Raw genomic sequence first — 56902 nt, 5'->3', positions numbered from 1 at the left:
GTTCGGCGCCGAATCGTCGAAGGACCTCGCGATCACGCTCGGCTTCGCGGCGCTGAAGATCGTGATCGCGCTCACGCTGCTGCTGGTCATCGGCCAGCGTTTCATGACGCGCTGGCTCAACGTCGTCGCGCGGCGCCGCTCGCAGGAGCTGTTCGTGCTGAACCTGCTGCTCGTCACGCTCGGCGCCGCGTTCGTCACCGACCGCTTCGGCCTGTCGCTCGCGCTCGGCGCGTTCATCGCGGGGATGCTCATTTCCGAGACGCCGTTCCGCCATCAGGTGGAGGAGGACATCAAGCCGTTCCGCGACGTGCTGCTCGGCCTGTTCTTCGTGACGACGGGGATGCTGCTCGACCCGCGCGTGATCTGGGAGCATCCGTTGATCGTGCTCGGCTTTTTCGTCGGGCAGATCCTGTTCAAGGCGACGATGATCGCGGGGCTCGCACGGCTGTTCGGCGCGACGCCGGGCGTTGCGATGCGCACGGGGATCGGCCTCGCGCAGGCCGGCGAATTCGGCTTCGTGCTGCTGAACCTGATCCTCGACCGGCATCTCGTCGATTCGACGCTGCTGCAGGCGATCCTCGCGTCGATGCTGCTGTCGATGCTCGCCGCGCCGTTCCTGATCCAGAACGCCGACCGCATCGTGATGCGGCTGTCGTCGACGGAGTGGATGCAGCAATCGCTGCAGATGACGCGGATCGCGACGCAAAGCCTCAAGCAGCGCGGCCACGTGATCATCTGCGGCTATGGCCGCGCGGGCCAGAACCTGGCGCGCATGCTCGAGCAGGAAGGCATTTCGTACGTCGCGCTCGACCTCGATCCCGATCGCGTGAGCGCGGCCGCGACGGCCGGCGAATCGGTCGTGTTCGGCGACGCGGCGCGCCGCGAGTCGCTGCTCGCGGCCGGTATCCACCGTGCGGCGGCCGTCGCGATCACCTACGCGAACACGCCGTCCGCGCTGCGGGTGCTGCACCACGTGCACGAGCTCGAGCCGACGCTGCCGGCGATCGTGCGCACCGTCGACGATGCCGATCTGGAGAAGCTGCTCGCGGCCGGCGCGACCGAGGTGATTCCGGAGATCGTCGAAGGCAGCCTGATGCTCGCGTCGCATACGCTGGTGCTGGTCGGCGTGCCGATGCGCAAGGTCGTGCGGCGCGTCGAGGAGATGCGCGACGAGCGCTACAGCCTGCTGCGCGGCTATTTCCGCGGCGCGGACGACGCGGACGACGACGATCACGAGCAGGTGCGGCTACAATCGGTGCCGGTCGACGCGCGCGCGGACGCGGTCGGGCGTTCGCTGGAAGAACTCGGGCTGTACGCACTCGGGCTGGAAGTCACGGCGATCCGCCGGCACGGCATCCGCGGCGTCGAACCCGATCCGCAGACCAAGCTGCGCGCGAGCGACATCGTGGTGCTGCGCGGGTTGCCCGAGGCGCTCGCGCTCGCGGAGGAGCGGTTGTCGCGCCATCGGCGCGATCCGCCGGCCGCGGCTGCGTGAGCCGCGAATCACAACCTGACCCGTATTGATCAGAAACGGTGCCCGATCTTCGCGCACCGTTTTTTTCGGAGAGTTTCATGCCGCATTCGTCGTCGGGCGCACCGCTCGATCCGGTCGCCTTCATTCACAGCCAGATCCGCACGGTGCCCGACTGGCCGCAGCCGGGCGTGCAGTTCCGCGACATCACGACGCTGCTGCAGAGCCCGAAGGCGCTGCGCATCCTCGTCGACCTGTTCGTCGAACGCTATGTCGATGCGAAGCTCGATTACGTCGCGGGCCTCGATGCGCGCGGCTTCATCATCGCGCCGATCGTCGCGTACGAGCTGAGCGTCGGCTTCGTGCCGATCCGCAAGGTCGGCAAGCTGCCGTACAAGACCCGTTCGGAATCGTACGACCTCGAATACGGCAGCGCGACGGTCGAGATCCACGAAGATGCGTGCCGCCCCGGCGACCGCGTGATCATCATGGACGACCTGATCGCGACCGGCGGCACGATGATGGCGGGGCGCAACCTGCTGCAGCGGCTCGGCGCGGTGGTCGTCGAAGGCGCGGCGATCATCGACCTGCCGGATCTCGGCGGCTCGGCGCTGCTGCGCAATGCCGGCCTGCCCGTCTATACCGTTACCGAATTCCCCGGCCACTGAACGCCGGTCCTGCCGCGGCTTGCCGCCCCGGCTTGCGCGGGTTCACGCCTGGTTCACGCTTGGCTCACGTTACGCAGCGAGGTCACGATGCCCAACTTCATGCTGTTTCTCGCCACGTCGATCGCGATCACGTTCGCGCCGGGGCCCGACAACCTGCAGGTGCTCGCACGCGGCATCTCGCAGGGCCGCGCGGCCGGCTTCGTCGCCGCGCTCGGCTTCACGGCGGGGATCCTGTTCCACACGACGCTCGCGGCGCTCGGCGTCGCGGCCGTGCTGCGTTCGTCGCCGGTCGCGTTCCAGATCCTGAAGCTCGCGGGCGCCGCGTACCTCGTGTGGATCGGCATCAAGGCGCTGCGCAGCCAGGGCCTCGCGAACGCGCATGCGCGCCCGCCGCAGCCGCTCGGCGCGATTTTCCGGCAGAGCGTGATCGGCAACCTGATGAACCCGAAGGTCACGCTGTTCTTCGTCGTGTTCCTGCCGCAGTTCGTCGATCCGCACGGCGCGCAGGGCGTGACGCTGCAGATGTTCGAGCTCGGCGCGCTGTTCATGCTGCAGACGGCCGCGGTCTTCTCGCTGTTCGGCGTCGGCGCGGGCATGATCGGCGCGTGGCTGAAGCGTCGCCCGCAGGTCGGTGTGTGGCTCGACCGGATCGCCGGCGCGACGTTCATCGCGATCGGCATTCGCGTCGCGCTGAAGGATTGAGCGAGATGACGTTTCCGTGCATCGCGGCCGCGCGCCGCTTCGATCCGGCCGCGCACCTGCGTTTCGAGATCGCCGGCCAGGCGGTCGGCTGGGTGCGCCGCCAGGACGTCGCCAGGCTCGCGCGCTGGCCCGACGTGTTCGAGCTGACCGGCGAGCGGGTCGTGCTGTCGGCGCGCTACGATTCGGTCGACGCGCGCAGCATGGCGCTGGCCGGCGCGATCGGCGCGCTCGCCGCCGAAGGCGCGATTCCCGGCTGGCGCGACGAGATCTACGCGATCCGCAATCGCTTCGACGATCCGCCGCTCGCCTACATCGAGCGCGCCGCGTCGCGCTTCTTCGGCACGCAGACCTATGCGGTGCACCTGAACGGCATCGTAGAATATGCGGTTGCACCGGGGTCGCCCGCTGCACCGAAAATGTGGCTCGGCCGCCGCAGCGCGACCAAGGCCACCGACCCCGGCATGCTCGACAACGTCGTCGCGGGCGGCATCGGCTGGGGCCTGGGCGTTCACGAGACGCTCATCAAGGAGTGCTGGGAAGAGGCTGGCATGCCGGCGGAACTCGCGGCACGCGCGATTGCGGGCCGGGCAGTGCAGGTGTTGTGCTCGCTGCCGGAAGGCACGCAATCCGAACTGATCTTCGTGTACGACCTGCCGCTGCCGCGCGACTTCGCGCCGCACAACCAGGACGGCGAAGTGGCCGAGCATCTGCTGGCCGGCGTGCCCGAAGTGATTGCCTGGCTGCGCGAAGGCCGCGCGACGATGGACGCGAGCCTCGCGATGCTCGACACGTTGCTGCGCCATCGCTGGCTGGCGGCGGCCGACGCCGCGGGCATCGACGCGCTGTTCACGGCGGCCGCATAGCGCGCCCCATGCGGGGCCTGCGCGTGCGCGTGGCGCGTGGCGCGGCCGAACGAGCGCCAATTTGACGAATACCGAAACGAAGGGAGTAGCGGTCATGCCGACCGATCACAGCTTTATCTTGAAACTGTCGTGCCCCGACCGGCACGGCATCGTCCATGCGGTCTCGGGCTTCCTGTTCGAGCGCAGCAACAACATCCTCGATTCCGCGCAGTTCGGCGACAGCCGCACCGGCGAGTTCTTCATGCGCGTGCACTTCGAGCAGGACGGCGGCGGCGTGGATGCCGCGTCGGCGCTCGACACGCTTCGCAAGGAATTCGCGCCGCTCGCCGAACAGTTCTCGATGCGCTGGGAGCTGCACGATGCGGCCGTGAAGCCGCGCGTCGTGATCATGGTGTCGAAGATCGGCCACTGCCTGAACGACCTGCTGTTCCGCTATCGCACCGGCCAGTTGCCGATCGAGATTCCGGCGATCGTGTCGAATCACAAGGAGTTCTACCAGCTCGCCGCGAGCTACAACATTCCGTTCCATCACTTCCCGCTGGTCGGCGGTTCGTCCGATGCCGCGAAGGCGGCGCAGGAAGCGCGCGTGCTGGAAGTGATCGACGAGCATCAGGCCGATCTCGTCGTGCTCGCGCGCTACATGCAGATCCTGTCGCCGAACATGTGCGAGCAGCTCGCCGGGCGCGCGATCAACATCCACCATTCGTTCCTGCCGAGCTTCAAGGGCGCGAAGCCTTACTACCAAGCGTTCGACCGCGGCGTGAAGCTGATCGGCGCGACCGCGCACTACGTGACGACCGATCTCGACGAAGGCCCGATCATCGAGCAGGAAGTCGAGCGCGTCGACCACAGCATGACGCCCGACCAACTGACCGCGATCGGCCGCGACGTCGAGTGCGTGACGCTCGCGCGCGCGGTGAAGTGGCATGTCGAGCACCGGATCGTGCTGAACGGGACGAAGACGGTCGTGTTCCGCTGATCCGCCGGCCCGAAAGGTCGGCCCCACGAGCAAAAACGCCGCGCCCTTCGGGGCGCGGCGTTTTTTATCGCCGTCGGCGAGCGGGCGGCTTCAGATCAGCCGCAGCAGGTGCAGCTCGCGTTTCAGGTACGCGTAGAAGATCGGCGCGGCGATCACGCCCGGCAGCCCGAACGCGGCTTCCATGATCAGCATCGCGAGCAGCAGCTCCCACGCGCGCGACTCGATCTGGCCGCCGATGATCTTCGCGTTCAGGAAATATTCGAGCTTGTGGATGATCACGAGGAACGCGAGCGACGCGATCGCGGTGCCCATGCTGACCGACAGCGACACCGCGACGATCAGCGTGTTCGAGATCAGGTTGCCGATCACCGGCAGCAGGCCGACGATGAACGTGACCAGCACGAGCGTTTTCGACAGCGGCAGCCGCTGGTGGAAGATCGGCAGCGCGACGAGCAGGTAGATGCCGGTGAAGGCCGCGTTGATCGCGGAGATCTTGATCTGCGCGAACACGATGCGGCGGAACGCATCGGCGAAGCGCGACACGCGCGTGACGAGCGCGGTCGACAGCGGCCGGCGCACCTTGCCCTGCTCGACGCCGATCGCGATCATCGCGCCGATGATCATCCCGAACAGCACGTGGCCGAAGCCGCGCGCCACGCTCTTGCCGCTTTGCTGGAGCTGGTCCATGTGCGAATGCATCAGCACGGCCGCCTTCGTCTTCATCTGTTCGACGTCGACGGGCAGCAGGTTCGCGATCCACGCCGGCGTGCGTGCGCGCGTCTGTTCGACGATCTGCATCAACTGGTCGAGCAGGCTCTGCAGGTTCGGCACCGTGTGCTCGAAATGCTCGATGATGCCGATCGTCAGGCCGGTGAGCCCGCCGACGATCGCGATCGACAGCAGCACGACGGCGACCCAGCGCGCGCGCATGCTGGTGGTATGGCGCTCGATCACGGGCGCGATCGTGTGGATCAGCTGATAGACGAGCAGGCCGGCCAGCATCCCGCCGAGCAGCCGCAGCTCGAGGACGAGCCACATCATGGCGAGCGCGAAGAGGTAGCTGCCGATCTCGAGCGCCGACAGCTTCGGCAGGCTCAAGTCGCTCGTCAGCCGCACACTGCGCAGGTGCGGCTCGCGGTTCTGCGTGTCGCGCGACTCTTGTTGCTTCTCCATCGTGGATTCCTGTCGTCGGTGTGTCGGGCCGCGCAGTGCGAGGCAGAGCGCCGGTCGCCCGATGCCGGTCGCCCGGCGCCGCACCGGATTGGTGCGGATGGCGAACCTTACGACCGTAAAGTATAGCTGCCATTATGGTCCGCAAACGGGCCGTTTGGCGCGTGGTGTAAACGCAGAAGGGAAAACGAGGGGGCGGTCTGCCGTCGACGCGCGCGCGGCCGGGCGCCGCGCGCGGGGAAGGGGGGAACCGGCGGACCGGGGTCAGCCTGCCGCGACTTTGCGGGTCGGGCGCTTGAGCAGCGGCGCGAGGTACTTGCCGGTGAAGCTCGCCTTCGTCTTCGCGACCTGCTCGGGCGTGCCCTGCGCGATGATCTGGCCGCCGCCGGCGCCGCCTTCGGGGCCGAGGTCGATCACCCAGTCGGCCGTCTTGATCACGTCGAGGTTGTGCTCGATGATCACGACCGTGTTGCCCTGGTCGCGCAGCCGGTGGATCACTTCCAGCAGCAGCGCGATGTCGTGGAAGTGCAGGCCGGTGGTCGGCTCGTCGAGGATGTACAGCGTGCGGCCGGTGTCGCGCTTGGAGAGCTCCAGCGACAGCTTCACGCGCTGCGCCTCGCCGCCCGACAGCGTCGTGGCCGACTGGCCGAGGCGGATGTAGCCGAGGCCGACGTCGAGCAGCGTCTTCAGCTTGCGCGCGATGACCGGCACCGCGCTGAAGAACTCGTACGCGTGCTCGACCGTCATGTCGAGCACTTCGCTGATGTTCTTGCCCTTGTATTGCACTTCGAGCGTTTCGCGGTTGTAGCGCTTGCCGTGGCACACGTCGCACGGCACGTAGACGTCCGGCAGGAAGTGCATCTCGACCTTCAGCACGCCGTCGCCCTGGCACGATTCGCAGCGGCCGCCTTTCACGTTGAACGAGAAGCGGCCCGGATCGTAGCCGCGCTCCTTCGCGGTCGGCACGCCCGAGAACAGCTCGCGGATCGGCGTGAACAGGCCCGTGTACGTGGCCGGGTTCGAGCGCGGCGTGCGGCCGATCGGCGACTGGTCGACGTTGATCACCTTGTCGAAGTGCTCGAGGCCCTCGATTGCCTCGTGCGGCGCCGGCTCGGCAGCCGAACCGTACAGGTGGCGCGCGACCGCGTGATACAGCGTGTCGTTGATCAGCGTCGACTTGCCGGAGCCCGACACGCCGGTGATGCAGGTCAGCAGCCCGACCGGCAGTTCGAGATCGACGTGCTTCAGGTTGTTGCCGTGCGCGTCGACGATGCGCAGCATCCGTTCCGGATCGGGCGCGAGCCGCTCGTCCGGGTACTCGATGACGCGCTTGCCGAGCAGGTACTGGCCGGTCAGCGATTGGGGGTTCGACTGCACCTGCTTCGGTGTGCCTTCGGCGACCACGATGCCGCCGTGCTCGCCCGCGCCGGGGCCCATGTCGACGACGTAGTCGGCCGTGCGGATCATGTCCTCGTCGTGCTCGACGACGATCACCGAGTTGCCGAGGTCGCGCAGATGCTTGAGCGTCGCGATCAGGCGGTCGTTGTCGCGTTGATGCAGCCCGATCGACGGCTCGTCGAGCACGTACATCACGCCCGTGAGGCCCGAGCCGATCTGCGACGCGAGCCGGATCCGCTGCGCCTCGCCGCCCGACAGCGTTTCGGCGCTGCGCTCGAGCGACAGGTAATCGAGGCCGACGTTGTTCAGGAACGTCAGGCGCGCGACGATTTCCTTGATCACCTTGTCGGCGATCTCGCGCTTCGCGCCTTCGAGCGTCAGCCCGTCGAAATAGCCGAGCGCGTCGCGCAGCGGCCAGCCGCTGATTTCATAGATGCCGCGCGCGTGGTCGCCGGTGCCGATCCGCACGTGGCGCGCCTCGCGGCGCAGGCGCGTGCCGTCGCACGACGGGCACGGCTGGTTGTTCTGGTATTTCGACAGCTCTTCGCGCACCGCGACCGAATCGGTCTCGCGGTAGCGACGCTCGAGATTCGGGATGATCCCCTCGAACACGTGCTCGCGGATCGTCGTGCGGCCGCGCTCGTTGATGTACGAGAACGGGATCGTCTGCTTGCCCGAACCGAACAGCAGCACCTTCCGGATCTTTTCGGGCAGATCCTCGAACGCGGCGTCGATGTCGAATTCGTAGAAGGCCGCGAGGCTCTGCAGCATCTGGAAGTAGAACTGGTTGCGGCGGTCCCAGCCCTTCACGGCGCCGGCGGCGAGCGACAGCGACGGGTGCGCGACGACCCGCTTCGGGTCGAAGAACGTGATCTGACCGAGGCCGTCGCATTCCGGGCACGCGCCCATCGGGTTGTTGAACGAGAACAGGCGCGGCTCGAGCTCCTGCAGCGAGTACGAGCAGACCGGGCACGCGAACTTCGAGCTGAACAGGTGCTCGCGGTCGGTATCCATCTCGAGCGCGATCGCGCGGCCGTCGGCGAGGCGCAGCGCCGTCTCGAACGATTCGGCGAGCCGCTGCTTCATGTCCGGGCGCACCTTCAGGCGATCGACGACGACGTCGATCGTGTGCTTGTCGTTCTTCTTCAGCTTTGGCAGCGACTCGACCTCGTAGATCTTCGCGACGCCTTCGTTCGCGGCGCCGCCGCCCGAGCGCACGCGAAAGCGCACGAAGCCCTGCGCCTGCATCTCCTCGAACAGCTCCGCGTGCTCGCCCTTGCGGTTCGCGACGACCGGCGCGAGGATCATCAGCTTGGTTTCCTCGGGCAGCGCGAGCGCCGCGTCGACCATCTGCGACACGCTCTGCGCCTCGAGCGGGATGTCGTGGTCGGGGCAGTACGGCGTGCCGACACGTGCGTACAAAAGTCGCAGGTAATCGTGGATTTCGGTGACCGTGCCGACGGTCGAACGCGGATTGTGGGACGTTGCCTTCTGCTCGATCGAGATCGCCGGCGACAGCCCCTCGATCAGGTCGACGTCGGGCTTCTCCATCAGTTGCAGGAACTGGCGGGCGTATGCGGACAGGCTTTCCACGTAGCGGCGCTGGCCTTCGGCATAAAGGGTGTCGAACGCGAGCGACGACTTGCCCGATCCGGACAACCCGGTAATCACGACCAGCTTGTGGCGCGGCAGGTCGAGATTGACGTTTTTCAGGTTGTGGGTGCGCGCCCCACGGATGCGGATCTGTTCCATGAACCTGGCGAAAATGGAGGGAACCAAACCTGCTACTATAACGGCTTTTCGAGACCGTCGTTTACGGCCCTCAGCCTTTACAGCAGGTGGCAGCAAGGCGACGCCTGCGCCGGGGAAAGCGGTCGCGCCGCACGTTCCGGGCGGCCCGCGGGCCGCCTGCATCCGGCCCCGACGTGTCGCCCGAAAGGCCGCCCGGCCGCCGGTCCTGATCTTCCGCCGCCCGCTGCCGGGCGGACATTCCGATCATTCGAAATTCATTCCCGATGTCCAATCCGTCTGCCACGTCTTCCCGCATGACCGCGCCCGAACTGCGCGCGACCACGTCGCTCGCGGCGATCTTCGCGCTGCGCATGCTCGGCCTGTTCATGATCATGCCGGTGTTCTCGGTCTACGCGAAAACCATCCCGGGCGGCGACAACGTGCTGCTCGTCGGGGTCGCGCTCGGGGCCTACGGCGTCACGCAGTCGCTGTTCTACATCTTCTACGGCTGGGCGTCCGACAAGTTCGGCCGCAAGCCGGTGATCGCCACGGGCCTCGTGATCTTCGCGCTCGGCAGCTTCGTCGCCGCGTTCGCGCACGACATCACGTGGATCATCGTCGGCCGCGTGATCCAGGGGATGGGCGCGGTGTCGTCCGCGGTGCTCGCGTTCATCGCCGACCTGACCTCCGAGCAGAACCGCACGAAGGCGATGGCGATGGTCGGCGGCTCGATCGGCGTGTCGTTCGCGGTCGCGATCGTCGGTGCGCCGATCGTGTTCCACTGGGTCGGGATGAGCGGGCTGTTCGCGATCGTCGGCGTGCTGTCGATCCTCGCGATCGGCGTCGTGCTGTGGATCGTGCCCGACGCGGCCAAGCCCGTGCACGTGCCCGCGCCGTTCGCCGAGGTGCTGCACAACGCCGAGCTGCTGCGCCTGAACTTCGGCGTGCTGGTGCTGCATGCGACGCAGACGGCGCTGTTCCTCGTCGTGCCGCGCCTGCTGGTGGACGGCGGGCTGCCGGTCGCCGCGCACTGGAAGGTCTACCTGCCGGTGATGGGGCTCGCGTTCGTGATGATGGTGCCGGCGATCATCGTCGCGGAAAAGCGGGGCAAGATGAAGCCGGTGCTGCTCGGCGGCATTCTGGCTATCCTGATCGGCCAATTGTTGCTCGGCAGCGCACCGCATACCATTCTGATTGTGGCGGCGATCCTGTTCGTGTACTTCCTCGGGTTCAACATCCTGGAAGCGTCGCAGCCGTCGCTCGTGTCGAAGCTCGCGCCGGGTTCGCGCAAGGGCGCGGCCACGGGTGTCTACAACACCACGCAGTCGGTCGGGCTCGCGCTCGGCGGCATCGTGGGCGGCTGGCTGCTCAAGCACGGCGGCGCGAATACGGTGTTCTACACGTGTTCGGGGCTCGTTGCCGCGTGGCTTATAATCGCGGCCAGCATGAAAGCGCCGCCGCGCAAGGCCTGAATCTGATCGTCGGGCAGGCGCGGGCGGCGTTCGCCGGCTAGCCCGGCGGGCCGCTCGGACGGCTTTCGCGGGCGGCCCCGCATCGAATTTACTGGAGAAACACATGGCATCCGTCAACAAGGTCATCCTCGTCGGCAATCTCGGCGCCGATCCTGAAGTCCGTTACCTGCCGAGCGGCGACGCGGTTGCGAACATCCGTCTCGCGACGACCGATCGGTACAAGGACAAGGCAAGCGGCGATTTCAAGGAAATGACCGAGTGGCATCGCGTCGCGTTCTTCGGCCGTCTGGCGGAAATCGTCAGCGAATACCTGAAGAAGGGTTCGTCGGTCTATATCGAAGGCCGCATCCGTACGCGCAAGTGGCAGGGTCAGGACGGCCAGGATCGTTACTCGACCGAAATCGTCGCCGAACAGATGCAGATGCTCGGCGGCCGTGGTGGTTCGGGCGGCGGCGGTGGCGGCGGTGACGAAGGCGGTTATGGCGGCGGCTACGGTGGTGGCGGCGGCGGTCGCGGCGAGCAGGCGGAGCGCGGTGGTGGCGGCGGCCGTGCTGGCGGCGCGGCGCGTGGCGGTGCGGGTGGCGGCGGCCAGAGCCGTCCGAGCGCGCCGGCAGGCGGCGGCTTCGACGAGATGGATGACGATATTCCGTTCTGATCGCAAGTCGCACCCCGCATCACGATGGGCCCGAATGTCCGCGTCAAGCCAGTCGCTTGGCCCGGGTTTTCGGGCCTTGCTTCGTTTACGTCGCGCATACCCGTCGCGCTCGGGACGAAACGTGGCTGACGCACTTCCCGACCTCATCGCTCCCCGTCTCGACGTCCTGTTCTGCGGGATCAATCCCGGCCTGATCGCGGCCGCGAGCGGCCATCACTTCGCGGGGAGAAACAACCGCTTCTGGCGCGTGATCCATCTCGCGGGTTTCACGCCGATGGAACTTGCGCCGCGGGACGATCGCGCGATACTCGGTTACGGCTGCGGGCTGACGACCGTGGTGCCGCGGCCCACCGCGCGTGCCGATCAGCTCTCGCGCGCGGAATTCGTGGCCGCGGCCGCCGCGTTCGAACGGAAGGTCGCGCAGCATGCACCGCGCTTCGTCGCGTTTCTCGGCAAGGCAGCGTATTCGGCGCTGTCGGGGCAGCGCGAAGTCGCGTGGGGTTCGCAGCCATCGCGCATCCGGCAAGCGCGAGTGTGGGTGCTGCCCAACCCCAGCGGGAGAAACCTCGCATTCGCGCTCGACGATCTGGTCGATGCGTATCGTGAGCTTCGTCTCGTGGCGACGGCAGAGAAGCACGATGCGACGCAGTAAGACCGCGGATCCATGGCCAGGCACCATCGTGCCGCGCGCATTCTTCAACCGCATGGCCACCGAGGTGGCGCCGCAACTGCTCAACAAGATCCTCGCGGCCGCGGACGGCCGGGCCGGCCGCATCGTCGAAGTGGAAGCGTATGCGGGCGCGCTCGATCCGGCCGCGCACACCTATCGCGGCAAGACGCCGCGCAATGCGACGATGTTCGGGCCGCCCGGGCACTTCTACGTTTATTTCACGTACGGCATGCACTGGTGCTGCAACTGCGTGTGCGGCCCGGACGGCGCGGGAACGGGCGTGCTGATCCGTGCGCTGGAGCCGCTGCACGGGCTCGAACGAATGCGTGCGGCGCGGCCGCCGCGCACGCGCGATCGCGACCTGTGCCGTGGGCCGGCGCGGTTGACGCAGGCGATGGGGATCGGCGGCGCGCAGGACGGCGTCGACCTGGTCGGCGCGCATGACGGGTTCGCGATCGTCGACGACGGGATGGCGCCGCCCGCGGATCTGGCGGGCGGGCCGCGCGTCGGCATTCGCGTCGGCCAGGATCTGCCGTGGCGGTGGAGCGTGCCCGGCAACCGGTACGTATCGGGCGCGGCGCCGCGCACGTGACGGGTGCCGCGCCCAGTTCGCGTCCACTTCGCGCCCAATTCGACCCGCGTCACGCCGCCGCCATGATTGACCGGCTAAGCTGGCCGTTTCGACGTTTCGATCGAGGGGACACCATGCGGCGGGTCGTATTCAACCAGAAGGGCGGCGTGGGCAAGTCGACGATCGTCTGCAACCTGGCGGCGATCAGTGCGAGCGAAGGATTGCGCACGCTCGTCATCGATCTCGACGCGCAGGCGAACTCGACGCGCTACCTGCTCGGCGACGCCGCGGCCGATGCGCAACCGGGCGTCGCCGGCTTCTTCGAAACCGCGCTGACCTTCAACTTCCGTCCGGTCGACATCGCGTCGTTCATCCACGCGACCCCGTTCGACGGGCTCGACGTGATGCCCGCGCATCCGGATCTCGACACGCTGCACGGCAAGCTCGAATCGCGCTACAAGATCTACAAGCTGCGCGACGCGCTGAACGAGCTCGACATGTACGACGCCGTGTACATCGACACGCCGCCCGCGCTGAATTTCTATACGCGCTCGGCGCTGATCGCGGTCGAACGCTGCCTGATCCCGTTCGACTGCGACGATTTCTCGCGCCGCGCGCTGTACACGCTGCTCGAGAACGTGAAGGAAATCCAGCAGGACCACAACGCGGCGCTCGAGGTGGAAGGGATCGTCATCAACCAGTTCCAGCCCCGCGCGAGTCTGCCGCAACGGCTGGTCGACGAGCTCGTCGACGAAGGGCTGCCGGTACTCGCGTCGCGGTTGTCCGCGTCGGTGAAGATCCGCGAATCGCATCAGCAGTCGACGCCGGTGATCCATCTCGAGCCGACGCACAAACTGGCGCAGGAGTTTCGCGCGCTGCATCGCGAACTGGCGGGCTGATCCCGCGCCCGACCGCGTCGACGGGAGCCGCTTCAAGCGGCCTTTTTTATCGCTCCCGTAATTCGTCCGATTATTGAATTCGGTATTAATAATGTAGAAAACGATTTCATAAAGAATCCAGAAAAACGGTTACATGGGTGGTCGCTGAATTCCCAATGAGGGCCGGTTTTCTAATAAGCAGAATAATGAATTGGTAAATATTGCGCGACATCATGTTGCGCTATGCTGTAAAAAGGTAAAAAAGCATTGCGGGTCGGAGCAAGCGATATCACGGCCACGACGTCGACGCGCCGGGGGCTTCGCAGGCGCCCCAAAGGGTAATAAGGGTTTATACCTATCATTAATGCCACTTAATTGACAATTAATCGCTCTAAAATGGCTTCCTTCAACCACCCGTGCACAAAAAGGTGACGGGTTGTCAATAAGGAAGCAGCTGTCGATCAAGCTTCCATTTTTCTTCAAGTCGTCTCTCGCATTGCTAACAGGAGCGTGCCCGATGTCCGTATTTGCCCCCGAAAAACTCGCCGCCGATTATCAATCCGGTATCGCCGCCTGGTTCGCGATCGCCCGTCCGGCGATCCACGGTTTCGAAGCCGTCGTCGAACTCAACCTGCAGGCGGCCCGGACGGCGCTCGAGGAATACGAGGACAAGCTGAAGAACGCGTTCAACGGCAACAACCCGGCCGCAGGCTTCGCGCAGCAGGTGGCCGCGCCGCAGGAAGCGGCCGGCAAGGTCGTGTCGTACGGCCGCCATCTGTTCGACATCGCGGTGTCGACGCAGTCCGAATGGGCGAAGGTCGCGCAGGCGCAGTACGAGCAGAACGACAAGCGCCTGAAGGACGTGCTCGGCGAACTGTCGAAGCATGCGCCGGCCGGCTCGGCGCCGGTGGTGGCCGCGCTGAATTCGGCGCTGTCCGCGGCGAGCGCCGCGGCCGACTCCGTGCGTGCGGCGACGGGGCAGGCGCTCGAAGCGGCGCAGAGCGGCTTCGATGCGGTCAGCGAAACGGCCGCGCGCGGCGCCAAGCAGACGGCGGCCGCTGCCCGCAAGGACGCAGCGGCTGCGCGCGAATCGGCAGCGTAACCGCGTGAGTGCGTGTCGCGCGCAGGCGCGACACGATTGACCGGCGCCGGATGGCGCCGGACGCCGCGTGTGCCACGCGGGGTCCGGCGAACGCCCGGTGCGCCGCAAGACGACCGTGCACGGTTGCCCGTGCCGCGGTGTGCCGTGCCGCCGGTGCGAACGGATGTTGCCCGCCATGCGGCGGCATGCGACCGCGCTCGCGCCGGATGGCCCGACGCACGCCATCGCCACGTGCAGCCGCCTCGTGCCGGCGTCGGAACGACGAACTGATTTCAATGCAGGGATTGAACATGACGGATGTAGTGATCGTATCGGCCGCGCGGACCGCGGTCGGCAAATTCGGCGGCTCGCTGGCGAAGATTGCGGCGCCGGAACTGGGCGCGACGGTGATCCGCGCAGTGCTGGAGCGTGCGGGCGTGAAGCCCGAGCAGGTCAGCGAAGTGATCATGGGGCAGGTGCTGACGGCCGGCTCCGGGCAGAACCCGGCGCGGCAGTCGCTGATCAAGGCGGGGCTGCCGAACGCCGTGCCGGGGATGACGATCAACAAGGTGTGCGGCTCGGGGCTGAAGGCCGTGATGCTGGCGGCGAACGCGATCGTCGCGGGCGACGCGGACATCGTGGTCGCGGGCGGCCAGGAGAACATGAGCGCGGCGCCGCACGTGCTGCCGGGCTCGCGCGACGGGTTCCGGATGGGCGACGCGAAGCTGGTCGACACGATGATCGTCGACGGGCTGTGGGACGTGTACAACCAGTACCACATGGGCATCACGGCGGAGAACGTCGCGAAGGAATACGGGATCACGCGCGAAGCGCAGGACGCGTTCGCGGCGCTGTCGCAGAACAAGGCGGAAGCCGCGCAGAAGGCCGGGCGCTTCGACGACGAGATCGTGCCGGTGTCGATTCCGCAACGCAAGGGCGAGCCGCTGCAGTTCGCGACCGACGAGTTCGTGCGTCACGGCGTGACGGCGGAGTCGCTGGCCGGGCTGAAGCCGGCGTTCGCGAAGGACGGCTCGGTGACGGCGGCGAACGCGTCGGGGCTGAACGACGGCGCGGCGGCGGTGCTGGTGATGTCGGCGCAGAAGGCGGCGGCGCTGGGCCTGACGCCGCTCGCGCGGATCAAGGCGTACGCGAACGCGGGCGTGGATCCGAGCGTGATGGGCATGGGCCCGGTGCCGGCGTCGCGCCGTGCGCTGGAGCGCGCGGGCTGGACGCCGGGCGACCTGGACCTGATGGAGATCAACGAAGCGTTCGCGGCGCAGGCGCTGGCGGTGCACAAGCAGATGGGCTGGGACACGTCGAAGGTGAACGTGAACGGCGGCGCGATCGCGATCGGCCACCCGATCGGTGCGTCGGGCTGCCGGATCCTGGTGACGCTGCTGCACGAGATGGTCAAGCGCGACGCGAAGCGCGGGCTGGCGTCGCTGTGCATCGGCGGCGGGATGGGCGTCGCGCTCGCGGTCGAGCGCGCCTGAGCGGGGTGACGGTACGGTTCGCTTGCGGCGCGGGTCAGCGCCGCGGGTGAGCCGGGCGGTTTTCGCGCAAGACAGGCAGTCGACGATACGCGCGAGGTGCCGGTGCGTGCCGCGCCCGCGACGCGGGCGGATGCGCATCGAAGCGGCGGGGCGGCAGCATGTGCGATGCCGTCGCCCGGCCTTTCATCGATTACATTTTTTTGTCGGTAATTAATAGGATGACTAAGCGAATTGCAGTTGTGACAGGGGGGATGGGTGGCCTTGGCGAAGCGGTCAGCATCCGGTTGAACGACGCGGGTCACCGGGTAGTCGTCACGTATTCGCCGAACAACGCCAACGCGGACCGCTGGCTGACCGAGATGCATGCGGCCGGCCGCGCGTTCCATGCATACCCGGTGGACGTGGCCGATCACGACTCGTGCCGGCAATGCATCGAGAAGATCGTGCGGGACGTCGGCCCGGTCGACATTCTCGTGAACAACGCAGGCATCACGCGCGACATGACGCTGCGCAAGCTCGACAAGGTCAACTGGGACGCGGTGATCCGCACGAACCTCGACTCCGTGTTCAACATGACGAAGCCGGTGTGCGACGGCATGGTCGAGCGCGGCTGGGGCCGCATCGTCAACATCTCGTCGGTGAACGGCTCGAAGGGTTCGGTCGGCCAGACCAACTACGCGGCCGCGAAAGCCGGCATGCACGGCTTCACGAAGTCGCTCGCGCTCGAGGTCGCGCGCAAGGGCGTGACGGTGAACACGGTGTCGCCGGGCTATCTCGCGACGAAGATGGTCACCGCGATCCCGCAGGACATCCTCGACACGAAGATCCTCCCGCAGATTCCGGCGGGCCGGCTCGGCAAGCCCGAGGAAGTCGCGGCGCTGGTGGCCTACCTGTGCTCGGAGGAGGCCGGCTTCGTGACGGGCTCCAACATCGCGATCAACGGCGGTCAGCACATGCATTGACGCGCGGCGGCCCGCACGGCGTTCGAAGCCGTGCAGGCCGCGTTCCCCACTATCCCGCGCCGGAGCGGCGGCAGGCGCCGCTTCGGCCTTGCATTCCGGAGAACGCATGGGCGACACCTGGATGGGACTCGTGATCGGCGGCGCGGCGCTGGCCGTCGCGCTGGCGATGGCGATCTCGCTCTACTGGCTCGAGCGGCGCCGCGCGCGGCTGCTGCGGAACTTCGATCATCGCGATTGCTGGCTGGTCGCGTACGGCAAGTGCTTCGCGCGCAGGCCAGCGAGGCCGCTACGGCGCATGCGCGGCGCCCGCTGACGGCGGTGCTGGCGCGTCGCGATCGGCGAGCGACCGGTGAGCGACCAGTGAGTGGCCGAGTCCCGCGCGCATGCCGTCGGCAACGCGCGCGGGACGCGCGATCAGTCGTTCTTCTGGCTTTTTCCTGCCGACTCGCCCGAGTCGTTCTTGTGGAAGATCCGCTTCGTCGTGCGCTTGGTGGCTTCCCAGCCTTCGCGCGACGCATGGGCGACGCCGTGCCCGACCGCCTTCGCGGCGCTCGCGGTCGCGTGGCCGAAGCTGCGCGCCGCGTCGCCGGTCTTGTGCGCGGCTTCCTTCGAATCGCGCTTGATGTCCTGCTTCACTTCCGACATGTCCGCGTGCGCGAGCGGGCTGAGCAGCGCCGAAACGAGCGCGGCGCCAATGAACTGACGAACTTTCACGACCGGTTTCCTTGAGGTAAGCCTCTTCATCGAGGATTCGTGTGGCCGGCGGGCGCCGGTTGAAACGCGCCGGCGGCCGATGCGTCGAGCATCACCGTCGCGCGGCCGGACAGCAGCACGCGCTCGCCGCAGCGCAGCGCGAAGCCGTACAGGACCGAGCGGCCGTCGCCGCTCACGCGTTGCGCGTCGACGGTGAGCGGCTGCTCGACGGTGTCGAGCCGGTCGACGAACGCGTCGACGTTGCGCACGCTCGCGAGATAGCCGACCCGCGGGCGCGCTTCGTGCGCGCCGAGCAGCGCGCCGTGCACGGCCATCGCCTGCGCGGCGTATTCGATGCCGCAGACCGACGCGAGCCGCCCGTGCGCGCGCAGCGGGTTGTGCGGATCGCGGTGGCTCGTCGCGGTGCAGCGGATTCGTTCGGCATCCCACGCATCGACCGAATCGAGCACGCACATCGTGCCGACGTGCGGAATGTGCGCGGCAATCCACGCATGGTCGAGCGGCGGGGTCAAGAGGGCCGTTGCGGTCATGACGCGTGCTCCGCGACGGGTTCGGGCATCGCGACGTCGACCTGCACGCGCGTATCGGCCAGATAGTCGAGCACGACGCGCGTCGACCGCCGCGCGGCGAGCGCATCGAGCAGCGGCAGCACGCGGGCGGCCGGATTGCCGGCGCGCAGTGCGTCGAGTCCGGTATCGGCGAGCGTGGTCGCGGGGGCATCGGTGAGCTGCACGTCGATGCGGGCGAGCGTGCGCTCGCTTGCGTGCGGCGAGAGCACGAGCGCGACGCCGAACGCGTCGTCGATCGGCCGCACCGTGCGCAGCGGTTCCGGATAGTCGGTGTCGTACGCGATCAGCAGGCTCGGCACGCGATCGACGACGACCTGGCACAGGCTTTCGAGCAGGCCGGCGGCAAAGCTGCCGTCGTGCGCGCACAGGACGTTCGACGTCGCCGTCGAGCGGGTCGCGATGCTCCAGTAGCCGGCCGGGGCATTGTGCACCGAGTTGTGGAAGCGGGTCGGCGACAGCTGACGATCGTCGCCGGCCAGCGTTTCGCAGATCGCGTGGCAGTTCTGGCCGTCGCCGCCGGATGCGCTGAATACGGTCGCGAGCGTCGCGGCGTCGCGGCCGCTCGCGGCCACCGCTTCGTGGCCGACCGCGAGCGCGGCGCGCACGACGGGGCCCGTGCGACGCCGTTCGGCGGACGGCAGGCCGGCCGGCGGCGGCAGCTCGGTGCGGGCGGGCGCATAGGGCGCGCGGCCTGCGAGCACGTCGGCCGCGTGCGGCCAGTCGTTCAATCCCGGCCCGACGAGGCCGATGCTTTCGATGAAGGCGGTCAGTGTCATGGCGGACCTCAACGGCGGGCGTGATCGGCGCGGCCGAGGATCAGGCTGCAGTTCGTGCCGCCGAAGCCGAACGAGTTGGAGAGGACGGCGCGCACGCGCGTGTCGCGGCTCGCGAGCACGTAATCGGCTGCGAGCGCCGGGTCGGGCTGCGTCGTGTTGACGCCGGCCGGCACGAACTGCTCGCGCAGCGCGAGCGCGGCGACGATCGCCTCCAGCGCGCCGGCCGCGCCGAGCGTGTGGCCGGTCGCCCCTTTCGTCGAGCTGCACGGCGTGCGCGCGAACAGCGCGCCGATCGCACGGCTTTCCGCTGCATCGTTGCTCGGCGTCGCGGTGCCGTGCAGGTTCACGTAGTCGATATCGTCCGGGCCGAGGCCGGCGGACGCGAGCGCCTGCTCGATCGCGGCGCGCGCGCCGCGCCCTTCCGGATGCGGCGACGACATGTGGTGCGCGTCGCTCGATTCGCCGATGCCGAGCAGCAGGATCGCGTCGCCGTCGAGCGTGGCGGGCGGGGCGGAGACGCGCTCGACGAGCGCGAACGCGGCGGCCTCGCCGATCGAGATGCCGTCGCGCGCGACGTCGAACGGCCGGCACGGCCGGCGCGACAGCAGTTCGAGCGAATTGAAGCCGTACAGCGTGGTCAGGCACAGCGAATCGACGCCGCCGACGACGGCCGCGTCGATCAGCCCGGCTTCGATCATGCGGCGCGCGGAGCCGAACACCTTCGCGCCCGACGAGCACGCGGACGAGATCGCCATCGCCGGCCCGCGCAGCGCGAAATACGCGCGCACGAACGCGGCCGGCGAATACGGATTGTGCGTGTGTGCGTAGCGGAAGTCGGCCGGCAGCGCGCCGCTCGCCGGGTCGCGGCGCCGATACGCGCGCTCGGTTTCGAGGATGCCGGCCGTGCTCGTGCCGACGAACACGCCGACGCGTGCGGCGCCGTAGCGCGCGACGGCCGCCGCGACGCGTGCGTCGAAGCCGTCCTGCGTCAGGCCGAGTTGCGCGAGGCGGTTGTTGCGGCATTCGAAGTCGGCGAGATCGGCGCGCACGGGGTGCGCATCGACGCCGTCCACCGCGCCGATCCACGTGTCGAGGTCCGCACGCTCGAAGTTGCACGGCACGAGTCCGCCGCGGGCGTGGCGCAGCGCATCGAGGGTCGCGTCGAGGCCGCGCCCGATGCAGCTGGTGGCGGTGAAGTGCGAGAGCAGGAGAGGTTTCACGAGGGTCGCTTCCGGTGGCCGGAACGGGCGCTGCAGCAGGGCTGGCGGGCGCGCCGTTCGAGGTCAGATTTTATCAAACGGGGGTGCCGGAACGCCCGGCTGGCCGGACGGTTCGGGCGCGAGCGCCGCGCGCAAGGTGGTCCAGTGCAGCTGCGCATCGGCGGCCGCGCGCAGCACTTCGTGCAGCACGTCGAGCACGATCGGTTCGCCGCGCGCGTCGCGCGCCGCATGACCGTCGTGGACCAGCAGGATGTCGCGCGCATCGAGGCCGTGCAGCAGGCGGCGCGTGACGGTCGCGGCGTCGTGCGCACGCGTGTCGAAGCCGCGTCGCGTCCAGCTCGCGAGTTGCAGGCCGAGTTCGCACAGCACCGGTTCGAGAAACGGATTGCGCAGGCCGGCCGGCGCGCGGAAGAACAGCGGTCGCGTGCCGGCGACGTCGGTCAGCGTCTGCTGCGCGGCCGCGATTTCGCGTCGCAGCGCGGCCGGCCCCGACAGCGAGAACGTATGGCGGTGCCGCTGGCTGTGGTTCTCGACCGCATGGCCGCGCGCGACGATCGCCTCGATCCAGCGCGGATGGCGGCGCGCGAGATCGCCGATGCAGAAGAACGTCGCGCGCGCGTCGTAACGGTCGAGCAGGTCGAGCACGCGCGGCGTGACGTCCGGGTCCGGGCCGTCGTCGATCGTCAGCGCGATGCGGCGGCCCGCGCCGGGCGGCAGGCGCGTCCAGTTCGGACCGAGCAGCGTGCTGCGCGGCCACAGGCCGGCCGCCGTCAGCGCGAGATGCGACGCGACCACGCCGCCGACGGCCCACGGCCACGTGGCCGGTTGCGCGATCGCGGCGGCGGCCGCGCCGGCGTGCAGTGCGGCGGCGCCCGCGATCAGCGGCGTGGGTTTCCAGCGCCGCGCGTCGCCGGCGGGGTGCGGCGGAACCGCCGACGGCGCATTCATGCGCGGCCTCCTCGTTCGCGATGGCCGAGCGCCGGTGCGGCGCGCGGCGCGAGAATCGCCGCGAACGCGAGCGCGAGCATCGCACCGGGGCCGACGGTCAGCCCGAAGGTTTCGAGCAGCGGCACGCGCGACAGCGCGAGCAGCCCGAAGCCGGCGACCGTCGCGAGGTTCGCGATCAGCAGCGACACCAGCGTGTACGGCGTGACGGGCTGCGTGTCGTCGCGCCGGCAGAAGAACAGCGCGTAGTTCGAGCCGACCGCGACGATCAGCAGCATCCCGACGAGGTGCAGGATCGTCAGCTGTACGCCGGCGAGCGCGAAGCCGGCCGTCACGACCAGCACGGCCGCGACGAGCGGCGCGAGGGCGCGCACCGCGCGGCGCGGCGAGCGCAGCGCGATCAGCAGCAGCACGGCGATCGCGGCGAACCCGGCGAGCGACAACCGGATGTCCTCGTGCACATAGCTCACGTACAGCCGATCGGCTTCGGTTTTCATGTCGACGAACAGCGCATCGGGCACGCCCGCGCGCGCCACGGCGGCGCGAATCGGCGCGGCGTCGAGGCCCGACGCCGGCTGCGCGGTGCGGGCCGCGTCCGGCGCACGCAGCGGCAGCATCGCGCTCCAGCGGCCGTCGCGTTCGGTCAGCAGCGCATCGACGGCGAGCGCCATCGACGTGCCGCGCAGGTCCGCGCGCGTCAGCAGCGGTGCGTGACGCGCGGCGTCGACGTCGGCGAGGAACGGCGCGAACAGGTCGGGCTTCACCGCGATCGGCTGGTGCGCGACGGCGTCGCGCATCCGTGCGGCAAGCGCGTCCGCATCCGGCAGGCTCGCCCGGCGCGCGCGCTGCGCGGCGTCGCTCGGCAGGTAGCGGGCGGGGTTTTCGAAACCGCCGAGCGTGCCCCGGTCGACGAGCGGCTGCAATTGCGCGGCGACTTTTTCTGCCCCTTCGAGTGCGGCCTGTTCGGTCGGCGCGGCAATCACGACGAGATAGCGCACGTCGGGCGCGCCGACATCCGCGCGCAGCCGTGCGTCGAGCGCCTGCGCTGTCGCCGGAACCGGGCTGAGCGCGGCGAGCTCGCGGCTCCACAGGTTGTCGCGATGCAGCGCGAGGGTCGCGCATGCGGCGACCGCGAGCACCGCGAGCGGCCAGCGCAGCCGCGGCGCGGCGTCGGCCGCGCGCGCGAGTACGGCGCCGACGCGCGAGACGTCGCGGATCGCGACATGCTCGCCGCGCAGGTGCGGCAGCACGAAGCGCGTGACGAGCGCGGCGGCCGTCAGCCCGACGATCGAATAGAGCCCGAGCTGCACGAGGCCCGGGAATCCGGAGAACAGCATCGACGCGAATCCGCACACCGACGTCAGCACGCCGAGCCGGATCGTCGGCCAGTATGCGGCGACCCACGCGCGCGTCGCGTCGGCCGGGCGCGTGGCGCCGCGCGTGCCGGCGTGCGCCGATTGCACGAACAGGTAGATCGAATAGTCGACGGCTTCGCCGATCAGCGTCGTGCCGAACCCGAGCGTCAGCCCGTGGACCGTGCCGAACGCGACGCCGACCGCCGCGATCCCGGCCGCGACGCCCGTCAGCACCGGCAGCAGGCCGAGCGCGAGCGTGCGCGGCGAACGGTACAGCGTGAGCAGCAGCGCGACGATCAGCACGACGCTTGCCGTCGACAACCGTTCGACGTCGTGCCGGATCGTGTCGCGCGTGTCGACCGAGAACACGCCGGGGCCCGTCATGGCGAGCGTGGTGGCCGCTGCATTCGGGATGGCCCGTTTCGCGGCGGCGAACGCGCGACGCACCGTGTCGATCGCGCGTGCCTGCGCATCGGTATCGGAGCCGGCGGCGGCCGTCTGGACGACCAGCACCGCGCGCGTGCCGTCGCGCGACGCCCACACGCCGTCGCGGCTCGCCGGTTCGGCCGCGCGGTCGAGGCCGTCGACGAGCGCGGCGACTTCGCCGGTCGGGTCGCGCGGCAGCATTGCTTTCGCGACGAGGCCGGCCGACGAACTCAAAAGGTCGAGGCTGTCGCCGAGCGCCCGGTGCAGGCCGTCGGCGCTGAAGCGCTGCGGCGTGACGGCCGGGCTCAACAGATAGCGGTGATCGAAGATGAATTGCCGGTCGCGCGCGTCGTTCGTGGCTGCGCCGTCGTGCACGGCCGCGAACTGCGGATCGGCGCGCAGCGTGTCGGCGACGCGCCGCGACAGCGCGGCGCGCGTGCTCGCATCGCCGCCGTCGATCGCGACGAGGATCAGGCGCGACACGATGCCGTCGCGCAACTGGTCGACGAGCACGCGTTGCCCGGCGCTCGGCGCATTCGGCAGGAACGCGGACAGGTCGGCCGTGAAGTGCGCGCGCCCGATCGCGACGCCGCACACGACGAGCGCGAGCAGCCACACGAGCACCGCGCGCTGCCGCCACGCGGGCACGCGGCGCGCGACGGGAGAGGGGCGCGTGCGATCGTCCATCAGTTCGCGTCCGCCGCGATGGGGTGCAGGCGCATCACCGAACGATCGCCGTCGGCCTGCCGGATCGCGACGCTGCGCAACACGTCGCGCGTGCCGTCGAGCGTGATCGTGCTGACGACCTTCAGCATCCGCGAGTCGAGCGGCGTGAGCGTCAGCGTCCAGTCGTCGCCGCGTCCGGAAAGCGCGACCTTGTACACCTGCTCGAGCGCGAAGCGGTTGCCGGCGAGCGTCGCGCGGATGCTGTCGATGAACGCGCCGAGCTCCGGATAGCGCGCGAGCGCGAGCGTGTACTTGCGGTTGTTGCGCTCGACGGTGAGCATGTCGCCGTCGACGACGAGGTGTTCGGGCTTCGGGCTCAGCGTGTGTTTTTCAAGGTGGTCGGGCGCGACGAACACCAGCTCGCCCGACGATTCGATCGGCTGCGCGGCGATCGACAAGGTCTTCGTCTCGGTGAAGGTCGCGCGGCCCGACTTGTGCTGCGCGAGCGTCGACATCAGCCGGTCGAGGCTCCACGCAGGCCCGGCGTCGGCCGCGTGCGCGGGCGCGGCCAGCGCAATCGCGGCGGCGCCGGCGACGAGCACGCGGGCGACGTGGGGCAACGAAAACGAGAACGGGAACGGGCGGCGGCGAACGGCGGTCATGCGTCGGAATCCCTCGTGGCGGGCAGGTCGGCGCCGGTGCGCACCGCGTCGCGGCGCGCGGCCGCGGCATCGCCGTCTTGCCAGAAATCGAAATAGTTGAACCAGTTGTACGGCGCCATGCGGCAGTATTTGTCGAGCAGCGCGACGTAGCGCGCGAGTGCCGCATCGACCGCCGCCGCACGCGCGTCGCGCCGCACGTCGGAGAAATCGGCGAGCGTCTCGAAATGCACGTCGTAGCGGTTGCCGTCGCGATAAAGGCCCGTCATGAAGATCACCGGGCGCTTCAGCATCGCGGCCATGTAAAGCGGGCCGAGCGGGAATGCGGCCGGCGCGCCGAGCAGCGGCAAGCGTCGCAGTGACGCGGCCGCGTCGTCGAGCAGCGTGCGATCGGCGAGCATGCCGACCATGCAGTTCGCGTCGAGGCGCTCGCGCACCTTCAGCATCGAGTCGACCTGCCCGAGCGGAATCACTTCCGGCTGCGCGGCCGGGTTCACCGCGGCGAGCGTCGCGTTGATCTTGCGCGCGTTCTTCTCGTACATCGTGACGACCACGCGCAGGTCCGGATGCGTGCGGCCGATCGCGCGCACGACCTCGAAGCTGCCGAGGTGCGCGCCCATCAGGAACGCGCCGCGACCGCCCGCGAGCGCGTCGTCGACGAGCGTCTCGCCGTGCAACCGAATGTCGAACAGGTCGAAGCGCCCGTTCATCAGGTAGATGCGATCGTGGATCGTCGCCGCGAACGTGAACACGTGCCGGTACACGTCGCGCCAGCGCGCGGGGCGGCCGAGCACGCGGCGCAGGTAGTCGCGCGACGCCGCGCACGCGACCGGCGAGAACAGCACGAAATACGTCGCGATCAGGTGCAGCACGATGCGCGCGCGCTGCCGGCCGAAGCGCAGCGAAATCCACGTCATCGCGCGCAGCAAGCCCGCGTTGCTGCGCTCCTGGCGCTCGGCCCACGCGGTGCGCTTCATGGTTGCGTGCCGTCCTGCGCGGGCGGCGGTGCGGACAGCACGCCGGTCGCGACCTCGCGCGACCCGGCGCGCACCGTGAAGCGGATCGCGCCGCTGGCCGCGGCGTCGTACGCGAGCGCGAGCGCTTCGCCGGGCGCGACCGGGCTCAGGAATTTCGCGGATCCGAGCCGCCACGCATGCAGCGGACGGTTCAGCGCCGCGCCGATCGCGTGGATCGCGTGATCGAGCAGCACGACTCCGGGCACGACCGGATGGCCGGGGAAGTGACCGGGCAGCGCGGGATGGTCGGCGGCGATCGTGAACGCGAGCACGGGCGTGCCGGCCGGGTCGTGTTCGGCCGGCGGCGCGGCCGTCGTGCCCGCGCCACGCGCATGTTGCGCCACGAGCGCGGCCAGTACGTCGCGCGGCAGCTTGCCCGTTTCATTGCGCGGCAGCGCATCGACGAACACGAGCGGGCGCGGCATGAACGCGGGATCGATCCGCTCGCGCAGCGCGCGTTGCAGATCGGCGGCCGCGAGCGTCGGCGCGACGACCAGCGCGACGAGGCGCGTGACCGGCTCGACGGCGGTGTCGCCCTGTGCGGGCGCAGCTTCGTCGGGCATGAAGAACACGCCGTCGACCACCTGGGGAATCGCGTTGAGCTGATGGTTCAGGTACGCGAGCGACGTGCGCTTGCCGGCGATGTTGACGAGATCGGCCTTGCGGCCGTGCAGCAGGAACCGGCCGCCGCCGAGCAGTTCGAGCGCATCGCCCATCGGCACGGGCGCCTCGACGTGTCCGCCCGATACCCAGACCGTCGGCCCGCTGTCGTCGCCGTCCGGGGCGTCGCGGGCGTCGAGCCGGATATCCGGGAACAGTTCCCACGCCGCGCCTTGCGACGTGCGACGGGTCGCGATCTGGCCGGTCTCGGTGCTGCCGTAGATCTCGACGAGCGGCGCGTCGAGCGCGGCCTCGGCCTCGCACGCGAGCTTCTCCGACAGCGGTGCGGTGGCCGACAGCACCAGCGCCGCGCGCGGCAGCGCATGGTCGGCCGACAGCAGCGCCCGCAGGTGGATCGGCGACGTGACGAGCACGCGCGGCTGCGGGATCGCGTCGAGTTCGTCGCGAATGTCGCCCGGGTAGAACGGCTGGCGATTGCTGAACGCGAGGCCGCCGATCAGCGCGAGCAGCACCGTCGATTCGAAGCCGTACATGTGCTGCGCGGGCACCGTGCCGATCAGCGTGGCCGCGCGGCCATCGAGCAGCCCGAGGCGATCGGCCGCCGCGTGCACGCAGCCGACCAGGAAGCCCCAGGTCTTGCGGTGCGGCACCGGCGCGCCGGTCGAGCCGGACGTGAACACGTAGGCCATGATCCGCGCCGCGTCGATCTGCGGGACGGCGAACGGCGCGTCGCCCGCGCGTTCGTCGGGCGCGGCATCGGGATACGCGAAGCGCGGCAGGTCGATCGTGCAATCGGGCGCATCGTGCAGGCAGAACGCGTCGGGCGCGAACGACGCGAGCTGGCGGACCATTTCCGGCGTGTGCGTCGACGGCAGCAGGCTGATCTTGCCGGCGACGAGCGCCGCGCACAGGCTGACCGCGAAGCGATAGCGGTCGCGGCACACGTTGAACACGTGGCCGCCCGCGGGCAGCGCGGCGGCCACGCGCGCGACGTCGGCGACGAATGCGCGTACGGTGACGGGCGAGCCGTCGCGCCAGGCGATCGTCTGGTCGGGCGAGGCATGGAATACCAGCGGGTGAGTCGGCATAAATCGGTCAAGACGGGGACGAAGGCCGCGCGGCCGTGGGGCCGCGCCGGTCATGAATTCATTGCGAGGCCTGCGTGGCGTGGGCGGACGCGCGATACGCGCGCACCGCGTCGATCATGCGCGGCCGCGGCTCGTGCGGCAGCGCGACACGCCGGCACGCATGCTCGGCGGCGAACATCACGGCGACGAGCGGCAGCGACAGGTAGTTCGCGAAGGTCGACCACGTCACGATCGGCGCGGTCGCGAACAGCAGCGTCGACACGGCGGCGATCGCGACGAAGAACAACGCCCATGCGAGCGTGATCCGCCGCGTGTAGCGCGCGACGGCCGGCGTGACCGTGCCGTGGATCGTCGCCGCGAAGCGCGTGCACAGCGGCACGTCGCCGGCCGCGAGCGTGCGGCCGAACAGCAGCGCCATCGCGACGTTGAAGCTCACGTGCTCCAGATACAGGCCCCATTCGAAGTGCCGCGCGAGCGGGGCGCGCGCGGCCCACAGCGCGGCGGCGGCCAGCAGCCATGCCGGTACGAGCCAGGCGCGCCGCGGCGAGCGCCACGCCGCGCCTAGCGCGAGCAGCAGCGGCGGCACGAGCGCCATCGCGAGGCCGAAGCCGTGCGCGCCGGGCGTTGCGCTCGCGTAATGCGCGCCGGCCTGGTAGGCGGCCACGGCGCCGATCGCCGCGACGCCGCGCACGACGGGCAGCAGCCGGCTCATCGGCGGCCTCCGGCGGCGCGGCGCGCACGTCGGCCGGCGGCCGGGCTGCGGCGGCTGACGGGCGGGCGAACCGGAACGGAGCGCAAGGGCGGACGCGGTATCACTGGAGACATCGGGCGAATCGTGGACGGAACGCGCGGGCGGGCCGTCGAAACATCATATGAATGGCGGCCGGGACGCGGGTCCGGGCCGGTGGTCGGGCACGCTCATTTTAGGGCCGCGGCAGCGCGGGTTCGGGGCGGCCGCGACCGGGTTTTGTAACCGATTGTATGGCACCGGACGAACGATTTTGCGGGGTCGGTCCATTTCCGTCCAAAGCGGCTCAAGCGTCTCGTGCATTCGCGTTCGAAACGGGCCGCTGCGGCGGCTCGCCAGTCTTGTAACCATTCGCGGTATACGGCCCGATACCCTTCGTCTAGAATCCGCGTAACTTTTACAAACGATCCCCAAACGACGCAGGCGGGGAAGCCGGCAGAGGCCGGAGGGACGGAGATTCGCACGCGCCGGGCGTGCACGACGGCTTGCCGTTTCCGGGCGCCTCCCGCTGCCGCGGGCCGCCTGCACGCACGCATGATGAACGCACTGGAACAAGAGCTCGCCACGCTGATCATCGGCGAACTGAATCTCGAAGACGTCCCGCTCGACACGGTGACGGCCGATACCCCGCTGTATGGCGAAGGTTTCGGGCTCGATTCCATCGACATCCTGGAAATCGCGCTGCTGATTTCGAAGAAATACGGCTTCGAACTGCGCTCGGACAATCCGGACAACCAGACGATCTTTGCGACGCTCGGTGCGCTGGCTGCCTACGTCGCCGCGCATCGCACGAAGTGACGGCGTCGCGCACGGGCGTCGGGCACGGGCGCGGCGCAACGGCGAAGACGGCATGCGGCGACGCGCGAAGGACGATGCGCGGCCGCGTCGATCGAGGTGACAACGCAATGAACGGAGCCATTCGATGCGGGCGCTCGTGACGGGCGGCAGCGGCGCGCTCGGGCAGGCGATCTGCACGGCGCTCGCGCAAGCCGGCCATGAAGTATGGGTGCATGCGAACCGCCATCTCGCGCAGGCGCAGGCCGTCGCGCAGCAGATCGTCGCGGCCGGCGGCGCCGCGCACGCGATCGCGTTCGACGTGACCGACGCCGATGCGACGCTCGCCGCGCTGCAGCCGTTCGTCGACGATGCGCCGGTGCAGATCCTCGTCAACAACGCGGGCATTCACGACGACGCGCCGATGGCCGGCATGTCGCGCCGGCAATGGCACAGCGTGATCGACGTGACGCTCAACGGTTTTTTCAACGTCACGCAGCCGCTGCTGCTGCCGATGATCCGCACGCGGTGCGGACGGATCGTCAACATCGCATCGGTGGCCGGCGTGACCGGCAATCGCGGGCAGGCCAACTACGCGGCCGCGAAGGCGGGGCTGATCGGCGCGACGAAGTCGCTGTCGCTGGAGCTCGCGTCGCGCGGCATCACCGTGAACGCGGTGGCGCCCGGCATCATCGCGTCGCCGATGGCCGAACAGGCGTTTCCCGCCGAACGGATCAAGCAGCTCGTGCCCGCGCAACGCGCGGGCCGGCCCGACGAAGTCGCGGCGATGGTCGCGTATCTGGTGTCCGACGCCGCGGCCTATGTGACGGGGCAGGTGTTGTCCGTCAACGGCGGGCTCGCATGACGAAGCGCCGCGTCGGCCTGACGTAGCGCAACGCGGTGCAGGGCCGCGGTGTCGGGCGGCGCCATCTAGTAGTGAGGAAATCGAAGTGTCCGTGCATCCAGTCCACGCCGAACGGCGCCCGTGTTCCCCGTTGCCCGCCGCCGCGCCGTTCGCGCACGGCGACGGCCACGCGCTGCGGTTCGTCCGGATGAGCCACGCGCGGCTCGTCGCGCTGCTGCACGAAGCGCACCGCGGCGGCGACGGACTCGAGCGCGCGTTTCCCGGCATACTGGGCGCGGTGTGTATCGGCGCAACCGGAACGCCGGACGAGTCGCGCGCGGAGGCGATGGCACGGATGCTGACCGATGCCGCGCCCGGCCTGCCGGTCGCGCCGGTGCAGATGGCGCTGCTCGGCGCCGAGGTCGCGCCGGGCGATGCCGTCTGCGAACTGTGGCAATGCACTGCGCACGACCTGCGCAGCGCGCGGCGCGGTGCGCTGCGCTATCGCTACAGCGAAGCGGCGGGGCTCGTGTTCGGCAGCCTCGTCGTGCACGAGACGGACGCAGCATGCGACGCACCGCGCGACGGCGGCACGCCGCTCGAACGCGCGACGTTCGACGCGTACCGCGCGCTGTTCGACCTGCTCGATACGCTCGGCATGCCGCATCCGCTGCGGATCTGGAATACCGTGCCGGCGATCAATGCGGTGCAGGACGGGATCGAGCGCTACCGTCAGTTCAACATCGGCCGTCAGCGTGCGTTCGACGCGTGCCGCCGTGCATTGACGGGCAGCGTGCCGGCCGCGTGCGCGCTCGGCTCGGTCGTGCCGGTCGCGGGTGACGCGTCGCCGGCCGCGCCGCTCGCGATCTACTTCCTCGCGAGCCGAACGCCGGCCGATTCCGTCGAGAATCCGCGCCAGGTCAGCGCGTATCACTATCCGGCGCAGTACGGCCCGCGTGCGCCGACGTTCGCGCGCGCCGCCGCGTGGGCGGACGGCGACGCGACGCCGCTGCTGTTCGTATCGGGCACCGCGAGCATCGTCGGGCACCGCACCGTGCATCGCGGCGACGTCGTCGCGCAGACGCGCGAGACGGTCGCGAACCTCGCGGCGGTACTCGAGCAGGCCGCGCGGCAGGGGCACGGCCCGTTCTCGCTCGCCGACCTGAGCTATCGCGTCTACGTGCGCGATGCCGGCGATACCGCGGCGCTCGCCGCGATCGGCCAAGTGCTGCGCGAGGCGGCCGGTCCTCACGTGCGGCCGCTGTTCGTTCACGCGGACGTATGTCGCGACGACCTGCTGGTCGAGATCGAGGCCAGCGCCGGCCATGCCGCGGAGTGGCTGTCATGAAGCGCGAGAGCCTCACGATCCGGCAGCCGGTCCGGCATGCGGCCGGTGTCGACGACGCGTGTCGGCGGTCGTCGGCACGTCATACACTTTTGTCAGGATCCCCGTCTTCGCCCTCGGCTGTTCCCATGTCCAAGCTGCACGCGTCGTCCACTCATCTCGTCCTGATTCCCAGCTACAACCCGGGCGCCAAGGTCGACACGACCGTGCGCCAGGCACGCGAGCAGTGGAATCCGGTGTGGGTCGTCGTCGACGGCAGCACCGACGGCAGCGCCGAACGGCTGCAGGCGATGGCCGAGCGCGATCCCGGCTTGCGCGTGATCGTGCTGCCGGAGAATCGCGGCAAGGGCGCCGCGGTGCTCGCGGGGCTCGACGCGGCCGCCGCGAGCGGCTTCACGCACGTGCTGACGATGGATTCCGACGGCCAGCATCCGGCCGACCTGATCCCCGCTTTCATGGCGGCATCGCAGGCCGCGCCCGACGCGATGGTGCTCGGCGTGCCGAAGTTCGATGCGAGCGCGCCGCAGTTGCGCGTGCAGGGGCGCCGGCTGTCGAACGCGTGGGCCGACCTCGAGACGCTGTGGGCCGGGATCGGCGATTCGCTGTACGGCTTTCGGGTCTATCCGGTCGCGCCGCTGGCGGCGATCATGCGGCGCCAGCCGTGGATGCGCGGCTTCGACTTCGATCCCGAAGCGGCCGTGCGGCTGTGCTGGGCCGGCGTGCGCCCGATCCGCATCGACGCGCCGGTGCGCTATTTCGGCCGCCACGAAGGCGGCGTGTCGCACTTTCACTACGGCCGCGACAACGCGCTGCTCGCGTGGATGCACTTGCGTCTTTTCACCGGCTTCGCGATGCGGCTACCGATGCTGGTCGCGCGCCGTCTGACGCGGCGCCGCGACTAGACGGCCTGAGCGAAGGCCCGCCCGTTTTCGGTCCCGCTCGCCGCCCCGGCGTGCGGCGATTGCCGCGCTTTTTGTCGTCAATACGGTGTCGGATCGCCGTGTCGTTTCGATCCGCTGCGTAATGAACGTGTCATATGATGTAAACATCTGGTAATTTTCTGCCGGATTATGCAAAATCGCCGCTCCCAAATACAACTATCGAGGGATTCCGGGATGCAACTCAAGAAAGCGGTGGCGGCGTGTGGCGTGGCGTTTCTGTTGAGCGCCTGCGGCGGGGTACAGAGCCTCGACGCGAACAGCCTGGCGTCGGCGGGGACCAACCTGTACAAGGCGGCGACGCTGTCGGACAGCGACATCGCCGCGCTGTCGAACGAATCGTGCAAGTCGAGCGACGCCGAATCGAAGATCGCGCCGCCGAACAGCGCATACGCGAAGCGCCTGACGAAGGTGATGAAGGGCTTCGGCGACATGACGCTGAACGGCCAGAAGATCAACTACAAGGTCTACCTGACCAAGGACGTCAACGCCTGGGCGATGGGCAACGGCTGCGTGCGCGTGTACAGCGGCCTGATGGACATGATGAACGACGACGAGCTGCGCGGCGTGATCGGCCACGAAATGGGCCACGTCGCACTCGGTCACTCGAAGAAGGCGATGCAGACGGCGTACGCCGTGAGCGCGGCGCGCAGCGCGGCCGGCGCCGCATCGCCGGGCGTGGCGGCGCTGTCGAGCTCGCAGCTCGGCGACATCACCGAGAAGTTCATCAACGCGCAGTTCTCGCAGTCGCAGGAAAGCGCGGCCGACGACTACTCGTTCGACCTGATGAAGCAGAAGGGCATGAGCCAGAAGGGCCTCGTCACCGGCTTCCAGAAGCTCGCGCAGATGGATGGCGGCCAGAGCTCGATGATGAGCTCGCATCCGTCGTCGGCGAGCCGTGCGCAGCACATCCAGGATCGCATCGCAAAAGGCAGTTGATTCCGCAACCGATCCCGCGGCCGATTGCGCAACGGATCGCCGGTCGTCGACGCAGGCGATCGGCAGGCGAAATGAAAAACCCACGCTCGTTCGGGCGTGGGTTTTTTGTTTTTCGGCATGCACGTTGCCGCTTGCGGCATCATTCCCGCGGATGCGAACGACGACGCGGCCGTCGAGGCCGCGACCGACGCGAAACTGTAGGGTGCACGGCCCGGCCTACGCGGCCCGGCTTGCGCGGCCCGGCTTGCGCGGCCCGGCCTGCGCGGCCCGGCCCAATTGACCGCTTCGTCGGGCGCCCACTAGAATCGACCGGAACCGCCTGTCAGCCGCGCGCCGCGGCGATGACGTGCCCATTGATCCGACTGTCGAGGAAGCTTCCGTGCTCACGTCCTTGATCCGGCGCGCACCGGCCGCGCTATCGTGGCGCGCCGCATGCCGCCAGGCCCGCGCGCTGATCGTCTGCGCGCTGCTGCCGCTCGCTGCGTGCGCGACGCATCCGCCCGCCACTTCGCTCGATCGTCCCGCGTCCCACGCGTTGCCGGCCGATACCGCGACGCCGCTGCGCGATGCGCTGGCCGCGCCGGCCGCTGCGCATCCGGGGCAGTCGGGCTTCCGGCTGTTGGCCGACGGCGCCACCGCGTTGCAGATGCGCATCGCGCTCGCGCGTGCGGCGACGAAGACGCTCGACATGCAGTACTACATCGCGACCGAGGACACGACCGGCAAGCTGCTGCTCGCCGCGGCGCTGTACGCGGCCGATCGCGGCGTGCGCGTGCGGATGCTGGTCGACGACCTGAACTTCAAGGATATCGACCGCGTGATGGCCGCGTTGAACACGCACCCGAACATCGAGATCCGCGTGTTCAACCCGTTCGGCGCATCGCAGCGCGGCGTGATGGAGCGCACGGCCAACTTCTTCACGCGGATCGACAGCTTCACGCGACGGATGCACAACAAGGCGATGATCGCCGACAACCAGCTCGCGATCGTCGGCGGCCGCAATCTCGGCGACGAATACTTCAGTGCGAGCCCGACGCTGCAGTTCCGCGATCTCGACGTGCTGGCGGCCGGCCCCGTGACGCACGACATCTCGAAGAGCTTCGACGACTACTGGGCGAGCGCGAGCAGCTATCCGTTGCGTGCGCTCAATCATCAGACGTTCGATCCGAAGGATCTCGACGCGATGCGCGACGAGCTGCGCGACCACTGGCGCAAGAATGCCGATCCGTACAACGCGAAGCCGCTGAACGCGACGCCGCTTGCACGGCAGATCGCGCGCGACGAGCTCGAGCTCGTATGGGCGCCGGCCGAATTCAAGGTCGATGCGCCGACCAAGGTCGCGCAGCCGACCGGCACGTACGTGAGCCCGCCGATGCAGCGGCTGGCCGAGCTGACGCGCGGCGCGCAGAAGGAATTCCTCGCGTTTTCGCCGTACTTCGTGCCGCACGACGCCGGCGTGAAAATCCTCGGCGACACGGCCGCGCGCGGCGTGCGCGTCGCGATCGTGACGAATTCGCTCGCGGCGACCGACGCGGTCGCGGTGCAGGCCGGCTATGCGCCGTATCGCGTGCCGTTGCTGCAGCGCGGCGTCGAGCTGTACGAATTCAAGTCGCAGCCGGACCAGCAGCCCGCGCGGCTGTTCGGCTCGCGCTCGCGCGCGAGCCTGCATGCGAAGGCGTACGTGATCGACCGGCAGATTCTCGTGATCGGCTCGCTGAACCTCGACCCGCGTTCCGCGCACCTGAACACCGAACTCGCGCTCGTGATCCACAGCCCGGTGCTCGCGCAGCAGGCCGCGGCGATCTTCGCGCGCGTGACGCAGCCGGACGAAAGCTATCGCGTCACGCTCGCGACGCGGACCGACGGCAGCCCGCCGGCGCTCGAATGGACGGGCACCGAAGGCGGTCAGCTCACCACCTATCACGTCGACCCGCATGCCGGGCTGCTGCGCAACGTGATGACGGGCATCTTCACGCTGCTGCCGGTCGACGACCAGTTGTAAGGGCGGGAACGGCTCCGGCAAAACCCGCGATACCGGTGCGCGGGGAAAGATGATATGGTTGTGTGCGCAACGATATGTCGGTCGTGAACAGCGCCGCGGACCCCGTCGAACAATGCGGGCCGGAACGGCGCCGGACGACGTACCGCCGCAGTGCGCGACACGCACTGCGCGCGGCGCCGGCGGACGATGGACGATGCGCACCGCCACTCGCCCGGGGCCGCGCGCCCCCGCAACCGGAGTTCCCCATGCAACGTGTACCGAACCAGCCGTTCACGCGTCCCGCGCGCTGCTCCGAAGCCGAATGGCAGGCGCGTGTGCAGCTCGCGGCCGCCTACCGCATCTTCGACATCCTCGGCTGGACCGAGCTGATCTACAACCATATCTCGCTGCGCGTGCCGGGCGAGGACGGCCATTTCCTGATCAACCCGTTCGGGCTGCATTACCGCGAGGTGTGCGCGTCGAACCTCGTGAAGATCGACATCGACGGCAACGTGATCGGCCATGCCGACTGGCCGATCAATCCGGCCGGCTTCACGTTCCACAGCGCGATCCATGCGGCGCTGCCCGATGCGCACTGCGTGATGCACGTGCATACGACGCCGACGATGGCCGTGTGCTGTTCGCGCGACGGCCTGTCGTTCTCGAATTTCTATTCGGCGCAGCTGTACGGGAAGATCGCGTATCACGACTTCGAAGGCATCACCGTGCATCTCGAGGAGGGCCGGCGCATCGTCGAGAGCGCGGGCGGGCGGCCCGTGCTGCTGCTGCGCAACCACGGGCCCGTGACGATCGGCGCAACGCTCGCGCAGACGTTCTCGCTGATGTGGCTGCTCAATCGCGCGTGCGAGGTGCAGATCGCGACGCATGCGATCGGCGATGCGCTGCCGATTGCGCCGTCCGTGCTCGAAGGGTGCGTGCGCGATTCGCTGAATTTCGATCCGAAGCATGGCGCGGGACAGGACGCGTTCGACGCGCTGCAGCGTATCGTCGACCGGATCGATCCGGGCTATCGCGCGTGATGCGGGCGGCGCGCGCCCGACGCGTGCGCCCGGCTAGAACCGGTAGCCGAGGCCGGCCTGGATCACGTCGGTGTCGCGATCGTAGCGCGTGACCACGCGGTTCCACGTGATGCGGGTGAGCCAGCGCTGTGAGATCCGGTAACTCGCCGAGATCGAGACGATGCCGGAGAGCCGGCCGTCGCCCGGGCCCGGCTGGCCTTCGCGGTTGCGCTGGTTGACGGTGAAATACGCGCCAGCGCCGGCCGACAGCGTGACCTTGTCGTTCAGGAACGCGCGCGTGAGCCACAGCTCGGACGCGATCCCGTTGCGGCGGACCGCCTGCTTCGCGCCTTCGTACATCCACGTCGCGGTCCAGTCGATCGAACGCGTGAGCCCGCGCCGGTATTCGACGCTGCCGCCGAGCGTCGACGGCGACGAGCGGCTGTTGAGAATCGTTTCGCCGAGCATCGCGGTGACTTCGTTGTTCGTGACCTTGCGCGTGCGCGGCAGCGCGGTGTCGCGCGGGCCCGGCGTGTCGGGCGCATCGAGTTGATAGCCGACGCCGAACATCACCGACGTCGTGTCGGGCCCGCTGAACACCTGTGCGCGATTGACCTGAAGCTGCGCGATCCAGCGGTGCGACGTGTAGTACGCGGCCCGCACGCTCATCAGCACGCCCCAGCCATGAGTATTCGAGTAACCGCGGCCTTCGGCGGCCGGCACCGTGTCGAAGTAGCGATACGGGCCCGCGCCGGCCGACAGCACGAGGCGGCGGTTCTCGAGCGGCATGCGGCCCCAGAACTGCACCGCCTGGCCATCGCGGTGGTGATTCGGAATGTGCCCTTCGTTGTACCACGTGAAGCCGAGCGCGGTGTGCGGACTCAAGCCTTCCTGGTAATCGAACGCCCACGAATACGTGCGTTGGCCGCCGCCCCACAGTTGGCCGGCGAACAGCGAGAATTCCTGTGCATCGACGGGCGCGCCGTAGAAGGCGGCGACGGAGCAGAGACCCGCCAGCAGCGGGCGGACACGGACGGGGCGGGGCGGGCAGGACATCGGGAGACGGGCCGGCACGGTTCACTTCCAGTCACGACGACATGCGGCATTTTCCTGCGCGGGAAAACACGTGTCGACCCGGGTTCGCGCAATAACGTATTCCACGTATCGTGACAACCTGCACGGTACGCGGTCCGATTTCGGCAACCGTCCGCACGCGCGCCGATCGCGACGCGCGTGGGACGAAAAACGATTCGTTCTGCTTGGTATTGCGGGAAGGGAGAGTTATGGAGGCGACGCATTCGTGCGCGGCATGCCGCTTGCCGCCGGACGCGCGCAAAAAAAACGCGGCCGGGCGGCCGCGTGAATACTCGCAGACTCCTTCGGACGAAGGAAACAAGCAACTGTGAAACGAAGTGTAGCGAAAGGCCGCGCACGGATTGAGCGGGCATGCTGCAAAGGTGTCTTCCAGGTTTCGGCAGGCTGCCCGGATCGACCGCAATCGACTACCATCCAGTGACGCGCCGCCGCCCGGGCGGCGTACCACGTCGTACGAGGAGAATCCATGCTCAAGCTGCGTTTGCTCCAGGTCGCGTTGTGCGCGGGCGTGCTGGCCGCCGGCAGCGCCGCCGCCGAAACGGTGCGCCTGTCCGCCAGTCTGCAGCCGTCGAGCGAAGTTCCGCCGACGGCGACCAAGGGTTCGGGCACCGTCGCCGCCACCTACGACACGGCCACGCACATGCTGCAGTGGACGGTCACTTACGAACACCTCACGGGGCCGGCCACCGCCGCGCATTTCCACGGGCCCGCGCCGGTCGGCCAGAACGCCGGCGTGCAGGTGCCGGTTCCGAAGGACGAGCTGACGAGCCCGATCAAGGGGTCGAAGGAACTCACCGACGCGCAGGTCACCGACCTGATGGGCGGCAAGTGGTACTTCAATATTCACACGAAGGAACACCCGTCCGGCGAGATCCGCGGCCAGGTGATGCCGGCGAACTGAGCGCCGACGTTTGATATAGAGGCACTTGTCGAGCGAGGCGGGAACGTTCGCACGTACCATCGTCACATTGCGATGACGGAGTGCGCCCGATGAGTTGGCAAAGCAAGTTCGCGTGCTGGCTGCTGCGCTGGCAGTTTCGTCCGGAAACCACGCGCGAGGTGCTCGACCCCGCGCGTGCCCGGCGCTTTACCGACCTGCGGATGATCGTGCCGCGCCGCGCGCCGTCGGGCTACCGGCTGCGCCCGTGCTACGGTCCCGGCGACGCGCCGCTGCGCGGCGAATGGCTCGAACGCACCGACGCGGGCGCGGCGCGCGGGCCCGGCCGCACGCTGCTGTATTTCCACGGCGGCGGTTACTACTTCTGTTCGACGAAAACTCACCGGCCGCTGGTGTTCGGCCTGACGAAGCGCGCGGGCGTGCGTTCGTTCTCGCTCGACTACCGGCTCGCGCCCGAGAACCGCTTCCCGGCCGCGCTCGACGATGCGCTCGCCGCGTACCGGCAACTGCTGGCGCTCGGTACGCCGCCCGAGTCGATCGTGTTCGGCGGCGATTCGGCGGGCGGCGGCCTCGCGCTCGCGACGCTCGTCGCGTTGCGCGATCGCGGCGAGCCGCTGCCGGCCGGCGCGATCCTGTTCTCGCCGTGGACCGACCTGGCCGGATCCGGCGACACGATGCGCGGCAACGACGGCCGCGATCCGATGTTCGCGGCCGCGGCGCTGCCGAAGGCCGCGAAGCTGTATCTCGGCGACGAGCCGGCGACCCATCCGTACGCATCGCCGCTCTATGCGGATTTGGCGGGCCTGCCGCCGCTGTACATCCAGGTCGGCAGCACCGAGGTGCTGCTCGACGATTCGCGCCGCGTCGCCGAGAAGGCGAAGGCGGCCGGCGTGGCGGTGGAGATCGAGGTGTGGCCCGACATGCCGCACGTGTGGCAGCTGTACGCGCCGATGGTGCCGGAAGCGCGCGACGCGCTCGATCGCGCGGCCGCATTTCTGCGCCGCGTCGCGGTCGAGCGCGCGGTTCAGCGCGTCGGCGAGGCGTCGATCGCCTGATAGGCGGCCTTGATGGCCACCGAGCCGTACTTGCGTTCGAGCCGGCGCACGGTGAAGTGGCCGTGCGCCATCTGCTGGAAGTGGTCGATGAACAGCGTGTTGACGGTCGCGCCGAGCACGGCGCCGATCGCCGGGATCGACTTCGCGGCCATCTGCTCGGTCACCTGCACCGAGAAGCGCGACGCCACCGTCTGCACGAGCTTGAACACGGCCGCCGAACTGTGCGCGGCGATGCCTTTCGCGGTGATGTCCGACGACGCCTTCGAGATCGCCTGCGCGAGCGCGCCGCGCAGCACGAAATAGCCGAGATCGGCGTCCTCCTCCTGCTTGTCCGGATTGCCGCCCATGCCGAGCACGGCCAGGCATTGCAACTGCGTATCGACCGACGTCAGGTTCTCGCCCTCGCTGCGCGCGATGTCGCACACCGAGCGGAAGATCAGCGTGGTCGTCACCGGCAGCTCGACCGGCAGCGCGAGAAAGCCGAACGCGCCGCCCGCCGCGCCGGTCGTCGCGACCGCGAGCTTGTGCAGCAGGTTGCTGGGCTTCTCGGGCTCGGCGTCCGGCGACGGCGGCTTGCCGAGCGTGCGCAGCGCGATGTTCAGGCACTTGCGCAGCGCAAGCTGCGTCGCATCGTTGATCTTGCCGGTCGCGAAATCCGGCAGCCGCGCGATCATTTTCTCGACCGGCGCGCCGAGCACACCCGTCAGCTTCATCGTCAGCGACGGGCTTTCCAGTACCTGCTTCGCGCGCCGCAGCGCGTCCCGATCCTCCGGCGACAGCGTCGCGGCGGGGGTGATTGAAATCGGTTCCATCTTTCTCCTTTTGCGTGAACGAGGCCCTGAACCATCGCCGGCCTAGATTACTCCGGCATGCTAGAATTTTGAGATTCTTTGACCAGGCAAACGTTGCATCGACAAAAAAATGGCCGTCCATACTGCCGCCCACCATTCGAGCGGGCAAGTCCTGCCGTTCCGCGAATCGCTGCTGGCGATGATCGGGATCTCGTTCGTCACCATGCTGGTCGCGCTGGACCAGACGGTCGTCGGCACCGCGCTGCCGACCATCGTCGCCGAACTGCGCGGCTTCGACCTGTACGCGTGGGTCGCGACCTCGTACCTGCTCAGTTCCGTGATCACGGTGCCGATCTTCGGCCGGCTCGGCGACTATTACGGCCGCAAGCCGTTCGTGATCGCGTCGATCGTCGTGTTCACCGGCGCGTCGGTGCTGTGCGGGATGGCCAACGACATGCTGTACCTCGTGCTGGCGCGCGGGCTGCAGGGGATCGGCGGCGGGATGCTGGTCGGCACCGCGTTCGCGTGCATTCCCGACCTGTTCCCCGATTCCGTCGTGCGGCTGCGCTGGCAGGTGCTGATGAGTTCCGCGTTCGGCATCGCGAACGCGGTCGGGCCGTCGCTCGGCGGGTTTCTGACCCAGTCGTTCGGCTGGCGCTCCGTGTTCTACGTGAACCTGCCGATCGGCATCCTGTCGCTGATCTTCGTGTGGCGCTACCTGCCGCACCTGCGCCACGTCGAGCACGATCGCAAGATGCGGCTCGACTGGCCGGGCGCGCTGCTGATCGCGCTGTCGCTCGGCGCGCTGCAACTGTTCGTCGAATGGCTGCCGAAGTACGGCGTCGCGAGCTGGGCGTCGCTGCTGCTCGTCGTCGCGGTCGCGGCCGGCGTCGGCCTGTGGCACTGGGAGAAACGCTGCGCGCAGCCGATCCTGCCGTTCGACATGTTCGGCAATCGCGCGCTGTCGGCGCTGTTCGTGCTGGCGATCCTCGCCGGTTTCTCGATGTTCTCGCTGCTGTTCTACGCGCCGCTGCTGTTCCAGGGCGGCTTCGGGATGTCGCCGAAGGAGGCCGGGCTCGTGATCACGCCGCTCGTCGTGTTCATCACGATCGGCAGCATCATGAACGGCCGCGTCGTCACGCGCATCCGCCATCCGAACGCGATGCTGCACGTCGGCTTCGTGCTGTTCGCGACCGCGTGCGCGGGCATCGTCGTGGCGACCCACACGACGCCGGCCTGGATGCTGATGGCGCTGATGGTCGCGGGCGGCATCGGGCTCGGCTTCGTGCTGCCGAACCTCACCGTGTTCGCGCAGCAGACGGCCGGTCGCGAGCACCTCGGCATCGCGACGGCGCTGCTGCAGTCGCTGCGGATGGTCGGCGGGATGCTCGGCACCGCGCTCACGGGCACGCTCGTCAACCAGATGTATTCGAGCGGCGTGCGCAGCGCGCTGTCGGCCGACCACGCGATGCAGTGGCACGCGCGGCTCGCCGATCCGCAGATCCTGATCGATCGCGCGGCGCAGGGCGGTCTCGTCGCGGAGTTGACGCGTGCCGGGCATAATGGCGCGCTGCTGCTGGAAGCGGCCCGCGAATCGCTGGTCGGCGCGATTCACCTGGGCGTCGCGATGGCGGCGCTCGTCGCCGTGGTGTCGGTATGGCAGTGCCGCCGCGTGCCGCCGATCGCGCTGCGGCGCAAGATCGAACCGCACGTCGCGGCCGATTGACCGATCGGGCGATCGGGCGATTCGACGACTCAACGATTCACCGGAACGAAATCAGCGCATGGAAGAACAGGACCGCGTCGCGATATTGCAGCAATTCGGACGCACGTATCGCGCGTTCATGACCGCGTTCGAAGCGCACGTCGGGCAGCCGATGCCGCGCTGGCGCATCATGGTCGCGCTGCACACGATGGACGGGCATTCGTCGCAGAAGAAGCTCGTCGAAGTGCTGCGCATCGATCCGGGCGCGCTCACGCGCCAGTTGAAGTCGCTCGACGCGCTCGGCTGGATCGAACGCGAATCGGACGCGCGCGACAACCGCGTGACCAACGTCACGCTGACGGACGCAGGCCGCGCGGCGTTCGATGCATGCCTGCCGCGCCGCAAGGCGTTTCTCGAACAGACGATGGCGCAACTGCCGGACGACGTGCTGAATGCGCTGTCGGGTGCGCTCGCGATGCTGGAATCGCGGATCGCGGACGTCGGGTCGACGCCGGACGCGCGTTGACGTGCGGCGCCGGGCGGTACGTCGGCGCCGCCGGCCGCCGCTTCATTTCCTTCCGATCGAATGCGGGTTTACAGCTCGATGCGCGTGCCGAGCAGCGCGAGGAACTGCGCAAGCCACGCCGGATGCGCGGGCCACGCGGGCGCGGTGACGAACGGCGCGTCGGTCACGGCCGCGTCGACCGGGATGTCCGCGTATTCGCCGCCCGCGAGCTTCACTTCCGGCGCGCAGGCCGGGTACGCCGAAATGCGCTTGCCGCGGATCACGTCGGCGGCCGCGAGCAGTTGCGCCGCGTGGCAGATCGCCGCGATCGGCTTGCCGGCTTCGGCGAACTCGCGCACGAGCGAAATCACCTTCGGATCGAGTCGCAGGTACTCCGGCGCACGGCCGCCCGCGATCGCGAGCGCGTCGTAGCGCGCCGCGTCGACGTCGTCGAACGCCGCATTCAGCGTGAACTGGTGGCCGGGTTTCTCGGTGTAGGTCTGGTCGCCTTCGAAATCGTGGATCGCGGTCTTGATCTTGTCGCCCGCGCGCTTGCCCGGACAGACTGCGTCGACGTGGTGGCCGACGGCCTGCAGCGCCTGGAACGGCACCATCGTTTCGTAGTCTTCGGCGAAATCGCCGGTCAGGAACAGGATCTTCTTCGCGGCCATGGCTTTCTCCAGTGAAGCAGCGTTGAAGGCCCGGTCGCGCCGTGCACGGCGACGACGACGGGGCCCGAGGACGAAAGCGCAGTGTACTCCGGCAGATTGAAGCGCGCGTGACGGCCGCCCGCGCGAGCGGCGGGGCGGCGCCGCGCGCGGCGTGCGTCAGAAGAAGGTTTCGACGACTTCCGTCACGCGGAATTGCGGATCGAGCACGAGCACCTGGCGCCACTTGTCGAACGTCAGGCACGGATGCGAGATGTCGAACGCGACCATGTCGCCGACCTTCACGTCCGCGCCCGGCGGGATCTGCAGGTACGCGTGCTGGTCCATCATCCCGGTGACGGCCCAGCCTTCGGCGGCGGCGACGTCGCGCGGCGCGGTGTCGCGGCCCGGACGGAAGTGGCGCGCCGGCTCGGGCAGGCCCGCGTCGAACGCCGCATCGCGCTTGCCGAGCGCGACGATCGCGCGATCCTGCTCCGGCACCGACTGCACGTACGCCCACAGCTGCAGCGCCGGCAGCAGCCCTTCGCCCATCGAGCGGGCGATCGGGTTGCGCGCGAACACGTCGGTCTGCGCCTTCTTGTAGATGCCGACATCGTGCGTCAGGTAGCAGCCCGGACGCAGCACGACTTCCGCGAAGCCCGCGTCGGACGCCTTCTTGAATTCTTCCGCGACCACGTCGTACCACGCCGAACCGGCGCCGGACAGGATCGCCGGCGTGCGCGCGAAGCGGCCGGCTTCGGCCAGCTCGCGCGTGAGCGCGACCGCCTGCTGCAGGAACGCGCGAATCTCGCCTTCCTCTTTCAGCACGCCTTCATAGAGCTCGATGCCGGCCAGCTTCAGCGTGTCCGGATAGCGCGCGATCGCGGCCAGCACCGCCTCGCGTTGCGCGGCGTCGCGCACGCCCGCGCGGCCGCCCGGCACGCCGAGCTCGATCAGCACGTTCAGCGATTTCTTCGCGTCGCCGAAGAAGCGGCCGAGCTGATCGACGCTGTCCGCGGAATCGACGAGACAGAAGAATTCGAACTCGGGATCGGACAGCAGCCCCGCGACGATCGTCATGTTCTGGCGGCCGACCAGCTGATTCGCGAGCAGCACGCGCCGCACGCCGCCGTGATACGCGGCCTGCGTCTGGTGCGCGGTCGCGAGCGTGATGCCCCACGCGCCGGCGTCGAGCTGGCGGCGGAACAGTTGCGGCGCCATCGTCGTCTTGCCGTGCGGCGCGAACTTGACGCCGTATTTCTGCGCGAACGCCTGCATCCAGTTCAGGTTGTGCTCGACGCGATCCGCGTAAAGCACGGCGGCCGGCAGGCTGACGTCTTCCGCGAGCAGGTTCCATTCGAGCCGGCCCGCGTCGCCGAGCGGCACGCTCGCGCTCGGCAGATTGCCCAGGCCCTTGCCGAACGGATCGATCGTCGCTTCCTGATAGTTTGTAACTTTCATGTCATCCCGCTCCATCATCACTATGCATTGCACTGAAGTTGACATGCAGATGGTACAGAAAGTAGCATCGGCGCGGTGATGTTATTTAATAACATCCGGCTCCGCACCCTTTTCCGCCGATGAATACGCCCGCCTCCCCGTCCGCTTCGCCTGCCGCCGAGCCCCATTCGGCTCAGGCCGCCCCGCCGGTCCTCGACATCGTCGCGCGGATCGCCGAATGCGCGCCCGAGCTGCGCGAAGCCGAGCGCAAGGTCGCCGCGTTCATCCTCGCCGATCTGGCGCGCGCCGCGCATGCGAGCATCGGCGCGCTCGCGCGCGACGCGGAGGTCAGCGTCGCGACGGTCACGCGTTTCGCGAAGGCCGTCGGCTGCCGCGACGTGCGCGAGTTGAAGGTGCTCGTCGCGCAGGCGGCGGCCGTCGGCCAGCGCTTTCTGGTGCCGTCCGACGACGCGCCGGCCGACGACACGAGCCCCGCGTCGATGGTCTACGACGAGATTCGCGTGGCGCTCGCGCACAACCACCAGCTGCTGCGCAACACGTCGTTCGACGCGGCGGCCGACTTGCTCGCCGGCGCGAAAATGACCTACGTGTACGGGCAGGGCGGCGGCTCGACCGCCCTTGCCGACGAGCTGCGCTTCCGGCTCGTGCGGTTCGGCCGGCCGGTCGCGAGCTACCAGGACAGCCTGCTGCAGCGGATGGTGGCCGCGACGCTGGCGAGCGACACCGTCGTCGTCGCGTTGTCGGTGAGCGGGCGCGTGCCCGAGCTGCTCGAGAGCTGCCGGCTCGCGAAGCGCTACGGCGCGAAGCTGATCGCGATCACCGCGCCGGCGTCGCCGCTCGCGAAGCTCGCCGATCATCTGATTCCCGTCGTCGCCTTCGAAACCGATTTCATTTACAAGCCTTCGACATCGCGCTACGCGATGATGATGGCGATCGACGTGCTCGTCACCGGCGTCGCATTGCGGCTCGGCGATGCGGGTCGGGAATCGCTGCGCCGCATCAAGCACGCGCTCGATGCGCACCGCGGCGGCGGAGACCGTCAACCGGTAGGAGACTGACCATGCATTCGCATCCCGAAGCGGCCGATACGCTGATCGTCGGCGCGCAACTGTACGACGGCACCGGCGCGCCGCCCGTCACGCGCGACGTCGCGATCCGCAACGGCCTGATCGCGGCGATCGGCAACCTGTCGAACTGGCTCGCCGAGACCGTCGTCGACGCGAACGGCCGTGCGCTGGCGCCGGGTTTCGTCGATGTGCACACGCACGACGACACGCACGTGATCCGTGCGCCGGAAATGATCCCGAAGATCTCGCAGGGCGTGACGACCGTGATCGTCGGCAACTGCGGAATCAGCGCGTCGCCGGTGACGCTCGCGGGCGATCCGCCCGACCCGATGAACCTGCTCGGCGAGCGCGGCGCGTTCCGGTACCCGAGCTTCGCCGCTTACGTCGCGGCCGTGAACGATGCGCGCCCGGCCGTAAACGTCGCGGCGCTCGTCGGCCATACGGCGCTGCGCAACAACCAGATGGACCGCCTCGACCGTGCGGCGACCGATGGCGAGATCGCCGGCATGCGCGCGCAGCTCGAGGAGGCGCTCGCGAACGGCGCGCTCGGCCTGTCGTCGGGTCTCGCATACGGCTCCGCGTTCGCCGCGCCGACCGAGGAAGTGATGGCGCTCGCCGAGCCGCTCGCCAAAGCCGGCGCGCTGTACACGACGCACATGCGCACCGAATTCGACGCGATCCTCGATGCGATGGACGAGGCCTATCGCGTCGGCCGCCACGCGCAGGTGCCGGTCGTGATCTCGCACCTGAAATGCGCGGGCCCGTCGAACTGGGGGCGCAGCACCGAGGTGCTCGCGTCGCTCGAAGGCGCGCGCCGTTATCAGCCGGTCGGCTGCGACTGCTATCCGTACAGCCGCAGTTCGTCGACGCTCGACCTGAAACAGGTGACGGGCGACATCGACATCACGATCACGTGGTCGGAGCCGCACCCGGAAGTCGCGGGCAAGCTGCTGAAGGCGATCGCCGCCGACTGGGGCGTGACCGAGCAGGAGGCCGCGCAGCGCATTCGCCCGGCGGGCGCCGTGTACCACAACATGTCCGAGGACGACGTGCGCCGCATCCTGTCGCATCCGGCGACGATGGTCGGCTCCGACGGGCTGCCGAACGATCCGCTGCCGCATCCGCGGTTGTGGGGCGCGTTCCCGCGCGTGCTCGGCCACTACGTGCGCGACACGAACCTGCTGCCGCTCGAGGAGGCGATCCGCAAGATGACGTCGCTGTCCGCGCGCCGCTTCGGGCTCGCGCGCCGCGGCGAGGTGCACGTCGGCTACCACGCCGATCTCGTGCTGTTCGATCCGGCGCGCGTGATCGACGCCGCGACGTTCGACAAGCCGCAGCAGCCCGCGCACGGGATCGACGCCGTGTGGGTGAACGGCGTGCTGACTTATGAAAACGGCCAGCCGACCGGCGAGCGCGCCGGCGGTTTCGTCGCGCGCGGCGAGCGCGTGCCGGCCAGTGCCGATGCGGCGTTCTGAACGCGCGCATCCCGATCTTCCATGCGCGCCGCAGCAGCCGGCGCGCGTATCCGCAACCGAGCGTTGCATGGGACCGGAGTCAGCGCCGCAGCGCCGACTCGGGTCGACACACGAGGAGTGAAACGATGAAGCGATATGGCGTAGGCGAAGCGAAGGGGACCGGCGGCCAGGTGATGCCGTTCGCGCGGGCGGTCGAGGCAGACGGCTGGCTGTACGTGTCGGGCCAGACGCCGATGGTGAACGGCGAGGTCGTCGAAGGCGGAATCGTCACGCAGTCGAAGCAGGCGATCGAGAACGTGATCGCGATCCTGAAGGAAGCCGGCTACGGCCTCGAGCACGTCGTGCGCTGCGGCGTTTGGCTCGACGACGCGCGCGATTTCGCGTCGTTCAACAAGGTGTTCATTTCGTATTTCGGCGAGAACCCGCCGGCACGCGCGTGCGTGCAGTCGAGCATGGTCATCGACTGCAAGGTCGAGGTCGATTGCATCGCTTACAAGGCGCCGGCGAAGTAATCCCGCCGCGGCGAATCGATACGCAACGGGCTCGGTGCGAGTGGCAACGAGCCCGTTTCGTCATTTCCGGGCGCGGTCCGACGGACTCCGGGCCGTCGCGCGGCTGCAACCGTTGCAACGCATGCAGCTCGTTCGTGTAACGTGCGGCATGGACGACCGAAAGGACATGTATGGAATGGGCTGCGCTGGTGCCGGAGCTGATCTGCTCGGACCTTGCCGCAAGCGTGCGCTTCTATCGTGACGTGCTGGGGTTCGGGATCCGCTTCGAGCGTCCGGAAGATGGATTCGCGTACCTCGAGCTCGGAGGGGCTCAGCTGATGCTCGAGCAGCAGCGCCCGGAAAGCTGGCTGACAGGCCCGATGGAGCCGCCGTTCGGGCGAGGGATCAACCTGCAGATCGAGGTCGATTCGATCGGCCCGATCCATGACCGGATCGCCGCCGCGGGCGTGGCGCTGTTCGTCGGACCGCGAACATCCTGGTATCGGCAGGACGACATCGAGCACGGCCAGATCGAGATGCTGGTGCAAGACCCCGACGGCTACCTGCTGCGCTTGGTGGAAATCCTCCCGCAGCGCCCGGCGCAACGATGAACCCGGGCCGTCCGCCGCCCGGAAGGGGCGGGCGAACGGTCCCGGCGGGCTTCACTGCCGCGCGGTCCGCGCGTTATCCGGCATCGGCTGGTTGTAATTGGTGCGAAACGGATTGATGTCGAGCCCGCCGCGGCGCGTATAGCGCGCATACACCGCGAGCTTCACCGGTTTGCACGCATGCAGGATGTCGAGGAAGATCCGCTCGACGCACTGCTCGTGAAAGCCCGTGTGATTGCGGAACGAGATGATGTAGCGCAGCAGCCCCGCGTGGTCGATCTGCGGCCCGACGTAATGGATCTGCACGCTGCCCCAGTCGGGCTGGCCCGTGACCGGGCAGTTCGAGCGCAGCAGGTCGGACACGAGCGTCTCCTCGACCGGCGCTTCGTCCTCGGCGGCCGACAGCAGCGACGGATCGGGTTCGTACACGTCGGCGTCGAGATCGAGCCGGTCGAGCGACAGCCCGTCGAGCTCGTCCATTTCCAGCTTGCGGAAATCGTGCGCCGACACCAGTTGCACCGAGACGCTCGCGCCGCACGCGGCCGACACGTCGCGCTTCAGCACGTCGCGCACCGCGTCGACCGAGTCGAACTTCGACTGCGCGAACGAACCGAGATACAGCTTGAACGACTTCGATTCGACGATGTTCGGCGATTCGGCCGGCACGTAGAACGTCGCGATCGCGACCTGCGGCTTGCCGCGCGCGTTGAGCCACGACAGTTCGTACGCGTTCCAGATGTCGGTGCCGAAGAACGGCAGCGCCGACGTGATGCCGAGCTGCTCGCGCGCGCCGGCGCGCGGGATCGGGAACAGCAGCGACGCGTCGTACTGCGTCGCGTAGACGGTGGCCTTGCCGAGCGGGGAATGTTCGGGATTCATCGTGTGACGCCTTTACGACAGGAAGAGGCGGTACGCCGGGTTGGCGCTCTCTTCGACATACGGATAGCCGAGCGCCGCGAGGAAGCGTTCGAACTCGGCGCGATCGGCCTGCGGTACCTGCAGCCCGACGAGGATCGAGCTGTAGTCCGCGCCCTGGTTGCGGTAGTGGAACAGGCTGATGTTCCAGTCCGGCGCCATCGACGACAGGAACTTCATCAGCGCGCCCGGCCGTTCCGGGAATTCGAAGCGGAACAGGCGCTCGTCGAGCGCGAGCGGCGAGCGGCCGCCGACCATGTAGCGGATGTGTTCCTTCGACAGCTCGTCGTGCGTCAGGTCGACGCTCTTGAAGCCGTGCGATTCGAAGTTCGCGGCGATCTCCGCCGATTCGTCGCGACGGCGGATCTGCACGCCGACGAAGATGTGCGCGGATTGCGCATCGGCGATCCGGTAGTTGAACTCGGTGACGTTGCGATCGCCGACCAACGAGCAGAAGCGCTTGAAGCTGCCGCGTTCCTCGGGGATCGTGACCGCGAACACGGCTTCGCGTGCCTCGCCCACTTCCGCGCGTTCGGCGACGAAGCGCATCCGGTCGAAGTTCATGTTCGCGCCGGACGTGACCGCGACGAGCGTCCGGTTCTCGATGCCTTCGCGTTCCGCGTACAGCTTCGCGCCCGCGACCGCGAGCGCGCCGGACGGCTCGAGCACGCTGCGCGTGTCCTGGAACACGTCCTTGATCGCCGCGCACAGCGCGTCGGTGTTGACCGTCACGACGCCGTCGAGGAGCTCGCGGCACAGCCGGAAGGTTTCCTCGCCGACGAGCTTCACCGCGGTGCCGTCCGCGAACAGGCCCACTTCGCTCAGCTCGATGCGCTCGCCCGCGTCGATCGACTGCGCCATCGCGCACGAATCCTCGGCCTGCACGCCGATCACCTTGATCTCCGGGCGCACCGCCTTCACGTACGCGGCGACGCCGGAGGCGAGCCCGCCGCCGCCGATCGGCACGAAGATCGCGTGGATCGGGCCCTGGTGCTGGCGCAGGATCTCCATCGCGATCGTGCCCTGGCCGGCGATCACGTACGGATCGTCGAACGGGTGGACGAACGTGAGGTCGCGCTCCTGCTGGACCTTGACCGCGTGCGCGTACGCATCGCTGTACGATTCGCCCGCCTGGATCACCTCGACGCTCGGCCCGCCGTGCGCGCGCACCGCGTCGACCTTCACCTGCGGCGTCGTGACGGGCACGACGATCACGGCCTTGACGCCCATCCGCGCCGCCGAGAACGCGACGCCCTGCGCGTGGTTGCCGGCCGACGCGGTAATCACGCCGCGCGCGAGCGCGTCCGCCGGAATGTGCGCCATCTTGTTGTACGCGCCGCGCAGCTTGAACGAGAACACCGGCTGGTTGTCCTCGCGCTTCAGGTAAACGGCGTTGCGCAGCCGGGCCGACAGGTTGCGGGCCGGTTCGAGTTCCGTCTCGATCGCGACGTCGTAGACGCGCGCGGTGAGGATTTTCTTCAGGTAATCGTGGGATGCCATGGGCGCTCGCGTGCAGTGCGGATGCAGACGGTAAAGGGTCAATGATAGCGCCAAGGGTCCGCCCGCACGCAAGCGGCATGCCGGGCGGGCGATTGCGGGCGACCGTGCGCGCGTGCCGGCAGGGGGGGGCGTCGCCGGGCGAGATTTTTTATCGGCTTAACCGCATGGTTACCGACCGGACGGACGGCGAATGGTCGCACGAAACCGCGCCGAACCCCGCCCGGCGCGGCGCGCGGCGATAGCCCCACGACCTGTCCGGCGTGTCACGGGCGGCCCGATCATGGGTTAGAATTCCGTTTTGAATCAAGGATTCGGAAGATGCAGAGGCACCCTCGGATCGCACCGTTGAAGCCGACGCCGCGCGCAGCCAGCCCCGCGGCCGAACGGCATGCGCGCCGCGCGCGATCGTGCTGATGGTTCCGAGTGCCGCCAGGCCCTGTCGCCGGCCAGGAGGGGCGAGTCGCCCGCTCCGGCCCCATGAAGGACAGCCGCGCGCCTGGTAACAGAACAGATTTCCCCAAGATTGCGCCCACGCGCTTGCCGACGCCCGTGCACGGGGTATCGGCCCTCCGAGTCGTCCGAACATGAACGCACCACAAGTTTTCGATCCGCATGGCGCGGCCGCCGCCGTCGCCGCCGACCCCGCGCCCCGCTTGCGCGAGATTCCCTACAACTACACGTCCTTCTCGGATCGCGAGATCGTGATCCGCCTGCTCGGCGAGGAGGCGTGGGCGGTGCTCGACGAGCTGCGCGCCGAGCGCCGCACGGGCCGCTCGGCACGGATGCTGTATGAAGTGCTCGGCGACATCTGGGTCGTGCGTCGCAACCCGTACCTGCAGGACGACCTGCTCGACAACCCGAAGCGCCGCGCGCTGCTGATCGAGGCGCTGAACCACCGCCTGACCGAGATCGGCAAGCGCCGCAGCGCGGATCTCACCGAGCACCGCGACGACGCCGGCCGCGAACGCGCATCGCGCGTCGAGATGCTCGAGACGGCCGCGCAGCGCGCGGTCGACGAGTTCGCGGACGAATTCGACAAGATGGCCGAGCTGCGCCGCCGCGCGACCAAGGCGCTCGGCCGCTGCACGCAGAAGGACAACATCCGCTTCGACGGGCTGTCGCGCGTGTCGCACGTGACCGACGCGACCGACTGGCGCGTCGAATACCCGTTCGTCGTGCTGACCCCCGATACCGAAGCCGAGATCGCCGCGCTGGTCAAGGCGTGCTTCGAGCTCGGCCTGACGGTGATCCCGCGCGGCGGCGGCACCGGCTACACGGGCGGCGCGGTGCCGCTCACGCCGTTCTCCGCGGTGATCAACACCGAAAAGCTCGAACAGCTCGGCGCGGTCGAGCTGACCGAACTGCCGGGCGTCGCGCACAAGGTGCCGACGATCTTCTCCGGCGCGGGCGTCGTCACGCGCCGCGTGACGGAAGCGGCCGAAGCGGCCGGCTACGTGTTCGCGGTCGATCCGACCTCGCTCGACGCATCGTGCATCGGCGGCAACGTCGCGATGAACGCGGGCGGCAAGAAGGCCGTGCTGTGGGGCACCGCGCTCGACAACCTGGCGTGGTGGCGGATGGTCGACCCGGACGGCAACTGGCTCGAAGTCACGCGCCACGAGCACAACCAGGGCAAGATCCACGACATCGCGGTCGCGCGCTTCGAGCTGAAGTGGTTCGACGGCGCGTACGCGCCGGGCGAGAAGCTGCTGAAGACCGAGATGCTCGAGATCGAAGGCCGGCGCTTTCGCAAGGAAGGGCTCGGCAAGGACGTGACCGACAAGTTCCTCGCCGGCCTGCCGGGCGTGCAGAAGGAAGGCTGCGACGGGCTCATTACGTCCGCGCGCTGGGTGCTGCACAAGATGCCCGCGCACACGCGCACCGTCTGCCTCGAATTCTTCGGCCAGGCGCGCGAGGCGATTCCGAGCATCGTCGAGATCAAGGACTACCTGTTCGAGACGTCGAAGCAGGGCGGCGCGATCCTCGCGGGCCTCGAGCACCTCGACGAGCGCTACCTGCGCGCGGTCGGCTATGCGACCAAGAGCAAGCGCAACGCGTTCCCGAAGATGGTGCTGATCGGCGACATCGTCGGCGACGATGCCGATGCGGTCGCGCAGGCGACGTCCGAAGTGATCCGGATGGCGAACGGCAAGAGCGGCGAAGGCTTCGTCGCGGTCAGCGCGGAGGCGCGCAAGCGCTTCTGGCTCGATCGCAGCCGCACGGCCGCGATCGCGAAGCATACGAACGCGTTCAAGATCAACGAGGACGTCGTCATCCCGCTGAACCGGATGGGCGAGTACACCGACGGCATCGAGCGGATCAACATCGAGCTGTCGCTGAAGAACAAGCTGCAGCTCGTCGACGCGCTCGAGGCGTTCTTCCGCGGCGGCAACCTGCCGCTCGGCAAGACCGACGACGCGAACGAGATCCCGAGCGCGGAGCTGCTGGAAGACCGCGTGCAGCAGGCGCTCGAGCTGCTCAAGCGCGTGCGCGCGCGCTGGGAGTTCGTGCGCGACCGGCTCGACCAGCCGCTGCGCGAGGCGCAGCACTACCTGGTGCAGCTCGGCTACGAGGCGCTCGCGGAGAAATTCGCGGATCGCGCGGACGAACAGCCGGGTGCGACCGTGTTCCACGTCACGCAGGACCGCACGGTCCGCATCTCGTGGAAGCAGGAGATCCGCGCGGAACTCCGTGCGATCTTCAACGGCGGCGCGTTCAAGCCGATCCTCGACGAAGCGCAGGCGATCCACAAGCGCGTGCTGCGCGGCCGCGTGTTCGTCGCGCTGCACATGCACGCGGGCGACGGCAACGTCCACACGAACATCCCGGTCAACTCCGACAACTACGAGATGCTGCAGGACGCGCATGCGGCCGTCGCACGCATCATGACGCTCGCGCGCTCGCTCGACGGCGTGATTTCCGGCGAGCACGGCATCGGCATCACGAAGCTCGAGTTCCTGACCGACGACGAGATCGCCGAATTCCGTGCGTACAAGCAGCGCGTCGACCCGAACGGCCGCTTCAACAAGGGCAAGCTGCTCGACGGCGCCGATCTGCGCAACGCGTACACGCCCAGCTTCGGGCTGATGGGCTACGAGTCGCTGATCATGCAGCAGTCCGACATCGGTGCGATCGCCGATTCGGTGAAGGACTGCCTGCGCTGCGGCAAGTGCAAGCCGGTGTGCGCGACCCACGTGCCGCGCGCGAACCTGCTGTACAGCCCGCGCAACAAGATCCTCGCGACGTCGCTGCTGGTCGAGGCGTTCCTGTACGAGGAGCAGACGCGCCGCGGCGTGTCGATCAAGCACTGGGACGAGTTCAACGACGTGGCCGACCACTGCACGGTGTGCCACAAGTGCGCGACGCCGTGCCCGGTGAAGATCGACTTCGGCGACGTGACGATGAACATGCGCAACCTGTTGCGCAAGATGGGCAAGAAGAAGTTCAACGCCGGCAATGCGGCGGGCATGTTCTTCCTGAACGCGACCAATCCGCAGACGATCAACCTCGCGCGCGGCGTGATGATGGGCGTCGGCTACAAGGTGCAGCGCTTCGCGAACGACATGCTGAAGAAGGTCGTGACGAAGCAGACGCAGCACCCGCCGGCGACGACCGGCAAGCCGCCCGCGGTCGAGCAGGTGATCCACTTCGTGAACAAGAAGATGCCGGGCAACCTGCCGAAGAAGACGGCGCGCGCGCTGCTGGACATCGAGGACAACAAGATCGTGCCGATCATCCGCAACCCGAAGTCGACGACCGTCGATTCGGAAGCGGTGTTCTACTTCCCGGGCTGCGGCTCGGAGCGGCTGTTCTCGCAGGTCGGGCTGGCTACGCAGGCGATGCTGTGGGAAGCCGGCGTGCAGACGGTGCTGCCGCCGGGCTACCTGTGCTGCGGTTATCCGCAGCGCGGCTCGGGCCAGTACGACAAGGCCGAGAAGATCGTCACGGACAACCGCGTGCTGTTCCACCGGGTCGCGAACACGCTGAACTACCTGGACATCAAGACGGTGGTCGTGTCGTGCGGCACGTGCTACGACCAACTCGCCGGGTATGAATTCGACAAAATCTTCCCGGGCTGCCGGATCATCGACATCCACGAGTTCCTGCTGGAGAAGGGGATGAAGCTCGACGGCGTGACGGGCACGCGCTACATGTATCACGACCCGTGCCACACGCCGATCAAGACTATGGATCCGGTCAAGCTGGTCAACGAGCTGATGGGCTCGGAGAAGGACGGCTACAGGATCGAGAAGAACGACCGCTGCTGCGGCGAATCGGGCACGCTCGCGGTCACGCGGCCGGACGTGTCCACGCAGGTTCGCTTCCGCAAGGAAGAAGAGATCCGCAAGGGCGCCGCGAAGCTGCGCGCGATCCCGGTGGTGGCCGGCGACGCGCCGGCGGCCGCGGGCGCGAACGGGCCGGACGTGAAGATCCTGACGAGCTGCCCGTCGTGCCTGCAGGGCCTGTCGCGCTACAACGAGGACGCGAACCTCGAAGCCGACTACATCGTGGTCGAAATCGCCCGCCAGGTGCTCGGCGAGAACTGGATGGCCGACTATGTCGCACGGGCGAACCATGGCGGGATCGAGCGCGTGCTGGTCTAATGCGGGCATGACGACCGCCCGACCGGGCCGGAAATGAGCGGGCGCCGGCGCAGCCATGCCGGCGCCGGTCCACATGGGAGCGACGATGGAATGCGTGTTTTGCCGTGAAGACGGCGGCGAGGTGCTCTGGCAGGACGAGGCGCTGCGCGTCGTGCTCGCGACGGGCGAGCACGACTACCCGGGTTTCTGCCGGGTGATCTGGGGCGCGCACGTGGCCGAGTTCTCCGATCTCGGCGAGCCCGAGCGGGCACACCTGATGCGCGTGGTCTACGCGGTCGAGCGGGCCGTGCGCCGCGTGATGCAGCCGAACAAGGTGAATCTCGCGAGCCTCGGCAACATGGTGCCGCACGTGCACTGGCACGTGATTCCGCGCTTTTCCAACGATGCCCATTTCCCGCAGCCCGTGTGGGCGCCGCGCCAGCGCAGCGTGTCCGAGGCGCTGCTGCGCTCGCGCGCGGCGCAGGCCTCGCTGCTGCACAATGCGGTGCGCGAGGAAATTCAACGCATGACCGATTCGAGGCAGCCATGAGCGGTTTGACTTCCACGACGCCGATTCCGTCCGGCGTCGTCGTGCACGCGGTATCGCGCGTGCTCGAATTGCAGTACCCGAACGGCGAGAGTTACCGGATTCCGTTCGAGCTGATGCGCGTCTATTCGCCGTCGGCCGAGGTGCGCGGCCACGGGCCCGGCCAGGAGACGCTGCAGACCGGCAAGCGCGAGGTAACGATCACCGCGCTCGAGGGCGTGGGCAACTACGCGCTGCAGCCGACGTTCTCCGACGGCCATTCGACCGGCATCTACTCGTGGGACCTGCTGTACGAACTGGCGACGCGGCAGGACGCGCTGTGGCGCGACTATTTCGACAAACTGAAGGCGGCGGGCGTCGAGCGCGACGCGCCGATGCAGGCGGCCGGCGCGCCGCACGGCCACTGCCACTGAAATCGACGGCGCCCGCTCGGCGCCGTCTTGGCATTTACTGAGGATCAACGCGATGAGCAAAACCCACTTCGGCTTCGAAAGCGTCGAGGAAAACGAAAAAGCGAAGAAAGTGGCGGGCGTGTTTCATTCGGTCGCGAGCAACTACGATCTGATGAACGACCTGATGTCGGCGGGCATGCACCGCGCGTGGAAGGCGTTCACGATCGCGCAGGCGAACGTGCGCCCCGGCTTCAAGGTGCTCGACATCGCGGCCGGCACCGGCGACCTGACCAAGTCGTTCGCGAAGGCGGCCGGGCCGACGGGCGAGGTCTGGCATACCGACATCAACGAATCGATGCTGCGGGTGGGCCGCGACCGGCTGCTCGACAAGGGTATCGTGACGCCGTCGCTGCTGTGCGACGCCGAGAAAATTCCCTTTCCGGACAACTACTTCGACGTGGTCACCGTCGCGTTCGGGCTGCGCAACATGACGCACAAGGATGCCGCGCTGGCCGAGATGCGCCGCGTGACGAAGCCCGGCGGCCGCGTGATGGTGCTGGAATTCTCGAAAGTCTGGGATCCGCTGAAAAAAGCGTACGATCTGTATTCTTTCAAAGTATTACCGTGGCTTGGCGACAAGTTCGCGAAAGATGCTGAAAGTTATCGGTATCTTGCTGAATCTATCCGGATGCACCCCGATCAGGACACGCTGAAGACGATGATGGAACAAGCGGGCCTCGACGCCGTCAAATATTACAATTTGTCAGGTGGCGTGGTAGCTTTACACCTCGGAACCAAGTACTAAGGGGTTCTTTCCATACATTCGCCTTACATCTGGAGAAGCTGATGTCCGAATCGCGTTCGTTGTTCAACCGTAGCAAGCCGTCGAAGCCGTGGGCTCGACGGGTCGGCACGCTGCTGATGGTCGGCCTGCTCACGGCCGGCACGTTCGCATCGCTCGACGCCGAAGCCCGGCGCATGGGCGGCGGGCGCAGCATCGGCCGCCAGAATTCCACCGTCACGCAGCGCCAGGCCACGCCGCCCGCGCAGCAGCCGATGCAGCAGGCCGCGCCGTCGCAGGCGCAGCGCGCGAACCCGGCTGCGCCCGCGCCGGCCGCGCAGCCCAACCGCTCGCGCTGGCTCGGGCCGATCGCCGGTCTCGCGGCCGGCCTCGGCATCGCGGCGCTGCTGTCGCACTTCGGCCTCGGCGGCGCATTCGCGAGCATGATGGCGAACGTCATCGTGATCGCGTTGCTCGCGATGGTCGGCATCTGGCTGATCCGCAAGTTCATGAACCGCCGTCGCCCGCAGGAGCCGGCGTATTCGGTCGGCGGTGCCGCGTCGTCGTCCGGCGGCTACTCGCAAAGCCCGTCGTTCCAGCAGGGCAACACCGGCAGCAACTACGCAGGTAGCGGCAGCAGCTACGCGAACGAAGCGCAGGGCGTGTTCGGCGGCGGTGCGGCCGCCGCAGGCGCGGCCGCGGCGGCAGCGGCACCGCTGCAGGTGCCGGCCGGCTTCGACACCGAAGCGTTCCTGCGCAGCGCGAAAGTCTATTTCGTGCGCCTGCAGGCGGCATGGGACCAGGGCAACCTGGCCGACATCCGCGAGTTCACGACGCCCGAAATGTTCGCCGAGATCAAGATCGACCTCGATTCGCGCGGCAACGACGCGAACCAGACCGATGTCGTGCAGCTCGACGCGGAATTGGTCGCGATCGAGGATCGCGGCATCGAGCAGTCGGCGAGCGTGCGCTTCCACGG

The 56902-nt window shown here is 68.6% G+C and carries 52 protein-coding genes (2 of these 52 only partly in view); 34 read left to right on the top strand and 18 right to left on the bottom strand.

Annotated elements, in window-relative coordinates; all coding sequences use genetic code 11:
* From WS54_RS27535 to purU, 5 genes are all read left to right on the top strand, one after another.
* Positions 1-1495, top strand: partial view of a monovalent cation:proton antiporter family protein gene (locus WS54_RS27535; protein WP_034208410.1) — the 3' portion only. Its footprint begins 512 nt before the window's first position; the window shows 1495 of its 2007 coding nt (coding positions 513-2007); its start codon lies off the left edge, out of view; it ends in the stop codon at positions 1493-1495.
* A gap of 77 nt (positions 1496-1572) precedes the next feature.
* A complete protein-coding gene (locus WS54_RS27530; protein WP_034208409.1) occupies positions 1573-2139 on the top strand; it encodes an adenine phosphoribosyltransferase in 567 nt (188 codons plus the stop codon).
* Positions 2140-2226: 87 nt separating this feature from the next.
* Positions 2227-2841: a LysE family translocator gene (locus WS54_RS27525; RefSeq protein WP_034208408.1), complete on the top strand. Its 615-nt coding sequence runs from the start codon at positions 2227-2229 to the stop codon at positions 2839-2841.
* A gap of 5 nt (positions 2842-2846) precedes the next feature.
* Positions 2847-3704 carry an NUDIX hydrolase gene (locus WS54_RS27520; RefSeq protein WP_059781480.1) on the top strand — a complete coding sequence of 286 codons (858 nt, stop codon included), beginning with the start codon at positions 2847-2849 and terminating at the stop codon, positions 3702-3704.
* 94 nt (positions 3705-3798) lie between these two features.
* A complete protein-coding gene (purU, locus tag WS54_RS27515) occupies positions 3799-4683 on the top strand; it encodes a formyltetrahydrofolate deformylase (protein WP_059506669.1) in 885 nt (294 codons plus the stop codon).
* A 90-nt stretch (positions 4684-4773) separates the two neighbouring features.
* Here purU and WS54_RS27510 read toward each other — a convergent pair whose 3' ends face one another.
* Positions 4774-5856 carry an AI-2E family transporter gene (locus tag WS54_RS27510; protein WP_034208405.1) on the bottom strand — a complete coding sequence of 361 codons (1083 nt, stop codon included), beginning with the start codon at positions 5854-5856 and terminating at the stop codon, positions 4774-4776.
* Between the two features lie 261 nt (positions 5857-6117).
* Positions 6118-9003: an excinuclease ABC subunit UvrA gene (gene uvrA, locus WS54_RS27505; RefSeq protein WP_059781483.1), complete on the bottom strand. Its 2886-nt coding sequence runs from the start codon at positions 9001-9003 to the stop codon at positions 6118-6120.
* Between the two features lie 263 nt (positions 9004-9266).
* On the opposite strand from uvrA, the gene WS54_RS27495 reads away from it, so the two are divergent.
* The 9 genes from WS54_RS27495 to WS54_RS27455 all read left to right on the top strand — a co-directional run bounded on the left by WS54_RS27495 (position 9267) and on the right by WS54_RS27455 (position 17077).
* Positions 9267-10454 carry an MFS transporter gene (locus WS54_RS27495; protein WP_034208403.1) on the top strand — a complete coding sequence of 396 codons (1188 nt, stop codon included), beginning with the start codon at positions 9267-9269 and terminating at the stop codon, positions 10452-10454.
* 103 nt (positions 10455-10557) lie between these two features.
* On the top strand, positions 10558-11109 hold the full coding sequence (locus WS54_RS27490; protein ID WP_034208402.1) for a single-stranded DNA-binding protein: 552 nt from the start codon (positions 10558-10560) through the stop codon (positions 11107-11109).
* Positions 11110-11230: 121 nt separating this feature from the next.
* The gene (gene mug, locus WS54_RS27485) at positions 11231-11761 is read left to right on the top strand and encodes a G/U mismatch-specific DNA glycosylase (protein WP_059781485.1); all 531 of its coding nucleotides are present in this window, start codon (positions 11231-11233) and stop codon (positions 11759-11761) included.
* Positions 11748-12371, top strand: a complete 624-nt coding sequence (locus tag WS54_RS27480; RefSeq protein WP_059781487.1) for a DNA-3-methyladenine glycosylase — start codon at positions 11748-11750, stop codon at positions 12369-12371. The genes mug and WS54_RS27480 overlap by 14 nt, the downstream gene beginning before the upstream one ends.
* 113 nt (positions 12372-12484) lie before the next feature.
* Positions 12485-13249, top strand: a complete 765-nt coding sequence (locus WS54_RS27475; RefSeq protein ID WP_034208399.1) for a ParA family protein — start codon at positions 12485-12487, stop codon at positions 13247-13249.
* Positions 13250-13745: 496 nt separating this feature from the next.
* The gene (gene phaP, locus WS54_RS27470; protein WP_034208398.1) at positions 13746-14330 is read left to right on the top strand and encodes a TIGR01841 family phasin; all 585 of its coding nucleotides are present in this window, start codon (positions 13746-13748) and stop codon (positions 14328-14330) included.
* A 290-nt stretch (positions 14331-14620) separates the two neighbouring features.
* On the top strand, positions 14621-15802 hold the full coding sequence (locus WS54_RS27465; protein WP_108041979.1) for an acetyl-CoA C-acetyltransferase: 1182 nt from the start codon (positions 14621-14623) through the stop codon (positions 15800-15802).
* Between the two features lie 218 nt (positions 15803-16020).
* Complete coding sequence (gene phbB, locus WS54_RS27460) at positions 16021-16764, top strand: acetoacetyl-CoA reductase (protein WP_059504379.1); 744 nt, start codon at positions 16021-16023, stop codon at positions 16762-16764.
* A gap of 106 nt (positions 16765-16870) precedes the next feature.
* Complete coding sequence (locus tag WS54_RS27455) at positions 16871-17077, top strand: hypothetical protein (RefSeq protein WP_034208396.1); 207 nt, start codon at positions 16871-16873, stop codon at positions 17075-17077.
* 101 nt (positions 17078-17178) lie between these two features.
* Here the strand turns inward: WS54_RS27455 and WS54_RS27450 are convergent, their stop codons facing one another.
* The 10 genes from WS54_RS27450 to WS54_RS27405 all read right to left on the bottom strand — a co-directional run bounded on the left by WS54_RS27450 (position 17179) and on the right by WS54_RS27405 (position 27531).
* Entirely contained in the window at positions 17179-17508 is a 330-nt protein-coding gene (locus WS54_RS27450; RefSeq protein ID WP_059780489.1) for a hypothetical protein, read from the bottom strand.
* Positions 17505-18008: a hotdog family protein gene (locus WS54_RS27445; RefSeq protein ID WP_059780490.1), complete on the bottom strand. Its 504-nt coding sequence runs from the start codon at positions 18006-18008 to the stop codon at positions 17505-17507. The genes WS54_RS27450 and WS54_RS27445 overlap by 4 nt, the downstream gene beginning before the upstream one ends.
* Complete coding sequence (locus WS54_RS27440; RefSeq protein ID WP_059780491.1) at positions 18005-18823, bottom strand: beta-ketoacyl synthase chain length factor; 819 nt, start codon at positions 18821-18823, stop codon at positions 18005-18007. The genes WS54_RS27445 and WS54_RS27440 overlap by 4 nt, the downstream gene beginning before the upstream one ends.
* 8 nt (positions 18824-18831) lie before the next feature.
* Positions 18832-20043 (bottom strand): beta-ketoacyl-[acyl-carrier-protein] synthase family protein, encoded by a 1212-nt coding sequence (locus tag WS54_RS27435; protein WP_059780492.1) that lies wholly within the window; start codon positions 20041-20043, stop codon positions 18832-18834.
* Between the two features lie 63 nt (positions 20044-20106).
* Positions 20107-20991, bottom strand: a complete 885-nt coding sequence (locus WS54_RS27430) for a polysaccharide deacetylase family protein (RefSeq protein WP_059780493.1) — start codon at positions 20989-20991, stop codon at positions 20107-20109.
* On the bottom strand, positions 20988-23456 hold the full coding sequence (locus WS54_RS27425) for an MMPL family transporter (protein ID WP_059780494.1): 2469 nt from the start codon (positions 23454-23456) through the stop codon (positions 20988-20990). Before WS54_RS27425 ends, WS54_RS27430 begins: the two co-directional genes overlap by 4 nt.
* A complete protein-coding gene (locus WS54_RS27420) occupies positions 23456-24097 on the bottom strand; it encodes an outer membrane lipoprotein carrier protein LolA (RefSeq protein ID WP_059780495.1) in 642 nt (213 codons plus the stop codon). Before WS54_RS27420 ends, WS54_RS27425 begins: the two co-directional genes overlap by 1 nt.
* Complete coding sequence (locus WS54_RS27415) at positions 24094-25071, bottom strand: LpxL/LpxP family acyltransferase (RefSeq protein WP_059780496.1); 978 nt, start codon at positions 25069-25071, stop codon at positions 24094-24096. The genes WS54_RS27420 and WS54_RS27415 overlap by 4 nt, the downstream gene beginning before the upstream one ends.
* On the bottom strand, positions 25068-26819 hold the full coding sequence (locus WS54_RS27410; RefSeq protein WP_059780497.1) for an acyl-CoA synthetase family protein: 1752 nt from the start codon (positions 26817-26819) through the stop codon (positions 25068-25070). The genes WS54_RS27415 and WS54_RS27410 overlap by 4 nt, the downstream gene beginning before the upstream one ends.
* Positions 26820-26877: 58 nt before the next feature.
* On the bottom strand, positions 26878-27531 hold the full coding sequence (locus WS54_RS27405) for a hypothetical protein (protein WP_059780498.1): 654 nt from the start codon (positions 27529-27531) through the stop codon (positions 26878-26880).
* Positions 27532-28104: 573 nt separating this feature from the next.
* Here WS54_RS27405 and WS54_RS27395 point away from each other — a divergent pair.
* From WS54_RS27395 to WS54_RS27365, 7 genes are all read left to right on the top strand, one after another.
* On the top strand, positions 28105-28365 hold the full coding sequence (locus tag WS54_RS27395) for a phosphopantetheine-binding protein (protein WP_034174668.1): 261 nt from the start codon (positions 28105-28107) through the stop codon (positions 28363-28365).
* A gap of 124 nt (positions 28366-28489) precedes the next feature.
* A complete protein-coding gene (gene fabG, locus WS54_RS27390; protein WP_059780499.1) occupies positions 28490-29206 on the top strand; it encodes a 3-oxoacyl-ACP reductase FabG in 717 nt (238 codons plus the stop codon).
* Between the two features lie 85 nt (positions 29207-29291).
* On the top strand, positions 29292-30533 hold the full coding sequence (locus tag WS54_RS27385; RefSeq protein ID WP_080747816.1) for a chorismate transformation enzyme, FkbO/Hyg5 family: 1242 nt from the start codon (positions 29292-29294) through the stop codon (positions 30531-30533).
* Positions 30534-30658: 125 nt separating this feature from the next.
* Positions 30659-31432, top strand: coding sequence for a glycosyltransferase family 2 protein (locus tag WS54_RS27380; RefSeq protein ID WP_059780500.1), 774 nt, complete (start codon positions 30659-30661; stop codon positions 31430-31432).
* A gap of 213 nt (positions 31433-31645) precedes the next feature.
* Positions 31646-32407 carry a M48 family metalloprotease gene (locus tag WS54_RS27375; RefSeq protein ID WP_034208383.1) on the top strand — a complete coding sequence of 254 codons (762 nt, stop codon included), beginning with the start codon at positions 31646-31648 and terminating at the stop codon, positions 32405-32407.
* Positions 32408-32786: 379 nt separating this feature from the next.
* Positions 32787-34409, top strand: a complete 1623-nt coding sequence (locus WS54_RS27370) for a phospholipase D family protein (RefSeq protein WP_059780501.1) — start codon at positions 32787-32789, stop codon at positions 34407-34409.
* Positions 34410-34654: 245 nt separating this feature from the next.
* Positions 34655-35428 carry a class II aldolase/adducin family protein gene (locus WS54_RS27365; protein WP_034208381.1) on the top strand — a complete coding sequence of 258 codons (774 nt, stop codon included), beginning with the start codon at positions 34655-34657 and terminating at the stop codon, positions 35426-35428.
* Positions 35429-35461: 33 nt separating this feature from the next.
* Here the strand turns inward: WS54_RS27365 and WS54_RS27360 are convergent, their stop codons facing one another.
* Positions 35462-36463, bottom strand: coding sequence for a hypothetical protein (locus tag WS54_RS27360; protein ID WP_059780502.1), 1002 nt, complete (start codon positions 36461-36463; stop codon positions 35462-35464).
* 505 nt (positions 36464-36968) lie between these two features.
* On the opposite strand from WS54_RS27360, the gene WS54_RS27355 reads away from it, so the two are divergent.
* Both WS54_RS27355 and WS54_RS27350 read left to right on the top strand, forming a co-directional pair.
* Complete coding sequence (locus tag WS54_RS27355) at positions 36969-37403, top strand: CHRD domain-containing protein (protein ID WP_059780503.1); 435 nt, start codon at positions 36969-36971, stop codon at positions 37401-37403.
* Positions 37404-37492: 89 nt separating this feature from the next.
* Positions 37493-38455 carry an alpha/beta hydrolase gene (locus tag WS54_RS27350; protein ID WP_059780504.1) on the top strand — a complete coding sequence of 321 codons (963 nt, stop codon included), beginning with the start codon at positions 37493-37495 and terminating at the stop codon, positions 38453-38455.
* On the opposite strand, the gene WS54_RS27345 is transcribed toward WS54_RS27350, so the two are convergent.
* Complete coding sequence (locus WS54_RS27345; RefSeq protein ID WP_034208377.1) at positions 38425-39267, bottom strand: EcsC family protein; 843 nt, start codon at positions 39265-39267, stop codon at positions 38425-38427. The genes WS54_RS27350 and WS54_RS27345 overlap by 31 nt on opposite strands.
* Before the next feature lie 109 nt (positions 39268-39376).
* Between WS54_RS27345 and WS54_RS27340 the strand changes: the two genes are divergently transcribed.
* A complete protein-coding gene (locus WS54_RS27340; protein ID WP_059780505.1) occupies positions 39377-40972 on the top strand; it encodes an MDR family MFS transporter in 1596 nt (531 codons plus the stop codon).
* A gap of 58 nt (positions 40973-41030) precedes the next feature.
* The gene (locus WS54_RS27335) at positions 41031-41477 is read left to right on the top strand and encodes a MarR family winged helix-turn-helix transcriptional regulator (protein WP_034208375.1); all 447 of its coding nucleotides are present in this window, start codon (positions 41031-41033) and stop codon (positions 41475-41477) included.
* Between the two features lie 68 nt (positions 41478-41545).
* Here the strand turns inward: WS54_RS27335 and WS54_RS27330 are convergent, their stop codons facing one another.
* Both WS54_RS27330 and WS54_RS27325 read right to left on the bottom strand, forming a co-directional pair.
* Positions 41546-42127: a DJ-1/PfpI family protein gene (locus tag WS54_RS27330; RefSeq protein ID WP_006487930.1), complete on the bottom strand. Its 582-nt coding sequence runs from the start codon at positions 42125-42127 to the stop codon at positions 41546-41548.
* A gap of 156 nt (positions 42128-42283) precedes the next feature.
* Complete coding sequence (locus WS54_RS27325; RefSeq protein ID WP_059780506.1) at positions 42284-43564, bottom strand: amino acid deaminase; 1281 nt, start codon at positions 43562-43564, stop codon at positions 42284-42286.
* Between the two features lie 119 nt (positions 43565-43683).
* Between WS54_RS27325 and WS54_RS27320 the strand changes: the two genes are divergently transcribed.
* From WS54_RS27320 to WS54_RS27305, 4 genes are all read left to right on the top strand, one after another.
* The gene (locus WS54_RS27320; protein WP_034208373.1) at positions 43684-44622 is read left to right on the top strand and encodes a MurR/RpiR family transcriptional regulator; all 939 of its coding nucleotides are present in this window, start codon (positions 43684-43686) and stop codon (positions 44620-44622) included.
* Positions 44623-44624: 2 nt separating this feature from the next.
* Entirely contained in the window at positions 44625-46106 is a 1482-nt protein-coding gene (locus WS54_RS27315; protein WP_059780507.1) for an N-acyl-D-amino-acid deacylase family protein, read from the top strand.
* Between the two features lie 125 nt (positions 46107-46231).
* Positions 46232-46618, top strand: a complete 387-nt coding sequence (locus tag WS54_RS27310; protein ID WP_006497391.1) for a RidA family protein — start codon at positions 46232-46234, stop codon at positions 46616-46618.
* Between the two features lie 170 nt (positions 46619-46788).
* Positions 46789-47208, top strand: a complete 420-nt coding sequence (locus tag WS54_RS27305; RefSeq protein ID WP_059780508.1) for a bleomycin resistance protein — start codon at positions 46789-46791, stop codon at positions 47206-47208.
* 51 nt (positions 47209-47259) lie between these two features.
* Here the strand turns inward: WS54_RS27305 and queF are convergent, their stop codons facing one another.
* The gene (gene queF / locus WS54_RS27300) at positions 47260-48084 is read right to left on the bottom strand and encodes an NADPH-dependent 7-cyano-7-deazaguanine reductase QueF (RefSeq protein WP_034208370.1); all 825 of its coding nucleotides are present in this window, start codon (positions 48082-48084) and stop codon (positions 47260-47262) included.
* Positions 48085-48096: 12 nt separating this feature from the next.
* On the bottom strand, positions 48097-49620 hold the full coding sequence (gene ilvA, locus WS54_RS27295) for a threonine ammonia-lyase, biosynthetic (protein WP_034208369.1): 1524 nt from the start codon (positions 49618-49620) through the stop codon (positions 48097-48099).
* Positions 49621-50204: 584 nt separating this feature from the next.
* On the opposite strand from ilvA, the gene WS54_RS27285 reads away from it, so the two are divergent.
* The 5 genes from WS54_RS27285 to WS54_RS27265 form a co-directional block, all read left to right on the top strand.
* The gene (locus WS54_RS27285; protein WP_059780509.1) at positions 50205-54224 is read left to right on the top strand and encodes a DUF3683 domain-containing protein; all 4020 of its coding nucleotides are present in this window, start codon (positions 50205-50207) and stop codon (positions 54222-54224) included.
* 85 nt (positions 54225-54309) lie between these two features.
* Positions 54310-54753, top strand: coding sequence for an HIT family protein (locus WS54_RS27280; protein ID WP_034208761.1), 444 nt, complete (start codon positions 54310-54312; stop codon positions 54751-54753).
* Positions 54750-55163, top strand: a complete 414-nt coding sequence (locus WS54_RS27275) for a gamma-butyrobetaine hydroxylase-like domain-containing protein (RefSeq protein ID WP_034208367.1) — start codon at positions 54750-54752, stop codon at positions 55161-55163. The genes WS54_RS27280 and WS54_RS27275 overlap by 4 nt, the downstream gene beginning before the upstream one ends.
* A 52-nt stretch (positions 55164-55215) precedes the next feature.
* Complete coding sequence (gene ubiE, locus WS54_RS27270; protein WP_011546189.1) at positions 55216-55947, top strand: bifunctional demethylmenaquinone methyltransferase/2-methoxy-6-polyprenyl-1,4-benzoquinol methylase UbiE; 732 nt, start codon at positions 55216-55218, stop codon at positions 55945-55947.
* 41 nt (positions 55948-55988) lie between these two features.
* A protein-coding gene (locus WS54_RS27265; protein WP_034208366.1) for a Tim44 domain-containing protein crosses the window boundary here: on the top strand, positions 55989-56902 show its 5' portion. Its footprint extends 118 nt past the window's final position; 914 of the gene's 1032 nt are visible here — the first part of the coding sequence; its start codon is at positions 55989-55991; its stop codon lies beyond the right edge, outside the window.

The sequence above is a fragment of the Burkholderia sp. NRF60-BP8 genome, from assembly GCF_001522585.2.
GTDB lineage: Bacteria > Pseudomonadota > Gammaproteobacteria > Burkholderiales > Burkholderiaceae > Burkholderia.
Note: the sequence above shows the minus strand (reverse complement) of the source record. Positions and strands in the feature narration are given on the sequence as shown.

Coding starts and splice junctions, on each gene's coding strand:
- WS54_RS27530 (WP_034208409.1), top strand. CDS start 1,573: ATGCCGCATTCGTCGTCGGGCGCACCGCTCGATCCGGTCGCCTTCATT.
- WS54_RS27525 (WP_034208408.1), top strand. CDS start 2,227: ATGCCCAACTTCATGCTGTTTCTCGCCACGTCGATCGCGATCACGTTC.
- WS54_RS27520 (WP_059781480.1), top strand. CDS start 2,847: ATGACGTTTCCGTGCATCGCGGCCGCGCGCCGCTTCGATCCGGCCGCG.
- purU (WP_059506669.1), top strand. CDS start 3,799: ATGCCGACCGATCACAGCTTTATCTTGAAACTGTCGTGCCCCGACCGG.
- WS54_RS27510 (WP_034208405.1), bottom strand. CDS start 5,856: ATGGAGAAGCAACAAGAGTCGCGCGACACGCAGAACCGCGAGCCGCAC.
- uvrA (WP_059781483.1), bottom strand. CDS start 9,003: ATGGAACAGATCCGCATCCGTGGGGCGCGCACCCACAACCTGAAAAAC.
- WS54_RS27495 (WP_034208403.1), top strand. CDS start 9,267: ATGTCCAATCCGTCTGCCACGTCTTCCCGCATGACCGCGCCCGAACTG.
- WS54_RS27490 (WP_034208402.1), top strand. CDS start 10,558: ATGGCATCCGTCAACAAGGTCATCCTCGTCGGCAATCTCGGCGCCGAT.
- WS54_RS27480 (WP_059781487.1), top strand. CDS start 11,748: ATGCGACGCAGTAAGACCGCGGATCCATGGCCAGGCACCATCGTGCCG.
- WS54_RS27475 (WP_034208399.1), top strand. CDS start 12,485: ATGCGGCGGGTCGTATTCAACCAGAAGGGCGGCGTGGGCAAGTCGACG.
- phaP (WP_034208398.1), top strand. CDS start 13,746: ATGTCCGTATTTGCCCCCGAAAAACTCGCCGCCGATTATCAATCCGGT.
- WS54_RS27465 (WP_108041979.1), top strand. CDS start 14,621: ATGACGGATGTAGTGATCGTATCGGCCGCGCGGACCGCGGTCGGCAAA.
- phbB (WP_059504379.1), top strand. CDS start 16,021: ATGACTAAGCGAATTGCAGTTGTGACAGGGGGGATGGGTGGCCTTGGC.
- WS54_RS27455 (WP_034208396.1), top strand. CDS start 16,871: ATGGGCGACACCTGGATGGGACTCGTGATCGGCGGCGCGGCGCTGGCC.
- WS54_RS27450 (WP_059780489.1), bottom strand. CDS start 17,508: ATGAAGAGGCTTACCTCAAGGAAACCGGTCGTGAAAGTTCGTCAGTTC.
- WS54_RS27445 (WP_059780490.1), bottom strand. CDS start 18,008: ATGACCGCAACGGCCCTCTTGACCCCGCCGCTCGACCATGCGTGGATT.
- WS54_RS27440 (WP_059780491.1), bottom strand. CDS start 18,823: ATGACACTGACCGCCTTCATCGAAAGCATCGGCCTCGTCGGGCCGGGA.
- WS54_RS27430 (WP_059780493.1), bottom strand. CDS start 20,991: ATGAATGCGCCGTCGGCGGTTCCGCCGCACCCCGCCGGCGACGCGCGG.
- WS54_RS27425 (WP_059780494.1), bottom strand. CDS start 23,456: ATGGACGATCGCACGCGCCCCTCTCCCGTCGCGCGCCGCGTGCCCGCG.
- WS54_RS27420 (WP_059780495.1), bottom strand. CDS start 24,097: ATGACCGCCGTTCGCCGCCGCCCGTTCCCGTTCTCGTTTTCGTTGCCC.
- WS54_RS27415 (WP_059780496.1), bottom strand. CDS start 25,071: ATGAAGCGCACCGCGTGGGCCGAGCGCCAGGAGCGCAGCAACGCGGGC.
- WS54_RS27410 (WP_059780497.1), bottom strand. CDS start 26,819: ATGCCGACTCACCCGCTGGTATTCCATGCCTCGCCCGACCAGACGATC.
- WS54_RS27405 (WP_059780498.1), bottom strand. CDS start 27,531: ATGAGCCGGCTGCTGCCCGTCGTGCGCGGCGTCGCGGCGATCGGCGCC.
- WS54_RS27395 (WP_034174668.1), top strand. CDS start 28,105: ATGAACGCACTGGAACAAGAGCTCGCCACGCTGATCATCGGCGAACTG.
- fabG (WP_059780499.1), top strand. CDS start 28,490: ATGCGGGCGCTCGTGACGGGCGGCAGCGGCGCGCTCGGGCAGGCGATC.
- WS54_RS27380 (WP_059780500.1), top strand. CDS start 30,659: ATGTCCAAGCTGCACGCGTCGTCCACTCATCTCGTCCTGATTCCCAGC.
- WS54_RS27375 (WP_034208383.1), top strand. CDS start 31,646: ATGCAACTCAAGAAAGCGGTGGCGGCGTGTGGCGTGGCGTTTCTGTTG.
- WS54_RS27365 (WP_034208381.1), top strand. CDS start 34,655: ATGCAACGTGTACCGAACCAGCCGTTCACGCGTCCCGCGCGCTGCTCC.
- WS54_RS27360 (WP_059780502.1), bottom strand. CDS start 36,463: ATGTCCTGCCCGCCCCGCCCCGTCCGTGTCCGCCCGCTGCTGGCGGGT.
- WS54_RS27355 (WP_059780503.1), top strand. CDS start 36,969: ATGCTCAAGCTGCGTTTGCTCCAGGTCGCGTTGTGCGCGGGCGTGCTG.
- WS54_RS27350 (WP_059780504.1), top strand. CDS start 37,493: ATGAGTTGGCAAAGCAAGTTCGCGTGCTGGCTGCTGCGCTGGCAGTTT.
- WS54_RS27345 (WP_034208377.1), bottom strand. CDS start 39,267: ATGGAACCGATTTCAATCACCCCCGCCGCGACGCTGTCGCCGGAGGAT.
- WS54_RS27340 (WP_059780505.1), top strand. CDS start 39,377: ATGGCCGTCCATACTGCCGCCCACCATTCGAGCGGGCAAGTCCTGCCG.
- WS54_RS27335 (WP_034208375.1), top strand. CDS start 41,031: ATGGAAGAACAGGACCGCGTCGCGATATTGCAGCAATTCGGACGCACG.
- WS54_RS27330 (WP_006487930.1), bottom strand. CDS start 42,127: ATGGCCGCGAAGAAGATCCTGTTCCTGACCGGCGATTTCGCCGAAGAC.
- WS54_RS27325 (WP_059780506.1), bottom strand. CDS start 43,564: ATGAAAGTTACAAACTATCAGGAAGCGACGATCGATCCGTTCGGCAAG.
- WS54_RS27320 (WP_034208373.1), top strand. CDS start 43,684: ATGAATACGCCCGCCTCCCCGTCCGCTTCGCCTGCCGCCGAGCCCCAT.
- WS54_RS27315 (WP_059780507.1), top strand. CDS start 44,625: ATGCATTCGCATCCCGAAGCGGCCGATACGCTGATCGTCGGCGCGCAA.
- WS54_RS27310 (WP_006497391.1), top strand. CDS start 46,232: ATGAAGCGATATGGCGTAGGCGAAGCGAAGGGGACCGGCGGCCAGGTG.
- WS54_RS27305 (WP_059780508.1), top strand. CDS start 46,789: ATGGAATGGGCTGCGCTGGTGCCGGAGCTGATCTGCTCGGACCTTGCC.
- queF (WP_034208370.1), bottom strand. CDS start 48,084: ATGAATCCCGAACATTCCCCGCTCGGCAAGGCCACCGTCTACGCGACG.
- ilvA (WP_034208369.1), bottom strand. CDS start 49,620: ATGGCATCCCACGATTACCTGAAGAAAATCCTCACCGCGCGCGTCTAC.
- WS54_RS27285 (WP_059780509.1), top strand. CDS start 50,205: ATGAACGCACCACAAGTTTTCGATCCGCATGGCGCGGCCGCCGCCGTC.
- WS54_RS27280 (WP_034208761.1), top strand. CDS start 54,310: ATGGAATGCGTGTTTTGCCGTGAAGACGGCGGCGAGGTGCTCTGGCAG.
- WS54_RS27275 (WP_034208367.1), top strand. CDS start 54,750: ATGAGCGGTTTGACTTCCACGACGCCGATTCCGTCCGGCGTCGTCGTG.
- ubiE (WP_011546189.1), top strand. CDS start 55,216: ATGAGCAAAACCCACTTCGGCTTCGAAAGCGTCGAGGAAAACGAAAAA.